A 55884-nucleotide genomic window follows, 5' to 3' on the forward strand; every position below is an offset into this window, starting at 1 on the left:
CAGCTCTGCCCCGATTGCATGAGCGGGCCCTGGTGGGCGCCCAGCACGGCCGCGGTGTCGAGATCGGCGTCGGCGAACACGATGTTGGCGGACTTGCCGCCGAGTTCGGCGACCACCGGGGTCAGGTTGGCGGCTGCGGCCTGCAGCACCTTGCGCGCGGTGCCGCCGCCACCGGTGAAGTGGATCTTGCGGATCCCCGGGTGCCGGACCAGCGCGTCGCCCCCCTCGGCGGCCGCAGGGACCACGTTGACCAAGCCAGGTGGTAGGCCGGCCTGCAGACAGAGTTCACCGAAGCGCAGCGCCGCCAACGGTGCCAATTCGGAAGGCTTGAACACAACCGCATTTCCTGCGGCCAGCGCAGGCGCCACGCACGACCCGGCGACCGCCAACGCCCCGTTCCATGGCGCGATGACCCCCACCACACCGTAGGGCTCCCGCTCGACCAGGTTGAGGTCGAACGACCCGTTCGTCGGTGTGCTCGATCCGAGCGGTTTGTCGACGTAGCCGGCGAAGTGGCGCAGGAACCGCTCCAGCAGCAGCGCGGTCCCGGCGAAGGACACCGGCACGGCATAGTCGTGCACGTTGAGAGTGGCGAGTTCGGCGAGGTGCTCGTGGATGACGTCGGCAAGGTCGATCAGCATGTCGCGGCGTCGGTCGACGGTCAGGGCCACCCATTCGCGCTGCGCTTCCCGCGCCGCAGTCACCGCACGGTCGATCTCGTCGGCACCAGCCAACGCAATCGTGGCGTTGGACCGCCCTGTCGCCGGGTAGATGTGCTCGTGGGTGCGACCCGACGTCGTGGTGATCCGCTCATCGCCGACGAGCAGCCCAACGGTCTCGCCCAGTGTGGCGGTCACGAGGCAGCCTGGGCGTCTGCGGCCCATTCCTCGGTGACACGCAGCTTCTGCTCGTCGATCACCTGGGCGAGGTGTGATGCCTTGGGCCACCCGTAGTAGGCGGCGAAATGCAGTGCCAACTCGTCGATTTCATCGAAGGAGATGTCCCGGCTCTTCAGCGCGGCATAGACGTGGCTCAGGATCGGGTAGGGCGCGTCCTGAAACGCCACGCACGCGACGGTGATCAAGCGCCGCTCCTTCATGTCGAGCCCCGGCCGCAGCCACATCTCGCCGAAGACGAAGTTGAGGATGCCCGCTCCCTGGTACGGGTTGTCGCGCAACGGTGCGTAGGGCAGACAGTTGATGTCCTTGAAGGTCTGCTCTCCCACTGCCAGGCGTTCTTCGGGTTCGCTGGGCGTCTGCAGCGGCAGCAACGGCTCCGGAGGTGGTACCGGTACGCCCCGCTCGCGATGGATGCGCTCCCACTCCTCGTCCACGACCATGTTGAAGCGGGAAGCTTTGGGCCAGCCGGCATAGACCGCGAAATGCAGGACGGCTTCCCGCATTTCGACGATGGACAGGTCGCCGCTGTTGAGTGCCGCGTAGACGTGCTCGCGCAGTGGCGTCTCCGCGTCGGCATCGGCGACACACGCCAGCGTGATGAAGCGACGCTCACGCCGGGTCAGACCGGGCCGCGGCCACACTTCGGCGAACACGAACTCGAGGAGATTGGCCGTGGCCGGGGATCGTTCATCAGGTGCCGGGAATGTCATCACCTCGGCGAAGCTGTGCTTGCCTCGCTCGAGGCGATCGGTGTTGGACGTGGTCACATCGGTTCCTTCGGACAGGCGGCTCACCGTAGGGTGACGCCGGCATCCACTTTGAATTCCAACCCGGTGACATACCGGGATTCGTCGGAGGCCAGGAACAACACCGCATTGCTGATGTCGCCCGGCTCGGCCATCACGATCGGCAGCGCGTTCATGAACAGCGGAGCCAGGTCGGGTCTGTCCTCTGCCAACAGATGGTGCAGCGAGTCGGGCCGCATGCCTGTCTGCACGCCGGTGGGATGCACCGTGTTGACCCGGATGTTCACGGCGGCAAGCTCGTTGGCCAGCGACCGGCTCAGCCCGACGACACCGTGCTTGGATGCGGTGTAGGGCAGGTGCAACGGGGTGCCTTTCAACCCGGCTGCCGAACTGATGTTGATCAGGCTGCCGCCGTGTTCCTGCATGTGGGGAAGCGCTGCGGCGCAGGTGTTCCAGGTGCCGATCAGGTTGACGTCGACCACGGTGCGCCACTGTTCAGCGGTCGTGGTGTCCCAGGTGCCCGCGGTGAGTACGCCCGCATTGGCGACCGAGACGTCCAGGCCACCCAACCGCGCCACCCCGTCGTCGACCGCGGCCGACAGCGCTGCTCCGTCGCGCACGTCCACGATGTGGGTGACCGCCCGCCGGCCGTGAGCCTCGACGAGCCGTGTGGTCTCGTCGAGATCCGCGGAGGTGGCCAGAGGGTATTCGATCTCCGGAAGTGACTCACAGATGTCGACGAGGATGAGGTCGGCGCCTTCCTCGGCCAACCGCACGGCATGGCTGCGGCCCATGCCGCGTGCGGCGCCCGTGACCAGCACCCGTTTGCCTGCGACCCGGCCGCTCATAGTTTGTTGCAGAAGCCGGCGTCGACCGGGAACGTGACCCCGGTGACGTACTGGGCGGCATCGGACACCAGATAGGCGATTGCTGCGCTGATGTCTTCGGGCTCGAGCATCCCGACCGGCATCGGATTCTGCAGATGCGGCCCGCCGTCGGGGTAGTTGTCCAGGAATGCCGTCATCGCCGGGTTGTTCGCCATCATCGTGTTCACCGCCGTCGGGTGCACGGTGTTGACACGGATGCTGTGGGTGGCAAGCGCGTTGGCGAGGGTGCGCATCAGACCGACGATCCCGTGCTTGGAGGCGGCATAACCGAGCCCGCCACCTTGCATACCGCCGAACCCTCGCAGTCCCGCGGTGGAACTGGTGAACACGATCGACCCGCCGCGCCCGCCGGAGATCAGATGAGGGATGGCGGCCCGGGCGGTGTGGAACGCCCCGGCCAGGTTGACGTCGACCACGTCGGTCCACATGGCGAGCTCTTCGTCGATGGTCAACTCGCGGAACGCCATCGACGCGATACCCGCGTTGGCACACACGATGTCGAGACGCCCGAAGTGCCCGACGCCTTCAGTCAAGGCGGTGTCGAGTGCGTGGAAGTCGCGGACGTCGGCGACGGATCCCAGCATCTTGCCGCCCTGCGCTTCCACCAGCGCGATCGTCTCGTCGAGTTCGTCTGGGGAGGCCATCGGATATCCGTTGGAGGCGATGTCGGCGCAGATGTCGACGCCGATGATGTGGGCGCCTTCGGCAGCCAACCTGACTGCATGGCTGCGCCCTTGCCCCCGTGCCACTCCGGTGATGAAGGCGACTTTGCCGTCCAACGAATTCACATGCATTCCTCACATCGAGTAACTGTGTTACTACCGGTACAGTAACGGGGTTATCGTTGGGAGGCAAGGGTGAAGGTGAGGCCGGTGGTGGCTGCGCAGGAGGGCTCCAGTGGGGACGCGAGGATTCTGGCGATCGTCGTCGAGATCCTGGAGAACGAGGGGTACGAGGCGGTGCAGCTGCGCGAGGTGGCGCGTCGCGCCCGCACCTCCCTGACCACGATCTACAAGCGGTATCCCACCCGCGACGAGCTGATTCTGGCCGCCTTGGAAGCGTGGATGGAGGAGAACCGCTACGCCGGCATCACGCCGCATCCCCGGGAACCGGGGGAGTCGCTCTATACCGCGCACATGCGGGTGTTGCGCGCGCTGTTCGAGCCATGGGAGCAGCATCCCGGCATGCTCACGGCCTTTTTCCGTGCCAGGTCGGCAGCCGGTGGGCAACGACTCTTGCGGCGCGGTCTGGACGTCGTCGTGCCGACGGTCCTGGAACTGCTCGCCGACGTCGACGACGACTTCGTCGCCGACCTCGACAGGATCATCGCCAGCCTGGTGTACGGGCTTCTCGGCCGCTACGCCGCGGGGGAGATCGACATCACCGAGATCCTGCCGACGCTCGACCGCACCGTGTACTGGCTCACCACGGGATACGAAGCCTCCCGTGCCGGTCATCCGGATGCGCCGGAGTAGCGCCGGCAGCCACCGGCGCCGCACCTGACGTGGCATGGAATTTCTTCGGGTGGTTCGACGGTTGGTCCCCAGTGATGCCGTCGGCAGACACACCAAGGGAGAATTACGATGACCGATCGTCACACGGTAAGGCGAGCTCTGGTCATGGCCGGAGTCGGCGGCGTCGCCGCGGCCGGTCTGATCGGCCCCGGCGCGGCGAATGCCTACGCGGCCGAGGCCTGTCCCGACGTGGAAGTCGTGTTCGCCCGAGGCACAGCGGAACCGGTGGGTGTCGGCCGTGTCGGTCAGGCGTTCGTCGAGGACCTGCGTAGCTCGCTGAGCGGTCAGAGCGTCGGTGTGTACGCCGTGAATTACCCTGCGTCATACGACTTCCTGCAGTCCGCGCCGCAGGGAGCAGATGAGGCGAGCGCCCACATCCAGGCCACTGTCGCCAGCTGTCCCGACACCAGCATCGTGCTCGGTGGATACTCGCAGGGTGCCGCCGTGGTGGACTTGATCACCGCCGATCCCAACGCGACGTTCGGATTCGGCCGCCCCATGCCCCCGGCGGTCGCCGACCACGTCGCCGCGGTCGCGGTCTTCGGCAACCCCGCCGGCAAGATCGGCCGTACTCTCACCTCGATGAGCCCGCTGTACGGAGCCAAGACCATCGATCTGTGCAACGGTGCCGACCCGGTGTGCTCCGACGGTGATGACCGGCCCGCCCACAGCTTGTACGTGGAGACCGGATTGACCGATCAGGCAGCGGATTTCGTCTCCGGGAAGGTCACCTCCGACACCTTGGTGAACGCTGCGGGCTCCGTCGGGTAGTCTGTCGAGCGGCCTGGTGCCCTGCTGATCTGATTAGTATGGGTACGTGACTGCTAGCCGGCCCACCGGTCTGGACGCCGGTCAGTTGTCGGCGCTGTCGGCAGTTGTCGAGTTCGGCAGCTTCGATGCCGCAGCCGAGTACTTGCACGTCACCCCGTCGGCGATCAGTCAGCGGATCAAGGCACTCGAGCAGCGCGTCGGCCAGGTCTTGGTTCTTCGGGAAAAGCCTTGTATCGCAACCAGTGCCGGTATACCGCTGCTGCGGCTTGCCGCTCAGACGGCGTTGCTGGAGTCCGAGGCGCTCGCCGAGATGAGCGGCGGTTCCGCGCAGCACCCGCGAATCGCGCTGGCCGTCAACGCCGATTCGATGGCCACCTGGTTCACCGAGGTCTTCGCCCGGCTTCCCGATGTCCTGTTCGACGTGCGTATCGAGGACCAGGACCATTCCGCCCGGTTGCTGCGTGAGGGGGTGGTGATGGGCGCGGTGACCACCGAACGCGCCCCGGTCAGCGGCTGCCGCGTTCAGGCTCTCGGCGTGATGCGCTACCTCCCGGTCGCCACCCGCGAGTACGTGAAGCGCTACCTCCCGCAGGGATTCACCGCCGAGGCTGTCGCCGCGGCGCCGTCGCTGGCCTGGAACCGTGACGACGCACTACAGGATCAGTTGGTGCGCAAAGCGCTCCGCAAGTTCGTCCGCCGGCCCGTCCACTACGTTCCCACCGCGGAAGGTTTCGGCGCGGCTGTGCGCGCCGGGCTCGGCTGGGGCATGTACCCGGAGCAGCTCATCGATCGCTCGTTCGTCCCGATCACCGGCCAGCACCTCGACGTGCCGCTGTACTGGCAGTGCTGGAAGCTGGACAGCAGCACGGTTGCGCAGGTCACCGAGGCGGTCCGGGCGGCCGCGGCGGGGTTGCATCGCAGCCGGTGACAGAATCGCTGACATGCCCGAGCCGGTGAAGGTCCGCATCGTCGGCGTCGGCATGGGCCCGCAGCACGTCACCGCCGAGGTCGCCGAGGCGCTCCGGTCCGCGGACTACGTGCTGGCGGCCGAGAAGGCCGACGGTGACCCGCTGCTGGCGTTGCGGCGCGAGATCGTGCTCGCGCATCCGGGTGCCGACGGACCGGTCGAGGTCGTCGCCGTCCCTGATCCCGAGCGTGACCGCTCTGCGGGGCTCACCACCGGCGGATACGAGTCCGCCGTGACCGACTGGCACGATGCCAGGGCCGCGCGCTACGCCGCGGTGCTGGCGCAGCGCGGCGGCACCGCCGCGTTCCTGGTGTGGGGTGATCCGTCGCTGTACGACTCGACCATCCGGATCGTCGAGAAGGTGCGCGCCCTGGGCGTGGCGCTGGAGTACGACGTGCTGCCCGGCATCAGCGCACCGCAGTTGCTCGCCGCCCGGCATCGCATGGTGCTGCACGACGTCGGCCGACCGGTGCATCTGACCACCGGGCGCCGGCTGCAGGAGGCGGTCGGCGCCGGGCTCGACAATATCCTGGCGATGCTGAATCCACCGCCGGAGCGACTCGACTTCACCGGGCTGGCCGACTGGACGATCTGGTGGGGAGCCAACCTCGGTGCGGTTGGTGAGCGCCTGGTGGCCGGCCGTGTGGGCGACGTGCTGCCCGCCATCGCTGAGGCCCGGGCCGCCGCGCAGGCGCAGGACGGCTGGGTGATGGATCTGTTCCTGGTGCGGAAGACCTGATGGCAGGCCTGTTGGTGGCGGGCACCACGAGTGATGCCGGCAAGACGGTGGTCACCACCGGCCTGTGCCGCGCACTGGTCCGTCGGGGCCTGAAGGTGGCGCCGTACAAGGCGCAGAACATGTCCAACAACTCCATGGTGTGTATCGGTCCCGACGGTGCGGGCGTGGAAATCGGGCGGGCGCAGTGGGTGCAGGCACACGCCGCCCGGGCGACCCCCGAGGCCGCGATGAACCCGGTGCTGCTCAAACCCGGCAGCGACCGGCGCAGCCACGTCGTGCTGATGGGGCAGCCCTGGGGTGAGGTGGCGTCGTCGGACTGGCTGCAGGGGCGGCGCGCACTGGCGGCCGCCGCGCACGCGGCCTACGACGACCTGGCTTCCCGCTACGACGTCGTGATCGCCGAGGGTGCCGGTAGTCCGACCGAGATCAACCTGCGCGCAGGCGATTACGTCAACCTAGGGCTTGCCCGACATGCCGGCCTGCCGACGGTGGTGGTGGGCGACATCGATCGGGGCGGGGTCTTCGCGGCGTTCCTCGGTACCGTCGCGCTGCTCTCACCCGAGGACCAGGCGCTGATCGCGGGATTCGTGGTCAACAAGTTCCGTGGTGACCTGGACCTGCTGGCGCCGGGTCTGCGGGATCTGGAGCGGGTCACCGGCAGACGGGTGTACGGCACGCTGCCCTGGCTTTCCGACATCTGGCTGGACTCCGAGGACGCCCTGGAACTGCAGGGGCGGCGCTCCCCGAGACCCGGCGCGCGCCGCGTCGCGGTGGTCAGACTGCCACGGATCAGCAACTTCACCGACGTCGACGCCCTCGGCCTCGAGCCCGACCTCGACGTCGTGTTCGCCTCCCATCCGGGCGCTGTCGCTGACGCCGATCTGGTGGTGTTGCCCGGCACCCGCTCGACGATCGCCGACCTGGCCTGGCTGCGGTCTCGCGGACTGGACCGCGCGGTGCTCGCCCACGCCGCCGCCGGCAGGCCGGTGCTGGGCATCTGCGGCGGCTTCCAGATGTTGGGCCGCACCGTGCGCGACCCAGCCGGCGTCGAAGGCGACACCGCCGAGGTCGAGGGGCTGGGTCTCCTCGATGTCGAGACGAATTTTGTTGCAGCAAAAGCTCTTCGGCTCCCCACCGGACACTGGGACGGGGTGCCCGCTTCCGGCTACGAGATTCACCATGGCCGGATCACCCGCGGTGTGGGCGTCGACGACTTCCTCGAGGGTGCGCGGGCCGGCCAGGTGTTCGGCACGATGTGGCACGGCGCGCTCGAAGGGGATGCGCTGCGGTCGCGGTTCCTGGCCGAGACGCTCGGGCTCGCCGCTTCCGAGGCCTCGTTTCCTCGTGCCCGGGAGCAGCGACTCGACCTGCTGGGTGACCTGGTCGAGGAGCATCTCGACATCGACGCCGTCGTGGATCTGGTCGGGGCCGGTTCCCCGTCCGGCCTGCCCTTCCTGCCACCGGGAGCGCCGTGACGAAGGTCCTGCTGCTCGGCGGCACGTCGGAGGCGCGAGCGCTCGCCGAGCTTCTCACCGCCGCCGGCATCAAGGTGACCACGTCGCTGGCCGGCAGGGTCGCCGATCCGCGACTGCCCGTCGGCGCTGTGCGGATCGGCGGCTTCGGCGGCGTCGACGGTATGCGGTCCGCGCTGACCGACTACGACGCCGTCGTCGACGCCACCCACCCGTTCGCACGCAACATCTCGGCCAACGCTGCCGCTGCGTGTGGCACCGCGAAACCCCTGCTGCGGCTGGAGCGCCCAGGTTGGCGGGACCGCGCGCAGCCGTCATGGCACTGGGTGGACTCCCACGAAGAGGCGGCCGCAGTCGCCGCACGGTTGGGGGATCGCCCCTTCCTGACCGTCGGGCGCCAGGAGATCAACCGGTTCGTCCCGGACCTCCGGGAGCACTCGGTCCTGGCGCGGGTGGTGGACGTCCCCGAGATACCGCTGCCTGCCACGTGGCGGCTGCTGACCAGTCGCGGGCCCTACCAGCTTCCCGGTGAGCTGGCGCTGATGCGCGACCACCACGCCGACGTGCTCATCACCAAGGATTCCGGCGGCGAGCACACCTGGCCGAAGATGGCAGCCGCCGAGCAGTTGCGCGTCCCGGTCGTCATCGTGGCCCGCCCACCCCGCCTGCCCGGGATCCGGGCGGTTCACGACGTCGACGAGGCGGTGGACTGGGTGCGCGGCCTCAATACCATGACCGGATGAGGATCCTGGTCACCGGCGGTGTGCGCTCCGGCAAGTCGCGACACGCCGAAGGGCTGCTGAGCGACGCGGCCGCGGTGACCTACGTCGCGCCCGGCCGGCCTGCCGACGGCGCCGATCCCGACTGGGACGCGCGGGTGGCGCGCCATCGCGCCGACCGCCCGGCGCACTGGACGACGGTGGAGACCGGGCAGGTCGCCGACGCAGTGGCCGGGGCCGACGGTGCGGTGCTCGTCGACTGCCTCGGCACCTGGCTGGTGGCTCTGATGGACGTCGGGGAACTCTGGGACGCGACCACCGAAGAGGCGCACACCGCGGTCGCCGCGCAGATCGGCCCGCTCTGCGACGCACTGGCCGCCTCACCCCGGGCGGTTGTGGTGACCAACGAGGTCGGCCTGGGTGTGGTGCCGGCGCATCGCTCGGGGGTGCTGTTCCGCGACCTGCTCGGCATCCTCAACCAACGGGTCGCCGCGGTCTGCGACGAAGTGCACCTGGTGATCGCCGGGCGGGTACTGAAGCTCTGAGGCTCAGCGGGGTCGGTAGCGCTCGTCGTGCAACACGGTGCCCAGCGAGGACCGTCGCCGCCAGCCGTGACGCTCGAGGTCCGGCACATCGGGGAGCTCGCCGACACGGCCGACACAGAGCCACGCGACCGGACGGACGTGCGCGGGCATGCCGACCAGTTCACGGAGGAACTCCTCGTGGTAGAACGACACCCAGCCGACCCCGAGACCCTCGACTGTTGCTGCCAGCCAAAGGTTTTGGATCGCACAGATCACCGAGTAGAGGCCGGCGTCGGGGATGGTGTGCCGGCCGAGCACCTGTGGCCCGCCGCGCGTCGGGTCGTATCCGACGACGATCCCGAGACCGGATTCGCAGATGCCCTCGATCTTGACCCGGGAGAACGTGTCGGCCCGCTCGCCGGTCAGCGCCGAGGCGAACACGTCGCGTTCGCGGGCCACGTGGTCGCGGAACGCCTGCAGCGTCTGCGGTGAGCGCACCAGCACGAAGTCCCACGGTTGTGACATGCCGACCGACGGCGCGGCGTGTGCGGCCAGAAGTATGCGTTCGAGCACGTCGGGGGCGATCGACTCGCCGGTGAACTCGGCCCGGGTGTCGCGGCGGCGGTTGATCACGTCGTACAGCGCGTCGCCCGACAGGCCCGCGGTCATCGCAGCCCCTCTGCGCGGTTGGCCGAACGGTCCCGCGCCGGGTCGTAGAGGTGGCTCTCCCCGGCATCGGGGTCGGGCTCACCGGCCAGCGCCCGCCCGACCAGGATCACTGCGGCCTGGCGCAACCCGGCCGCCTCGACCGCATCGGCGATGTCGGCCACGGTGCCGCGGAGCACCTGCTCACGGGGTTGGGAAGCCCGGTAGACCACGACCACCGGGCAGTCCGTTCCGTACTCGGGTGCCAGCTCGGCCATCAGTTCCCGGGTCCGGGTGATCGCCAGATGCAGAACCAGGGTCGCGCGGGTCGCGGCGAACGCCTTCAGCGCCTCGGTCTCGGGCATCGCGGTCGACCGCTGCTGGGTGCGGGTCAGCACCACTGACTGGGCGACCAGCGGGACGGTCAGCTCCCGGCCGACGCGTGCCGCGGCCGCGGCGTAGGCCGGCACCCCCGGCGTCACCGCCCACGGCACCCCGGCCGCATCGAGTCGGCGGATCTGCTCGGACACCGCGGAGTACACCGACGGATCCCCGGAGACCAGGCGAACGACCGTGCGTCCTTCCCGGTGTCCGTCGATGAGGTGCGCCACGATGGCGTCGAGGTCGAGATCGCTGGTGTCGACGAGTTCGGCGCCGGGCGAACAATTCGCGAGTACGCCGGCGTCGAGGTAAGTGCCGGGGTAGAGGACGATCTGGGCCTCGCCGAGCAGCCGGGCCGCACGCAGGGTCAGCAGATCCGCGGCACCCGGGCCGGCGCCGACGAACTGCACCGCATTGTCGTCGTCCATCGGTCGGCAGTCTAGGTGAGCGCTTCGGCGCCAACTGGTGCCGAACGTACGGGTTGTGACGGATCAAGGCGGATTCGCGTCAGAAACCGTACTTTCGTGGGGGGCGAGGCTACTGCGGCAGTCCGCCTTCGAGGATCTCCAGCGCCTCGAGGAGGGCAGTGCCCGACATCGGCGCGTCGTCCGCGGCGGCCATCATCACCCCGACCATCGCGCCGGCGGTGACGCGCATCCGAGAGTCGTCCTCGGCGTAGCCCAGTCGTTTGGCGCATGCCTCGGTGAGCAGCCGGATGGTGTGGATGTACTCGTCGTACAACGCGCCCTTGGCCTCGGGCAGCGTGTACATCAGGCGCTGCCGGGCGATCGCGTAGTCGTACTCCTCCCCGGCCATCGTCCGGAAAACCTCGCTCACCGCGTGGCGGTACGCCGCAATCGGGGACATCTCCGCGGGGGCGGCAAGGAACGCCTGGATGATCGGGTCGGTGAACTCATCGGAGATCAGCACCGTCTCTTTGGACGGGAAGTACCGGAAGAATGTCCGGGGTGAGACGTCGGCGGCCTCGGCGATCTGGTCGACCGTGGTCTCTGCGTACCCGTTCAGTTGGAAGAGGCGGAACGCTTCACGTCGCACGGTGTCGCGGGTGCGCGTCTTCTTGCGCTCCCGCAGACCGGGTTCGTCGCTGGCGTCCACGCGTCGATTGTGGCAGCAATCGGTCAGTGGCGCGGTGGCCCTGTGGTCCCGCGGACTATCAGCTTCGGTTCCAGCACCACGTCGGTGGCGGGGCCCGGCCCATCGATGAGCATCTGGATCGCCAACTCGACCGCGTTGCGGGCGATCTCGGGTGCGTCCTGATGGATGGTCGTCAGGTCGATACGTGGGTTGTCCGACAGCCGGCTGTCGTCGTACCCGATCAGTGACACCTGGCCCGGTATGTCGACACCTGCGCGGGTGAAGACGTCGAGGATGCCCAGTGCGCACCGGTCATTGCCGGCCAGCACCGCGGTGGGCAGCACCGGTGCCGCGAGCATCATCCGGGCCGCCGCGGCCCCGGCGTCCTCGTTGTGGGCGCCCGGGATGACGGTGATCTCGTCGTCGAGTCCGTGGGCCCGCATCGCCGCCAGGTAGGCGGCCGACCGGTCCGCTGAACCGGGGTCGGTTGCGCCGTCGACATGATGGATCGTGCGGTGCCCGGACTCCACCAGGTAGTCGACGGCCTGCCGGACGCCCTTGGCGTCGTCGGTGCGGACGGTGGCCAGGCACGAGTCGGTCCGCAGCTGCGGCAACCGCCGGCAGGCGACCACGACGGGTGCCCGCTCGGCCAGCTCGTAGAAGAACTCCGGTGGTGAGCTGGTGCCCAGCAGGATGAGCCCGCCGCACCGATGGCTGAGCAGCGAGTCGATGACGGTGCTCTCGTCGCGGTCGGGCAGTTTGGCCGACAGCAGCACGTCATAGCCCAACCGTTCGGCGGCCGGGTAGATGTGGGTGACCAGTTCGGAATCGAACAGCTGCCGGACATCGGTCATGACTCCCAGCGTGCGACTGCGGCCCTGCGCCAACAGTCGCGCCGCCGAATCCGGTTGGTAGCCGATCTCTTCGGCGATCGCGAGCACCCGCTGCCGGGTCTCCTCGCTGGCCCCCGGCTTGCCGTCGAGGATGAACGACACCAGTGTGCGCGACACCCCGGCACGCTCGGCGACCTGGGCCATCGTCGGACGACGCCGGCGCGGTGTGTTCACGGTGGCAGAACCTTCCGGGAGTGACGGTTGACACATTCCAGGGGACGGGTTCATAGTAGACCTCACGCGCGTTACTAACGCGCGTTAGTCGGAGAAAAGAGGTCCGCTGATGTCCGTGCAAGAGGCTGCCGCCCCACCGGGCCGGTTCCTGACCAAGCTGACGGTCATCGCCACCCTCGGCGGGCTGTTGTTCGGCTACGACACCGGTGTGATCTCCGGCGCACTGCTGTACATGAAGGACGACCTCGCGCTGTCGCCGTTCGGCGAGGCCACGGTGGTCAGCTCTTTGCTGTTCCCGGGCGCGGCCTTCGGTGCGCTCTTCGGCGGCCGGGTGGCCGACCGGATCGGACGCAAACGCACCCTGCTGGTCTGTGCCGGTCTGTTCCTGGTCGGTGCGATCGGCTGCGCGCTCGCCCCGAACGTCCAGATCATGGTCGCCGCCCGGATCATCCTCGGCCTCGGGGTGGGCGCCGCCGCGGTGACGTGCCCGCTGTACCTGGCGGAGATGGCCCCGGCCGACCGGCGTGGGCGCATGGTCACCATCAACGAGCTGATGATCGTCACCGGCCAGATGCTCGCCTTCGCCACCAATGCCCTGCTCGACCGTTTGATCCAGGATCCGCATGTGTGGCGGACCATGCTCGGCGTGGCGGCGATCCCCGCCGTGGCGCTGCTGATCGGAATGCTGGTCCTTCCGGACTCGCCGCGGTGGTACGCGGTGCAGAGCAGGCTGCCGGAGGCACGAAAAGTGTTGTCCCTGAGCAGAACGCCACGCGACGCAGAGATCGAGTACGCCGTCATCGTCGAGCACACCAACCACATGCTCAAGGCGAAAGCCACACCGTTCTCGGTGATCCGCGACGTCCCGTGGATCCGGCGGATCGTCATCATCGGGTGCGGGCTGGCCATCGTGCAGCAGGCCACCGGGATCAACACCGTCAACTACTACGCACCCACCATTCTCGAACAGAGCGGCCTGGGCGTCAGCGCCTCGCTGGTGGCCACCATCGCTGTCGGCGTGACCTCGGTGATCACCACGATCATCGGCATCATCCTGTTGGGCTACATCGGCCGGCGCACGATGCTGCTCATCGGATTCGCCGGTGTCGCCGCGTCTCAGGCCGCGCTGGCAGCGACGTTCCTGCTGTCCGCGTCGACCACCCGCAGCTACGTGATCCTCGCGTGCATGGTGGTGTTCGTCGGCTTCGTGCAGATGTTCATCGGAACCTGCGTCTGGCTGCTGTTATCGGAGATCTTCCCGCTGTCGGTGCGCGGCTTCGCGATGGGCATCGCGGTCTTCGTGCTGTGGTGCACCAACGCGGTCATCTCGTTCGTGTTCCCACTGCTGAACAACTCGTTGGGTTCCACCGGAACCTTCGCGTTGTTCGTGCTCGTCAACATCGGGTCGTTCGTCTTCGTGCGGCGGCTCGTCCCCGAGACCAAGGGCACCTCCCTCGAACAGCTCGAAGAACGCCTGGAAGCCGACGGGACCTCTCCACTGAATGAAAGGACCTCTGTATGAGTACGATTCGTGTTGGCTCCGCCCCCGACTCCTGGGGCGTGTGGTTCCCAGACGACCCGCAGCAGACGCCATACACCCGCTTCCTCGACGAGGTCGCCGCATCGGGATACGAATGGATCGAACTCGGCCCGTACGGCTACCTTCCGACCGACCCCGACAAGCTCGCCGACGAGCTCACCGCGCGCGGACTGAAGCTGTCGGCAGGCACGGTGTTCGAGCATCTGCACCAGAACGATTCCTGGTCGGCGGTGTGGAAGCAGATCGAGGACGTCGCGAAGCTCACCGCCGCAGTCGGCGGCAAGCACGTCGTCGTCATCCCCGAGATGTGGCGCGACCCCGCCACCGGTGAGGTGCTCGAGGACCGCAACCTCACCGAGGAGCAGTGGCTCAAGAAGACCGGCGGAATGAACGACCTCGGCAAGGCGATGTTCGAAACCTACGGTGTACACGCGCAATACCACCCGCACGCCGACTCGCACGTGGACACCGAGGACAACGTCTACCGCTTCCTCGACGGCACCGACAGTCGCTACGTCAACCTGTGCCTGGACACCGGACACATCTCGTACTGCGGCGGAGACAACATCGCGATCATCCGGCGCGCCCCCGAGCGCATCGGCTATCTGCACCTCAAGCAGGTCGATCCCGAGGTCCGGGCGAAGGTCGAGGCCCAGGACCTTCCGTTCGGCCAAGCCGTCAAGCTGGGCGCGATGATCGAACCGCCACTGGGCATTCCGGAGATGCCGCCGCTGCTGGCCGAGATCGAGAAGCTGGGGATCGACGTGTTCGCGATCGTGGAGCAGGACATGTACCCGTGCGAGGTCGACGCACCGCTGCCCATTGCCCAGCGCACCCGCAAGTATCTGGGGTCCTGCGGGATCCCGTCCATCCGCTTCAACTGATTTTCGAGGAGTAAGAGCATGACTGAGCTGCGTGTGGCAGTGCTGGGTGTCGGGCTGATCGGTGCCCAGCACGTCGACCGGATCGAGCGCAGGATCAAGGGCGCCAGGCTTGCGGTCGTCAACGATTACGTCACGGAGAAGGCCGAGCAGGTGGCGGCGGGCATCGTGGGTTGCCGGGCGGTGTCGGATCCGCTGGACGCGATCGCCGATCCTGACGTCGATGCGGTGGTGCTGGCGACCCCCGGTCCCACGCACGAAAAGCAGTTGCTTGCCTGCCTGGAACACGGCAAACCGGTGCTGTGCGAAAAACCGCTGACCACCGACGTGGCGACCGCTCTCGAGCTGGTCAAGCGGGAAGCGGAGCTGGGCCGCAAGCTGATCCAGGTCGGCTTCATGCGCAGGTTCGACGACGAGTACGCCGCGTTGCGCGCGATGATCGCGGCCGGCGAGCTCGGCGAGCCTCTGGTGATGCACTGCGCGCACCGAAACCCCGCGGTCCCGCAAGGGTTCAACAGCGAGATGGTGGTGCGTGATTCGCTGGTGCACGAGATCGACGTCGCCCGCTTCATGTTCGGTGAGGAGATCACCTCCATCCAGATGGTCAAGCCGGCGCCGAACCCCGCGGCGCCTGGCGGGCTCGCCGATCCGCAGATCGCGATCCTGCGCACCGGCACCGGCAAGCACGTCGACGTCGAACTGTTTGTCACCACCGGCATCGCCTACGAGGTGCGCACCGAGGTGGTCGGTGAGAAGGGCAGCGCGACGATCGGTTTGGACGTCAACCTGGTCCGCAAGTCCGTTCCGGGAGCCTGGGGTGGCGCCATCACCCCGAGCTTCAAGGAACGATTCGGTCGCGCATTCGACACCGAGATCCAGCGCTGGGTGGACGCGGTGCGCCGCGGACCCGGAACCGGCGTATACGTCGACGGGCCGGGCGCCTGGGACGGCTACGCCGCCGCCGCGGTCTGTGAAGCCGGCGTCGAATCGTTGAACACCGGACTACCCGTGGCGGTCACCCTTGCCGACCGCGACTCCATCAAGGGGGCATGACATGAAGATCGCTTTGGATCCGACGCCGTTTCATCATGATTTCGGGTTGTTGGACCTTCCGCGGGTGGTCGCCGATCTGGGCTTCGACCATCTGCAGTTGACGCCGCACCGCGATTTCATCCCGTTCTTCAACCATCCGCGCGCGGATGACGACCTGGTGGCCAAGTTCCGCAAGGCGTGTGCTGATGCCGGGGTCGGGATCGCGTCGGTGTTGCCGGTGCTGCGCTGGTCGGGTCCCGACGAGGACGCCCGCGAGGCTGCGGTGCGCAACTGGAAGCGCGTTGTCCAGATCACGGTGGATCTCGGGGTGAACGTGATCAACACCGAGTTCTCCGGTCGCCCGGAGCGTGCCGAGGAGTCCGAGCGGGCGTTCTTCCGGTCGATGGAGGAGTTGGTGCCGATCTTCGAACGCGAAGGCATCGACGTGCGGATCGACCCGCACCCTGATGACTTCGTCGAAGACGGTATGGAGGCACTGCGGATCATCCGTGGGGTGAACTCTCCCAACATCGGCATGGTCTTCGTCGCGTGCCACGCTTTCCACATGGGCGGCTCGATGGCCGACATCATCGCGGCGGCGGGGGAGAAGCTGCGGTTGGTGCATGTGGCCGACACGATGGATCACCACCGCAGCCACGGGTTGCGCTACATCACCAATCCGCCGGGTAATCCGGTGCGGGTGCATCAGCATCTCAAGATCGGTGACGGCGACATCGACTGGGACGAGTTCTTCTCCGCGCTGGCCGGGATCGGCTTCTACGACCGCGACGACACCGTGATGGTCTCGAGTGTGTTCGCCGAAGACGAAGCCGCTCAGGATGTGTCGCGCTACCAGCTGGCGACCATGACCGACTACGTCACCAAATACCGCTGACCCTCCGCCGGAACGGTATTCCAGCAGGCGCCCACTCGGCATTTTCCTGCTGGAACGCAGTTCCGGCGGGAGGCGTCGCGGAACTACAGTTGTCGAAATAGAGACCAGACGAAAGCCCAACCCGGCCGAGCGGCGCCGTCAGCTGTGCGACGCCGCCATCGCGCTGCTGGCCGAGGACGGCGCTCGCGGCCTGAGCCACCTCAAGGTGGACCGTCGCGCGGGTGTTGCTGACGGCACCACCTCCTTCTACTACCGCACCCGCTCGGCGCTGCTGCAGGGCGTCGCGGACCAGATCGTCGGCTACGACGTCGAGGCATTTGCCGAGGCGTTCGCAGACGAACCGACCGACGGGGGCGACGCCATCCTGTCGATGCTGGCCGGGCAGATGTTGCGGATCCGGGAAGAGCCGAATCTGTCACGGACCCGCGCTCGTCTGCAGTTGACGATGCTGTCCAAGCGCGACGCGGACCTGGCGGCCGGGTTCCAAGAGGTTTTCGAGAGTTACCGGTCGCTGGCCGAGCGTCTTGTCGTCGCGGTCCAACCCGGCCGGGCACCGCTCGATGGCCGGCTGGTGGCCGAGCAGGCTTCGGTGCTGCTGACATTTCTCAGCGGGATGGTGTTCGGGTTCGCCAACGGAGCGACCGAACCGGCGAGTGGCGAGCACATCGCGCGGCAGATCCGCGCAGTCATCCTCGGGGTGGCCGTCGAGTGCGGCTGACGGGCAGCGCACAGGATCCGGGACAGCGAATAAGGTCACCCTAACTTAGGTCTGCTTACTTGGTGGCCGGAAGGGGTGACGCGAGCGTTGCCGCAGCACCGTATGCTGGCCCACGCCGCCGAGTTGTATGCCTGGCTGCAGCAGGGCGCCCACCTCTACGTCTGCGGCGACGCCGACCGGATGGCCCGCGACGTCCACTGCGCGCTGCACGAAGTCGTTGCCTTGGCAGCGGGATTGGACGACGACGGTGCCCACGCATACATCAACGACCTGATCGCGCAGCGGCGTTACCTATGCGACGTGTACTGAGCCGCTACACCCGCGGAGGGGGAGGCGGGGGAGGCGGCAGCGGCATGCACAGCCCGTTGACCGGGCTGAGGTACTTGCCTGGTAGACAGAACGGCGCGCACCCGTAGATCACGCCGGTCTCCCCGGGCGGGCACTGCGCGATCGAGGACACCGGGGCAGGCCGGATCGCGGCCGCCAGCGGCAACGCGATGGCTGCGGCGGCGACGGCGCTCGCGACCGCATAACGCGTAATCGGTTGTCTCACTTTGTCCTCCCAGTCCACTGTCACTGTGGCAATCCGGTGGCGACGCGCGGAGCGTCCTTGGCGGGGGCGTCGAGCACCATCGCGGCCACCTGCGCCCGGTGCTGCTCGGCGGTGCCAAGCAGTGCAGCGTCGGCGTAGGCCCGCTTGTAGTACAGGTGCGCCTGGTGCTCCCAGGTGAAGCCGATCCCGCCGTGCACCTGGATCGTGTCGGTCGCCATCCGGACGAGCGCTGCCGAACAGGTGGCCTGCGCGATGCTGGCCGCCAACGCCGGATCGTCGGAGCCGTCGGTCAGCGCCCAGACTGCGTGGTACGCCGTCGATCTGGCGTGCTCGAGCGCGACGAGATCATCCGCCAGACGGTGCTTGACCGCCTGGAAAGATCCGATCGGCCTGCCGAACTGGAGCCGGTTCTTCGCGTAGTCGACGGAGAGGTCGAGCAGATGCTGTGCCGCGCCCACCTGTTCGACGGCCAGCAACGCCGCACCGACGTGCAGCGCTTGGGTGATCACCCGGTCGGCCTCGTCGGGACCGGCGATGAGCCGGCCCGTTGCTTCGCGCAGTTCCACGGTGGCCTGGGGCCGGGTCAGATCCAACGTGGACAATGAGATGCGTTGCACCCCAGGTTGGTCCGCATCCACGACGTACAAACCCACACCGTCGGGGCCGGTCGCCGCCACCAGCAGGTGGTCGGCCGCGCCGGCGTCGACGACCCGGCTCACGGTGCCGGTCAGGGCCCAGGAGCCGTCGGCCTGCACGGCGTCGACGGTGACGGCCGCGCCGTCGAATTCGCCGGCCACGTCACCGACGGCCAGCGCCGCGGTGCGAGCGCCGTCGACCAGCGGTGCCAACAGATCAACGTCCGCAGAGGCCGCGACCAGAGCCGGAATCGCGAGATACACCGTGCCGAACAGCGGCCCGCACGCCAGGGCGGCGCCCAGCTCCTCGACCGCGACCGCCTGGTCGACCAGCGTGCCACCGGCACCGCCCGCCGACTCGGGCACCGCCAACCCCAGCACGCCCAGCTCGGATCCCAGCCGCTTCCACACCTTCGGGTCGAACGGCGGATCGGCCGTCATCGAGGCGCGCACCGACGCCTCATCGAGGTACTCGGCACAGAACGAGCGCACCCCTGCGCGCAACTGGTTCTGCTCGTCGGTGAACGTGAACTCCTCCTCAGCTGCCCTGTCGGGCTGATCCGCAAGCTCCTCAGCCACGCGGGATCTCCTTCCACGCCATTCCCGCATCCGCCCGCAGGTCCCCTGGCAGGCCCAACACCCGCTCAGCGAGGATGTTCCGCATCACCTCGGAGGTGCCGCCCTCGATGGTGTTCGCGCGGCTGCGCAGAAATCGCTGCTGGATCGGGCCGCGCCAGTCGTCGACGTCGCCGTCGCTGCCCGGCGTCCCGTAACTGTCGTACAGGATCCCCTCCGGCCCCAGCAGGTCCATGCAGAACTCGTAGATGTGCTGGTTGAGTTCGGCGCCGACGAGCTTGCCGATCGACCCCTCCGGCCCGGGGCCGCCGACGGTCGCGCTCGCCCTGGACCGCTCCGAGGTCAGCCGCTGCGCTTCGGCGCGCAGCCACAGCGAGGTGAGACGGTCCGACAACACCGGGGTGTGCAGGTCGGGCCGTGATGCCCACAGCGCGACGGCGTCGCCGATGGTGCCCGCCCCGCGCCGGCTGCCGCTGGCACCCAACGCGCTGCGCTCGTTCATCAACGTGGTCATGGCCACCCGCCAGCCGTCCCCGACCGCGCCCAGCCGGTGTGTGTCGGGGATCCGCGCATCGGTGATGTAGACCTCGTTGAACTCCGCGTGTCCGGTCAGCTGCCGCAGCGGACGCGTCTCGACGCCGTCCGCGTGCATGTCGAGGACGAAGTAGGTCAGGCCACGATGTTTGGCGACGTTCGGATCGGTGCGGGCCAGCAGCAGCCCCCACCGCGCCCGATGTGCCAGGCTGGTCCACACCTTCTGCCCGTTGACGATCCAATTCTCCCCGTCCCGAACCGCCGACGTCGCCAGCCCCGCGAGGTCGGACCCCGCGCCCGGCTCGGAGAACAGCTGACACCAGATGTCCTCGGTGGTCGCCAGCGGCCGCAACAGTTGCCTGCGGACCTCGTCGGTCTGGGCGTGCTCACGCACCGTCGGGGCGGCCATGCCGTAACCCATCGGGTTGAGCGACAACGGCACCGGTCCCCCGGCGCTCTGCAAGATGCGGTCGGCTACCGCCTGAAGTCCACGGGAGACACCGAGGCCGCCGAATCCTTCGGGAAAGTGCACCCATGACAGTCCCGCGTCGAAGCAGGCGCCGAGAAACTGTGGAATGGGCACCGAGCGCGGATCGTGTTCCGCCACCACCCGGTGCGCGGACTCGGTCACCCGGTCGGCGTCGTCAGGGCTCATATGAGCACAGTAGAGCGTGACGAGTCAGCCGAGGGGCAACTCGGTGGTCTCGGGCGATCGATCAGTGCGCCGTCAGCGCGAGGCGCTCCGCATCTGACTTGTGACGTGAATGGAGGAGGTACCGGAGCCAGCGAACATCAATGAGCACAATGATCCTTTACGCGGTCTTTGTGAGAAGTGGGAGTAGTTGGCGCCGCGCCACCATGGCATCGGCGAAGTGGTTGAGCGCTTCCGGAACAGAACCGGCCGCGTCGAACTCGATGTCGCACTCACGCAGTGCCTGCTCGACCGAGCGGCTGGCGACCAGCGACCACTCGACGCCGGCGGCGGCGCAGACGTCGTCGATCGTGAACAGCAGTGAAATGGCTTCCCGACTAACGGAAGTGACGCCGCTGAGATCCAGGACGAAGGGCTTCTCCGCGAGGATGAAGCGACGGGTGTAGCGGGTGGCGCGCTCGGTGTTGAGGTCATCGAGGCGACCCCTGATGGTCACCACCGTCGCCAGCTGTCGGCAGTGCGCCCGGATGTCGGCGCCATTGCAGTCGAACGTCGGATTGCCGTACATTTCAGCCTCCCTCGATCGTGTGCTGACATCAGCCGCCAGTGGGCGTTACAACAATGAAGGTAGTGAGCCAATCTAAGGCGGCGGGGAGTAACTACTAATACTTCGCTAAGAACTGGTTTCGCCCGAGTCAGCAAACCCGTCGGTAACTTGGCGTCAACCTCTGCGCTGCTGCTGGGAACCGGTATAACCCGCCCACGGGTTGTAATCGGCCAGTAGTGCCTCCTGCGGGGGCCTCACGCCCTCGGCAACGTGCTCGAGATTTATCCGGATGCGATACCAGATCGAACTCGGTCCGCGCATGCCGTCGACGAGAACATCCGTGGGTTCCAGCTTCTCGGCGGCGTCCGGATACTTGTCGCGCCACTGTTGCAGCGCGGCCACCGCCTCGTCTCTGGTCTTCGTGCGGGCGATCTCGATCAACGGTTTGGCCGATTGCCGGCGACCGTCGGCAGATCGGCGGGCACCCTTCGGCGCCTTCTCGGCCGGCCCGAGCCGGTCGGCGAGGTCGAGGAGCGACTCCAGGCCACCTGCCGCGTCGTCCATTCCCTCCCACGGGTCGCCGAGCCGTTCGAAGCGCTGCGGCACCGTGGCGACGGTGAAGGCCTCGGGTCGACAGTGGGCGACCTCATCCCAGAACAGCGGCGTCGACACCCGGGCGTCCGGCGTGGCACGCACCGAGTACGCGGACGCCACCGTGCGGTCCTTGGCGTTCTGGTTGAAGTCGACAAAAACCCCGTGGCGCTCTTCCTTCCACCAGCGCGCGGTGGCAGATTCCGGTGCTCGGCGCTCCACCTCGCGGGCCACCGCCTCGGCGGCCAACCGCACGAACTTGAACGGCCAGCGCCGGTGGATGCGCGCGTAGATGTGGAAGCCCCGCGAGCCCGAGGTCTTGGGCCAGGCCACCAGCCCGTGCTCCTCGAGAACCTCGCGGGCGACGAAGGCCACGTCGAGGATCTGCCGCCAGCCCACCCCGGGCATCGGGTCGAGGTCGACGCGCAGTTCGTCGGGATGGTCGAGATCGTCAGAGCGCACCGGGTGCGGGTTGAGGTCGACGCAGCCGAGGTTCACCGCCCAGACCAGTCCCGCCGCGTCGTGCACCACGGCTTCCTTGGCCGAGGTCCCCGACGCGTACTTCAGCTCGGCGACGTCGACGAAGTCGGGTCGCTTCTCCGGGGCGCGCTTCTGGAAGACCGCCTCCTGTTCGATGCCCTTGACGAAGCGTTTGAGGATCATCGGACGGTCCTGAACGCCGCGCAGGGCGCCGTCGGCCACCGCGGTGTAGTAGTGCATCAGGTCCAGTTTGGTGAGCCCGAGATCGCCGAACACCACCTTGTCGGGATGGGTGATGGGCACCTGCTGTCCACCGATGTCCAGATACCGGGGACCAGGCATCGTCTCATCGTAGAATCCGGCCGATCCGCGAGCGCGGTCACATAAAGTTGTGCCATGTCCAAGCTCAGTGATCTTCCGGTGCAGGCGCTCGCCCAGGTCCAGCAGTCCGTCGGCAAGTATCTCGAGCGGGGCTCGGCGGAGCTGCACTACGCACGCAAGATGTTCGAGGCGGGTGCGCTGAAACTGGAGGCACCGCAGGACATCGCCGCGCTGGTCGGTGACATCCGCCGATGGGGCGAGTTCGGGATGATCCCGGCACTCAACGCCCGCCGCCACCCGCACCGGGTTGCGGTGATCGACGACTTCGGCGAGATGACGTTCTCCGAACTCGACAACGCCGCCAACGCCGTCGCCAACGGTCTGATCGCCAAGGGGGTCCGCGGTGGCGACGGGGTGGCGATCCTGGCCCGTAACCACCGGTGGTTCCTCGTTTCGGTGTACGGCGCCGCGAAGGTCGGCGCCCGCATCATCCTGCTCAACAGTGAGTTCTCCGGCCCGCAGATCAAGGAGGTCTCCGAGCGGGAGGGCGGCAAGATCGTCATCTACGACGACGAGTACACCGCCGCCGTCTCACAGTCCGAACCCGAACTCGGCAAGCTGCGCGCCCTCGGGGTCAACCCGGACAAGGACGAGCCGTCGGGCAGCACCGATGACACCCTCGAGGAGTTGATCGCCCGCACCAGCACCGCGCCGCCGCCCAAGGCCGCCAAGCACTCGTCGATCATCATCCTGACCAGCGGCACCACCGGCACCCCCAAGGGCGCCAACCGCAGCGCGCCGCCGTCGCTGGCGCCGATCGGCGGGGTGCTGTCTGCGGTGCCGTTCAAGGCCAAGGAGGTGACGTCGCTGCCGGCGCCGATGTTCCATGCGCTGGGCTTCCTGCACGCGACGATCGCGATGATGCTGGGCTCGACGCTGGTGCTGCGCCGGAGGTTCAAACCGGCCACCGTGCTCGCCGACATCGAGAAGCACAAGGCCACCGCGATCGTGGTGGTCCCGGTGATGCTGTCCCGGATGCTCGACGAGCTCGAGAAGACCGCACCCAAGCCTGACCTGTCGTCGTTGCGCATCGTGTTCGTCTCCGGCTCACAGCTCGGCGCCGAACTCGCCACCCGCGCGCTGAAGGACCTCGGCCCGGTGATCTACAACCTCTACGGATCCACCGAGGTCGCATACGCGAGCATCGCACGGCCCCAAGATCTTTCGATCAACCCGGCGACGGTCGGGCCGGTGGTCAAGGGGATGAAGGTCAAGATCCTCGACGACAACGGCAACGAGGTGCCGCGGGGTGAGGTCGGCAGGATCTTCGTGGGCAACTTCTTCCCGTTCCAGGGCTACACCGGCGGCGGCGGGAAGCAGATCATCGACGGGCTGCTGTCGTCGGGTGACGTCGGCTACTTCGACGACAACGACCTGCTCTACGTCAGCGGTCGCGACGACGAGATGATCGTCTCCGGTGGTGAGAACGTCTTCCCCGCCGAGATCGAGGACCTGGTCAGCGGCCATCCCGAGGTGGTCGAGGCCACCGCGCTCGGCGTCGAGGACAAGGAGTGGGGCGCCCGGTTGCGCTGCTTCGTGGTCAAGGTCGAGGGCGCGTCGATCGACGAGGACGCGATCAAGACCTACGTGCGGGAGAATCTGGCCCGATACAAGGTTCCGCGCGAGGTGGTCTTCATCGATCAGCTGCCGCGAAACCCCACCGGCAAGATCCTCAAGCGCGAACTGCGCGACATGGAGGTCGAGTAGTCGCTACTCGACCCCGCTGACCATGTACGCCGAGCCGGGGATCGCCAGGGCCACCAGCATCAGCAGCAGCAGAAACCAGCCGACGCCCTGCCAGGCGGTCCAGCCGCCGCCGCCCTTCCACTCGCGGTAGGTCCGGACGAGCGCGCCGACGCCCCCGAGGAACAGTAACGTCGGAACCAGTGCCGCGGCGAACACCGAATCACGGGCACCGAATGCATAAAACGCCAGCGCAACACCCGCAAGGGCGATGACGGCGGTCCCGTAGAGGACCGCCGGTCGCAGGGCACCCGGCCGGTCGAAGCGCTTCTCGACGAAATCCCGATCGCTGGTCATCATGAACGGGTTCCCCGCTTGGTCGGCGGGAAACACCGTCCTACGGATCGCGGGGCAGCCCGAGCAGTCGCTCGGCGATGATGTTCAGCTGCACCTCGGAGGTGCCGCCGTAGATCGTGGTGGCCCGGCCCGCAAGCAGGTACTCGGCCCATTTCCCGGACGCCTCACCCTGATCACCGATCGCTGCGTCGGTGCCGAACGAGGACACCCCGAACTCGGCGTAACCCTGGCCGGTCTTCATCGACAGCAGCTTGGAGATCGCGGCCGCCGGCATCGGATCGCCGCCGGCCAGTGTGAGCAGCGTCGATCGCATGTTGAGCAGCTTCGCGGCATGCCCCTCGGCGATCAGCCTGCCTGCCTCGTTCTGCTCGATCTGGTCGAAGTGGCCGTCGCGCACGAACTCGACAAACTGGTCGAGGCTCGCCAGGAACGGTGGCTCGCTGCTGCCGATCGAGACGCGCTCGTTGGTCAGCGTGTTGCGGCTGACCTCCCAGCCGCGGTTCACCTCGCCCAGCACCATGTCGTCGGGCACGAACACGTCGTCGATGAACACGGTGTTGAACATCGCGTTGCCGGTCAGCTCCCGCAGCGGCTTGACCTCGACGCCCTCGGCCTTCATGTCGAGCAGGAAGTACGTGATGCCCTGATGCTTGGGCGCCGACGGGTCGGTGCGGGCCAGCAGCGCGCCCCACTGTGAGTACTGCGCGCCGGTGGTCCAGATCTTCTGGCCGGTGATGCGCCACCCGCCGTCGACCTTGGTGGCCTTGGTGGTCAGGCTGGCCAGGTCCGACCCCGCCCCGGGCTCGGAGAACAGCTGGCACCAGATCATCTCGCCGCGGAACGTCGGCGGCAGGAACTGCTGCTGCTGGTCGTGGGTGCCGTACGCGACGATCGACGGGATGATCCACGCGGCGATGCCCATCTGGGGCCGCTTGACCCGGCCGGTGGAGAACTCCTGGGCGATGATGATCTGCTCGACGGGGTTTGCGGCCCGGCCCCACGGCTTGGGCAGGTGCGGCTGCACCCAGCCGCCCTCGGCGATCGCGGTGTTGCGTTCTTCCTTCGGAATCGCCTTGAGTGCAGCGACTTCCGCGCGGATCTCCTCGCGCAGCTTCTGGGTGTCCGGGTCCAGGTCGATGTCGATGGACCGCATGCCCGTCGTGGTGGCGGTGTCGACCACCTGCTGCGGGTAGTCGGCGTGCCGGCCGAAGCTGGCCGCGAGCACGATCGCGCGCCGGTAGTAGACGTTGGTGTCGTGCTCCCAGGTGAAGCCGATGCCGCCGTGCACCTGGATGCAGTCCTGCGCGCAGTGCTGGGCGGCGACCGGTGCCAGCGTCGCTGCCACTGCCGCGGCGAATTCGTAGCAGGCCTCGGCATTTCCGCCGGTGAACTCGTCGATCGCCCGCGCCGCGTCCCACACCGCGCTGGTGGCGCGCTCGGTCTCGGCGATCATCCCCGCGCACTTGTGCTTGATGGCCTGGAACTGTCCGATCGGCCTGCCGAACTGCTCGCGGATCTTGGCGTACTCCGACGCCTCGTCGGTCGCCCACCGGGCGACGCCGACACACTCGGCGGACAGCAGCGTCGACATCAGTGCGCGGGCCAGGGTGCGGCTGAGGTTGGACAGCACCCGGTCGTCGGACACCTCGACGGCGTTGGCGCGCACGTGCGCGATCGGACGCAACGGGTCGACGCCGGCGACGGGCTCGATCTCGAGCTGGTCGGCGTCGAGAACCACCCATTCCTCGCCCGACTCGATCGCCACCGGCAGCACCAGCACCGAAGCCTGTGCGGCCGCGGGCACCGCGCGCACCTCACCGCGGATGACCAGCCCGTCGCCGTGGCGGGTGGCGGTCAACCCCGAGTCGATCGCGTAGGCGGCGATGACGTCCCCGGACGCCAGGTCGTTGAGCACCGCTGCGTCGGGATCGTGCGCGGCGATCAGCGCGCTGGCGATGGCCGACGGCACGAACGGGCCGGGTACTGCTCCGTAGCCGAACTCGGCGACGACGATCGCCAACTCGAGGATGCCGAATCCCTGTCCGCCGACCGATTCGGCGAGGTGAACCCCGGTCAGTCCCTGCTCGGCAGCGGCCTTCCAGTAGGGCGGCGGGTTCGCGATCGGCGTCTCGAGAGCTTCGTGAAGCACCTCGGACGGCGCGACCCGCGCCACCAGGGACCGGACCGAATCGGCCAGGTCGTTGTGCTCTTCGTTGATCGCGATGGGCATAGCTGCTGCACCTGTTCTTCACATCGTCGTGACTGGTCCCAACCGGTTGGTTGGGACCGAGACTACCCGCCCACCTGGTTCACCAGGTTCGCGAGGTCCCGGCCGTCACGAAGTCGTTCACAGTTGTCCACCGCGAACTCCAGGTAGCGGCGCATGGTGTCAGCGGTGTACCAGGTCACGTGAGGGGTCAGCACCACGTTGCCCAGCCCCAGCAGCGGACTGTCCTGCGGCACCGGCTCGGTGGCGAAGACGTCGAGGCCGGCGCCGGCGAGGTGCCCGGTCCGCAGCGCGTCGACGAGCGCGTCCTCGTCCACGATCGGGCCGCGCGAGGTGTTGACGAGCACCGCGCCGGGCTTCATGCGTGCCAGCGCGTCCCGGTCGAGAAGACCTTCGGTGCTCTGTGTCAGCGGCAGATGGAGCGAAACGATGTCGCTGACGCGCAACAGCTCGGTCAGGCTGCGCCATCCCGGGTGCCCGTCGTCGCCGGTACTGGTGTGCACGACGTCGCCGCCCATTGCCTCGATGATGCGCTCGACGCGGGTGGCGATGTTGCCGTAGCCGATCAGCCCGACGGTGCAGCCGCCGACGTCGCGCACCGTCTCGCCGAGGGTCGGGTCCGAGGGCCAACCGGCGCCCGCACGGGTGGCCCTGTCCAGTTCGGGAAGCCGGCGCAACGTGGCCAGCATCAGCAGCACCGCGCCCTCGGCGACCGACGCCGCGTTCGCGCCGGGCATGTTGGCCACCGCGACGCCACGAGCGGTCGCCGTGTCGACGTCGATGGTGTTCACCCCGGCGCCCAGCTTGTGCACCAGCCGCAGTCGTGGTGCTCCGGCGAGATCCTCGCCGGAGAGCGGACGCAGGACGTGCCAGATCACCTCGGCGTCGGGGAGTTCGCGGTGGAACGCGTCGTCGTCATCGTCGGCGCAGAACCGGACGTCGAGCCAATCTGAGTGCGGCTCAAGGAATTCCAGCACCTTGCGGCCGGGGGTGAAGTGGGCCAGGACTCTCACCAGCGGCGCGCGATCCATCCGGCGATGGTATCGGCCTTCTCGCTGCGTGCGCCCGGGGTGGTGAAGTAGTGATCGGTGTCGATGGCGCACTGTGTCTTGTCGTCGCCGCCGAGCGCATCGTGGATTCGCTGGGCGTCGGAGGGATACACGCCGGTGTCCTGGTCGGCGTTGATCACCAGTGCCGGGCAGTCGATGCGGGCCAGGTGCGGCTCGGCCCGGGTCTGCGCGTAGCGCAGGCTCCACATCCCGATCCAGCTGCGCAGCGTGCACGCCGAAGCGATTCCGTGCGTCGACCGGTTGGCCTTGACCGGTACTCCCGCGTAGCACGTGTTGGCGGGTCGCTTCGTCGGTTCGAGGGTGGGATCGACCATCCGCGGATCCGCCCAGGTGCGCATCACCGTGAACGGCCGGTCGGAGAACCCCGCGGCACGCACTCGGAGGAGCTCGGCCTCGGCCCAGTCGGTGATGGCCTCGTTGCGGGTGACCTGGGCGGCCCGGTAGCGCTGCACGAAGTCCGCGTCGTACGGCGGGCCGTTGACCTCGTTGAACAGATCCAGATCGGGTTGCGTTGCGATGGGGTCACTTTCGTCGACCACCGCGGCGTCCATCCACGCGGTCAGCACGTCGGGACGCCCGGGGTGCGCGGCGCTGGCCACGTAACCGTCGGCGGGCGGGAGGTCGTCGAGCCCGGCGGCCGGCCGCATCCCCTCCAGCGGGGTGACGTGCCGGTCGGTGGCGTTGGCCTGGTAGGCGGCCATCAGTGACCCGCCGCCCGAATTCCCCAGCAGAATCACCGTTTCGATGCCCTGGACCTCCCGAAGCCAGCGCACCCCGACACCGATGTCCACCAGCGCGTGGTCGAGAAGGAAGCTGCTCTCGAACCCGCGGAATCTGGTGTTCCAGCCCAGGAAGCCGATGCCACGGGTGGCCATGTGCTCGGCGAGATAGTGCTCGGAGAAGTCGATCTGGTAGTGCGACGCGATCATTGCCACCTTCGGCTTGCGGCCCACGCTGCGGTGGTAGAGGCCCTGGCACGGGTGGCCTCCCGAGCCGGCCTGCCACGCGGTTGTCGAGTCCAGGCCGACGAACTCCCGGGTCACTTCTGATGCTGAGTTACTCATGGTTTCCGTCCTCCCGGTGATAGATCGTCCGGTAGAAGATGTCGGTGAGCGTCTTGATGCAGGCGGCATCGTCGACGTCGGCTGCGTGGGCGCCGGACAACTGTGTGTAGCAGAACTGGTTGAGCATCGACACCAGTGCGACGGCGATCAGACGGGGGTCACTGCCCTGGCAGAAGCCCTGCTGCTGAGCTTGTTTCACCAGTGAGGTGATCAGCCCGATGGGCAGCGAGCAGATCTCGTTCCAGTACTCGGCGAAGTCGTCGCTGATCATCGCCATCTGGGACACGCTGATGATCTCCGCGAGCCGGTTGCGGTAGGTGTCCCAGTGCGCCGCGGCCGCTTGATGGGACCGCTCCCGGTGGCTCAGCCCGGGTTGCGCGGCGGCCATCGAGCGTTCGCGGGCCTCGTCGCGGAACCGCACGGCCCATTCGCGGACCATCGCCTCTTTGGAGTCGTAGTAGTTGTAGAACGACGCCGTGGACCGGCCCGCCTCGCCGGCGATGTCGGCGATCGTGGTCGCCAGGATTCCCTTGCGCGCGACGACCGTGCGGGCGGCAGCATCGATCGCGGCCTGCGTCTGGCGGCCGCGCAGTGTCGGCAGCTGTTCGCGAGGACTGACGCTCACCCGATGCGCTCCCCACGGTCGTTGATGCCGAACTGAATCTGATGTTAGATTCAGTTTCTGCCCGTGGCCAGTACCGTGGAGGTGCGATCGTGATCAAGCCGCACAACGTTGGCGGGAAAGCCAACACCGAATTCGAGCTCGGCGGCATCAACCACGTCGCGTTGGTGTGCTCCGACATGGCCAAGACCGTCGACTTCTACACCAATGTGCTGGGGATGCCCCTGGTCAAGTCGCTGGATCTGCCCGGCGGCATGGGCCAACACTTCTTCTTCGACGCCGGCAACGGCGATTGTGTGGCGTTCTTCTGGTTCGCCGACGCGCCGGACCGGGTGCCCGGCATCTCCTCGCCGGAGGCCATACCCGGTATCGGGGACATCGTCAGCGCGGTGAGCACGATGAACCACCTCGCGTTCCATGTACCCGCGGAGAAGTTCGACGAGTACCGGCAGCGCCTCAAGGCCAAGGGAGTGCGCGTCGGCCCGGTACTCAACCACGACGAGAGTGCAGCGCAGGTCTCGGCGACCCTGCACCCCGGGGTTTACGTGAGGTCGTTCTACTTCCTGGACCCGGACGGCATCACACTCGAGTTCGCCTGCTGGACCAAGGAATTCACCGAAGCGGATGCGGCGGCCACACCGAAGACCGCGGCCGACCGCCGGGTGCCTGCAGCGCACTGAGTCTCCGCCGGAACGGTATTCCAGCAGGCGCGCACTCGAAGTTTCGCTGCTGGAATACCGTTCCGGCGAAGGGGGTCAGTCGCGGTAGAGGGCGGGGTCGCCGAGTTGGTCGATCAGCGCCGCCAGGTGGTCTGTCAGTTGCGCGGGGCTCAGATCGACGGCGCCGGCCAGCCACGCGCTCAGCGTCTGCGCGACGCCGCCCACCACGAAGTGCGAAGCAGCCTTGATCCGGTCGTTGGGCTCGAGTTGCAGCGCGTTGCCGGCGTGCTGGCCCGACAACAACGCGAACAGTGCCCCGGATTCGGCACGCTTGCGCACCACGACCTGGTTGGCCAGGTGTGCGCTGAACAGCAACCGGCCCACCCGGACGTCGTCGGCGATGACACGCACGATGTTGGCGATACCCGCATGGCTCTGCTCCCGTGGCGGCGCGGCCGCCACCGCGGCCTGGGTGGTCGCGGCGATGTCGGCGACCACCCAGTCGAAGATGGCGCCGACGAACACGTCCTTGTCGGCGAAGCTCTCGTAGAAATAGCGCGCGGCCAGGCCGGACTGTGAGCAGATCGCGCGCACCGTCAGGTCGCCGGGGGTGGTCTGGCCGCCCAGCAGGTCCAGCCCTGCTTCCAGCAGCCGACGCCGGCGCTGCGCGATCCGTTGCGTGGCGTCCACGCCGCGGTACGGACGTACCTGGGGCATCTGTCCATATTGACACCCGCCCGGCTTCGGAGCAATATCAGGAAACACTCGTTCGCACAATTGGTGTGCAAGCGGAAAGGAGCCGTCCATGACGGTGGATGAATCGGTGGCAGCGGCTGTGCCGCATGTCGAGCGCGCGGTGGCCGATGCCGCGATCTCCGCCCCGCGCAAGGCCCGATCCCGCCAAGCCGACGACGGCATGTTGGGACTCGGTCTGCTTGCCGGTCCCGCCAACGTCATCATGCAGCTCGCGCGCCCCGGCGTCGGGTACGGCGTGATGGAGAGCCCGGTGGAGAGCGGCCGGGTCGACCGGCACCCGATCAAGCGGGCCCGCACCACGTTCACCTACCTCGCGGTGTCCACAAACGGGACCGACGAGCAGAAGGCGGCGTTCCGCCGCGCCGTCAACGGTGCGCACGCCCAGGTGGTCTCCACCGAGTCGTCTCCGGTGAAGTACAACGCCTTCGACAAGGATCTGCAGCTGTGGGTCGGGGCGTGCCTGTACAAGGGCGTCGTGGACGTGCACCGGCTGTTCGTCGGTGAGATGGACGAACAGACCGCTGATCGGCTCCACCTGCAGGGCCGGGCGCTGGCGACGATGCTCCAGGTGCCCGAGGAGATGTGGCCACCGGACCGGGCCGCGTTCGACAGGTACTGGCAGAAGTCGCTGGACGAGGTGCACATCGACGACGCGATCCGCGACTACCTGTACCCGATCGCCGTGTCCAGGCTGCGGGGTCTGACCCTGCCGGGACCGCTGCGGCGCCGGTCGGAGAAGCTGGCCTTGCTCATCACCACCGGGTTCTTGCCGCAGCGCTTCCGCGACGAGATGCAGCTGCCCTGGGACGCGGCGCGACAGCGCAGGTTCGACCGGTTGATCGCCGTGCTGCGCACCGTCAACAGCGTGTCGCCGAAGTTCGTTCGCCAGTTCCCGTTCAACGTCCTGCTCAAGGACGTCGACCGGCGCATCCGAACCGGCCGCCCACTGGTCTGAGCGTCGGGAGCGGGTGACCCTGCTCACCTCTGATCCGACGCCCGTGCGTCTCGACAGTTTGGTTATGCAATGCTAACTTCAGCAAAAGTTAGCTTAGCCATACATAACCACTCGTAGGGAGATGGCGGGGGACCGGGCGCGGTCGATTCGACGAGGCGCCGGCGCTCTCGCAAAACAGCTCATGGAAATGGGAAGTGACACGCTCGCGACCGCAGCGCCCCGGGTGGATCCCGACGTCCTCAGCCGGTTCGCCACCTGCTGTCGTGCGCTCGGGTTGTCCGTGCACGACCGGCAGCGACCGGCCGATCTCGCTGCCGCCCGCTCCGGTTTCGCCGGGCTGACGCGGATCGCCAACGACCAGTGCGACGCGTGGACCGGTCTGGCGGCGTCCGGCGATGTGTCGTCCGAGGTGATCGAGGCCGTCTGGCAAACATCCGCGACGGCGGGCGTGCTGCAGCGTCAGCTCGACCTCACCCCGGGGGCGCTCGGGTTCGCCTATGACACCGGTCTGTATCTCCAGCTGCGCGCCACCGTGCCCGACGATTTTGCGCTGGCCTACGCGGTGCACCTGTGCGACACCGGCGGTTCCGCGTCCTGGGCCGCGGCCGATCGAATGGTGGGCGAAGTCCTGGACCGCAGGCCCGGCTGGCTGCCGGCGCGGTGGGTGCGGGTGGCGACCTACTACCGGGCGGGGCGGTGGTCGGACGTGGTCCGGTTGCTGACGCCGGTGGTCACCGACGAGTCACTCGACGAGAACTACGCCCATGCCGCGCGGGTGACCCTGGGAATCGCACTGGCCAGGCTGGGCATGTTCGCCCCGGCCCTGTCACACCTCGAACGGCCCGAGGGCCCGATCGCCGTCGCTGCCGTCGACGGCGCGTTCGCCAAGGCGCTGGCGCTGCGGGCCCAGGGGGAGGACGAGGAAGCCCACGAGTTGCTGCAGGAGCTCTACGCTGCCAATCCCGAGAACACCCACATCGAAGAAGCGTTGTCGGACAACTCATTCGGCATCGTCACCACCACCGCCGCGCGTATCGAGGCGCGCACCGACCCGTGGGACCCGCAGACCGAGCCGGGTGAGGCCGACTTCGTCGACCCCGGTGCCAAGGACCGCAAGGCTCATCTGCTGATCGAAGCCGAGGCGGAGCTCGCTGAGTTCATCGGCCTCGAGGAGGTCAAGTATCAGGTGGCCCGCCTGAAGAGCTCGGTGGCGATGGCGATCAGGCGTCAGGAGCGCGGCCTGGCCGTTGCCCAGCGCACCAACCACCTGGTCTTCGCCGGCCCGCCCGGAACCGGCAAGACGACCATCGCCCGCGTGGTGGCCAAGATCTACTGCGGGCTGGGGCTTTTGAGGAAGGAAACCGTCCGGGAGGTGCACCGCGCGGATCTGATCGGCCAGCACATCGGCGAAACCGAGGCCAAGACCAACGCCATCATCGACAGCGCGCTCGACGGCGTGTTGTTCCTCGACGAGGCCTACGCGCTGGTGTCCACCGGCGCCAAGAACGACTTCGGCCTGGTGGCCATCGACACTCTGCTGGCGCGGATGGAGAACGACCGGGACCGGCTGGTCGTCATCGTCGCCGGCTACCGCAAGGACCTCGATGCGTTCCTCGACGCCAACGAGGGGTTGCGGTCCCGGTTCACCCGCAGCATCGATTTCCCGTCGTACTCACCCAAGGAGCTCGTCGAAATCGCCACGCGGATGGCCGAGAAGCGGGACTCGCGCTTCGAGGAGGCCGCCCGCGCCGACATGGAGCGGCTGTTCGCGCACCTGGCGGAGTCGTCGACACCCGACGCCAACGGCGTGCAGCGCCGCAGCCTGGACATCGCGGGTAACGGTCGATTCGTCCGAAACCTGGTGGAGCGCTCGGAGGAAGAGCGCGAGTACCGCCTCGACCATTCCGATGTGGACGACTTCACCGACGACGAGCTGATGACGATCACCGCCACCGACGTCAACAATTCAGCCGCCCCGCAGCTGCGTGGCCTCGGTCTGTCGGCGCCCCAGAGTCAGTCGGAACAACAGAGTCAGTCGGTACAACGATGACGGCGCCGAACGGGGATCGCCGGTCCTTCAGCTCACGCACCCCGAACAACGAAAACCCCGACGCCGTCAGCTACCGGCGCGGATTCGTCACCCGCCATCAGGTGACCGGCTGGCGGTTCATGATGCGGCGCATCGCGTCCGGCGTTGCGCTGCACGACACCCGGATGCTCGTCGACCCGTTGCGTACCCAGTCACGTGCCGTGCTGGTCGGCGGGCTGATCCTGGTGACAGGCATGATCGGTTGCTTTCTGTTCTCGTTCATCCGACCGTCCGGTGCCGCGGGCAACGACGCGGTGCTCGCCGACCGTGAGTCCGCGGCGATGTACGTCCGGCTCGGCGACCAGCTGCACCCGGTGCTGAACCTGGCCTCGGCCCGGCTGATCACCGGAAAGGCCGACAACCCCGCGCTGGTGAAGAGCAGCGAGCTCGACCAGTTCCCGCGGGGGAACATGCTGGGCATCCCCGGCGCCCCGGAACGCATGGTGGCCAACATGACTCGCGACGCCTACTGGACTGTGTGCGACGCTGCAACCGGCGCGGCGGGCACCCCCGGTACCACCGTGATCGCCGGACAGCCCGAGACCGGCGGTGAACGCGCCGCCACCCTGCCCGCGGACCACGCGGTGCTCGCCGAGAACGCCGGCAGGACGTGGCTGCTCTGGGACGGCAAGCGCAGCCCCGTCGACCTTGCCGACCGCGCCGTCACCGACGGCTTGGGAATCGGCGGTGGTGGCGCCGCCGTCCAGCCGATCGCGGCCGGACTCTTCAACGCGCTTCCGGAGGCTCCGCCGCTGATGTCACCGGTGATCCCCGGTGCCGGTGCGCCGCCCGCGGTGCCGTTGCCCGTCGTCGCACCCGTGGGTGCGGTCGTGGTCGCCTACGAGGCGGACAACACCCTGCGTCACTACCTCGTACTCGCCGACGGCCTGCAGCCGATCTCCGGTGTGCTGGCGTCGATCATCCGCAACACCGACTCCTACGGACTGGACCAGCCCCCGCGCCTCGGCGCCGATGACGTCGCGCGGATCCCGACCGCCCGCGCCGTCGACACCACCGCCTACCCGTCCGACCCGGTCACCCTGGTCGACACCGCCGTCGACCCGGTCACCTGCGCCGCGTGGGCGAAACCAGAAGGAGCGCAGGCTGCCTCGCTGACGCTGCTGTCAGGCGCCGCACTGCCGGTCCCCGACGGCCTCCGCACCGTGGACCTGGTGAGCTCTGGTGCCCCGGGCGGCCCCGCCGACCGGGTGGCACTGACGCCGGGCAGCGGATACTTCGTCGACAGTGGCGGCGCGTTGTTCTGGATCAGTGACACCGGGGTGCGCTACGGCATCGCCACCGGCGCGGACAGCGGGGGATCCGCAGGCGCCGACACCGTCGCCGCGCTCGGCCTGACCTCCGCGCCGCTGCCCATCCCGTGGTCGGTGCTGTCGCAATTCGCCGCCGGCCCGACGCTGTCGCGTGCCGACGCGCTGCTGGCCCACGACACGCTGGCACCCAACCCGGCGCCGGCACGTTTGGACACCCCCGGTTTGGAGAACCCGTGAGCAGGCTGATCTTCGAGCATCGCAAACGGGTGTCGCCACCGGCCACCCGCAAGGGCACCATCACCATCGAGCCGCCGCCGGAGCTGCCGCGCGTGGTGCCGCCCTCACTGCTGCGCCGGGCGTTGCCCTACATGATCGTCATCCTGATCGTGGGCATGATCGTCGCCCTCGTCGCCACCGGTCTGCGGTTGATCTCACCCACGATGCTGTTCTTCCCGTTCGTACTGCTGTTGGCGGCGACCGCGCTCTACCGCGGGTCGGACAACAAGATGCGCACCGAGGAGGTCGACGCCGAGCGCGCCGACTACCTGCGGTACCTGTCGGTGGTCCGCGACAACGTCCGCGCCCACGCCGACGAGCAGCGCGCATCGCTGCTGTGGTCTCATCCGGAACCCGTTGCGCTGGCGAGCATCCCGGGCACCCGCCGGCAGTGGGAGCGTGACCCGCGCGACCCGGATTTCCTGGTACTGCGTGCCGGGCTGCACGACCAGGCCCTCGATGCCACGCTTCGGGTCAAGGACACCGCCGACGAGATCGACCTGGAGCCGGTCTCCCACACCACGTTGCGGGGACTTCTCGACACCCAGCGCACCCTGCACGACGCCCCGACCGGCATCGACCTGACCAAGGTCTCCCGGGTGACGGTGCTCGGTGACGACGACGAGGTCGACGCCGCGCTGCGCGCCTGGCTCGCCCAGGCGATGACGTGGCATGACCCGTCGGTCCTGGGGATCGCCTTCGCCGGAACCGAACTGGAGGATGACGACTGGTCGTGGCTCAAGTGGCTGCCACACGTCGATGTGCCCGGGCAGGTCGACGGCGTCGGCCCGGCACGGTATCTGGCCACCGAGTCCTCGGCACTGCGCCGGCTTCTCGCGCCTGCGCTCGCCGATCGCGGACCGTTCTCCGTCGGCAGTGCGGCCAACACCAAGCACCTGCTCGTGGTGCTCAACGATCCCCGAGACGATTCAGGTGCCGCCGCCGACGAGTTGGTCGGGCGCGGTCTGGACGGCGTGACGGTGATCCACCGGACCATCAAAGAGCCCCACCGCGAACAGTATTCGGATCCGGAGCGGCCCATCCTGCGGATCGCCGACGGTGCGATCCGGCGTTGGCAGAACGGTGGCTGGAGCCCGTTCATCGACCGCGCCGACGGGTTGACGGCGCCGGACGCCAGACACATCGCCCGCAGGCTGTCTCGATGGGACTCCAACCCCAGCCACGGCAGGTCCGCCAGCAGCGGCGGCGCGGCGTTCACCACGCTGCTCGGCATCCCCGACGCCTCGGCGCTGGACGTCGCGGCGCTGTGGGCACCGCGGAACCGGGACGATGAGCTGCGGGTCCCGATCGGTGTGACGGCAACCGGCGAGCCGCTGTACTTCGATCTCAAGGACGAAGCCGAGGGCGGCATGGGCCCGCACGGCCTGATGATCGGCATGACCGGGTCGGGGAAGTCGCAGACCCTGATGTCGATTTTGCTGGCACTGCTGACCACCCATTCGGCCGACCGGCTGATCGTCATCTATGCCGACTTCAAGGGCGAGGCCGGCGCGGACATCTTCCGGCACTTCCCCCAGGTCGTCGCCGTGATCTCGAACATGGCCGAGAAGCGGTCGCTGGCCGACAGATTCGCCGACACCCTGCGTGGTGAGGTGGCGCGGCGCGAACAGCTCCTGAAGGAGACCGGCCGCCGGGTGCAGGGCAGCGCGTTCAACTCGGTCACCGAGTACGAGAACGCGATCCACGAAGGCCACGACCTTCCCCCGCTGCCCACGCTGTTCGTCGTCGCCGACGAGTTCACCCTCATGCTCGCCGACCACCCCGAATACGCCGATCTGTTCGACTACGTGGCCCGCAAGGGACGGTCGTTCCGCATCCACATCCTGTTCGCCTCGCAGACCCTCGACGTGGGCCGGATCAAGGACATCGACAAGAACACCTCCTACCGGATCGGTCTGAAGGTCGCCAGCCCGAGTGTGTCCCGCCAGATCATCGGCGTGGAGGACGCCTACCACATCGAGTCGGGCAGGAACCACAAAGGCGTCGGCTTCCTGGTGCCCGCCCCGGGCGCACTGCCGATCAAGTTCCGCAGCACCTACGTCGACGGCATCTACGAACCGCCGCGGGTGGACCGGTCGATCGTCGTGCATGCGATCCCGCAACCGCAGTTGTTCAGCGCCGGCTGGGTGGATCCGGAGCCCGACACCGTCATCGTCTACGACGGTGCCGACGTCGAAGTCCTGCCTCCCCGCAAGCTGATCGCGACGATCGGCGATCAGCTGGCCCAGTACGGCCCGCACGCGCCGGCGCTGTGGCTGCCACCGCTGGAAGAGGAGATCCCGCTCGACGGTCTCCTCGAACGCGCCGGTGTCGGTCCCGGACAGTGGCGCTGGCCGCTGGGTGAGATCGACCGGCCCTTCGACATGCGGCGCGATCCGCTCGTCTTCGACGCCACCTCGGCCGCGGCCAACGTCGTGATCCACGGCGGCCCGAAATCCGGCAAGTCGACGGCGCTGCAGACCTTCGTGCTGTCGGCGGCGGCGCTGCACGCACCGGGCGACGTCACGTTCTACTGCCTGGACTACGGCGGCGGACAGCTGCGTGGCCTGGAGGACCTGGCCCACGTGGGCAGCGTCGCCTCACCGCTGGAATCCGAACGGATCCGGCGGACCTTCGGTGAGCTCGAGCAGCTGCTGCGGGCCCGCCAGAAGCACGGTGCGACCACCCGCAACGCGGACTACCGCGACGGTTACGGCGAGGTGTTCCTGCTCATCGACAACCTCTACGCCTTCAGCCGGGACAACACCGACACCTTCAACACCAGAAACCCGTTGCTGGCCAAGGTGACCGAGCTCGTCAACGCGGGACTCTCCTACGGCATCCACGTGGTGATCACCACGCCGAACTGGCTCGAGGTGCCGTTGGCGATGCGGGACGGGCTGGGGCTGCGCCTGGAGTTGCGGCTGCACGACTCGCACGACAGCAACGTCCGGGTCGTGGGCGCGCTGCGCCGCCCCGCCGACTCAAGCGCCCTTCGCCGGCCCGCCGACAGTGTCCCCGTCGACCAGCCCGGACGCGGCCTCACGATGGCCGCCGAGCACTTCCTGTTCGCCTGTCCCACAACGGATTCCATCGCCGCACTGAACGCCCGGTACCCCGGCCGCAGCGCACCGCCGGTGCGGCTGCTGCCGACCGATCTGGGCCCCGAGGCGTTCGGCACGCTCTACCCGGCAACCGAACAGGTGGTCATCGGACAGCGGGAAGAGGATCTGGCCGCGGTCAGCGTGAACTTCGCCGACAACCCGCTGATGATGGTCTTCGGCGACTCGAAGACGGGCAAGACCACGCTGCTGCGGCACCTGATCCGCACCATCCGGGAGAACTCACGACCTGACCAGGTGGCGTTCACCGTGATCGACCGCCGACTGCAGCTCGTCGACGAGCCGATCTTCCCCGACAACGAGTACACGCCCAACATCGACCGGATCACCCCGGCGATGCTCGGCTTGTCGGCACTGATCGAGAAACGCCGTCCCCCCGCGGGGATGAGCCCGCAGGAGCTGCGCGGGTGGTCGTATCAGAACGGGAGCGGCAACCACATCCACTACCTGATCGTCGACGACGTCGATCAGATCCCGGACGGCCCGGCGGCCAGCGGACCCTATGTCGGACAACGGCCCTGGACCCCGTTGATCGGTCTGCTTGCCGAGGCTTCCGACCTGGGGCTGCGGGTGATCGTCACCGCCAGGGCAGCGGGTTCGGCGCACGCCGTGATGACCGCCCCGCTGCTGCGGCGCCTCAACGACCTGCAGGCGACCACCCTGATGTTGTCGGGTAACCCGCAGGACAGCGGCAAGATCCGCGGACACAGGTTCGCCAGGTTGCCGGTGGGGCGCGGCATGCTGCTCGACGACGGTGACACCCCGGCTTTCGTCCAACTCGTCAACCCCCTTGCCGGGCAGTCGGCGACCGCCCGGTTCGGTGGAGCACACAGAGGAGAGGAGCACAGCTGATGACCCTGCGAGTAGTCCCGGAAGGCCTGACCGCGGCCAGCGCAGCCGTCGAAGCACTGGCCGCCCGGATGGCGGCCGTACACGCCGCGGCCGCACCGTTGGTGACCACCGTCGTACCACCGGCGGTCGATCCGGTGTCGCTGCAGACCGCGGCCGGGTTCAGCGCCCACGGGGCAGAGCACCAGACGCTGGCCGCCCACGGCGTCGAAGAACTCGGCCGTTCCGGCATCGGCGTCGGTGAATCCGCCGCCAGCTACGCCTCCGGAGACGCGATGGCCGCGTCCGCCTACATGATCGCCCGCGGCTGATATGACATCCCCCGTCGCTTCGCTCGCCCCGGCCATGACAGCCCCCGTCGCTTCGCTCGCCCCGGTGTGGATGGCGCTCCCGCCCGAGGTGCACTCGGCGGCGCTGAGCAGCGGACCCGGCCCCGGGTCACTGTTGGCCGCGGCCGGGGCCTGGCAGTCGCTGAGCACCGAATACGTCGCCGCGGCAGCCGAACTCACCAATGTCCTCGGGGCCGTGCAGGCGGGCTCGTGGGAAGGTCCGAGCTCGGAGCAGTACGTCGCTGCACACACCCCTTATCTCGCCTGGCTGGCGCAGCAGAGCGCGAACAGCGCGGCCACCGCCGTGCAGCACGAGACCGCGGCGGCGGCGTACACGTCGGCGCTGGCGAGTATGCCGACGCTGCCGGAGCTGGCGCTCAACCACACCACCCACGCGGTGCTGGTGGCGACGAACTTCCTCGGCGTCAACACGATCCCGATCGTGCTGAACGAGGCCGACTACGTCCGGATGTGGATTCAGGCGGCCACCACGATGAGTGCGTACCAGGCCGTGTCGGGTGCTGCCCTGGCCTCGACGCCCACGTCCACACCGGCCCCGTTCGTGCTGATCCCCGGTGTCGGTGAGACGGGCAGGGCGGCAGCCGACGTGATGAGCTCGGCGGCACAGGTGCAGGCAGCGGAGGCAGGTTCCGCGCTGAACATCGGCGACATCATCGCCGACCTGATCCGGGTGTACGGCGACATCCTGCGGTTCCTGTTCGAGCCGATCTTCAACTTCCTGCGGGATCCGATCGGCAACACCATCGCGCTGATCACCGACTTCTTCACCAACCCGGCGGCGGCGCTGGTGACGTGGGGCCCGTTCCTGCTGGCCGTTCTCTACCAGGCGGTCTCGTGGGTGGGCGCGTCGATCCTGTACCCGTCGCTGTTTCTGTTGCCGCTGGCGGCGATCACCCTCGGCATCATCGCGGGGGTCGCGCAGGAGCTGCTGAATCGGCTGCCGGAGCAGCCGGCGGACACGCCCGCTGAGGAACAGGTCCCGGCACAACCGGCCCCGGCGAACCGTAGCGACCCGCAGCCGCTGCCGGCGGCGGGGGTGGCCCCGGCGCCGACCGGAACCGCAGCGACGCCGGTGAACACGGTCAGCGCAGGCTCGGCCCCGGCAGCCGGCGCACCGGCGACCGCCGCGGCCCCGCTCGTTCCCTATGCGGTCGCCGCCCGGGACCCGGATGGGGGATTCTCACCGACCGTTCGCGACTCGACCGCAGCCAAAGCCCCTGCCGCCACCATCCCCGCCGCGGCGTCCGGGGTGGCGGCCTCGGCGGCCGAACGGCGCAAACGCAGGCGCCGGCAGAAGGAGGACATCAAGGGCCGCGGCTACGCCGACGCCTACATGGACTACGAAGACGATCCCGAGGAGGACGCACCACCGGCATCGACGCCGGACGTCAGCGCATCCTCGCGGGGTGCCGGAGCCATGGGTTTCGCCGGCACGGTGACCAAAGGCTCCCAGGATGCTGCCGAAGCCACCGGCCTGACGACCCTGGCGGGGGACTCGTTCGGCGGTGGCCCCAAGAGCCCGATGTTGCCCGGCACCTGGGATCCGGCGTCCGGCGACGACACCGATACAGAAGATCACGACCACCACAACCGAAAGGAAAACCCATGAGTCTCTTGGACGCTCACATTCCACAGCTCATCGCCTCGGAGAGCGCGTTCGGCACCAAGGCCGCGCTGATGCGGAGCACCATCGCCCAGGCCGAGCAGGCGGCGCAGTCGGCGCAGGCCTTCCACATGGGTGAATCCTCGGCCGCCTTCCAGGCGTCGCACGCGCGGTTCGTCGAGGTGTCGGCGAAGGTCAACGCGCTGCTCGACATCGCGCAGGCCAACATCGGCGACGCCGCAGGCTCGTACGTCGCCGAGGACGCCGCTGCCGCCAGCAACTACACCGGCATCTGACCGGTTTTTCCACCTCGACGAAAGGGACTTCGATGTCGCAGATCATGTACAACTACCCGGCGATGATCGCCCACGCAGGCGAGATGTCCAGCTATGCAGGCGCATTGCACGCTGTGGGCGCCGACATCGCCAGCGAGCAGGCTGCCCTGCAGGGCGCCTGGCAGGGTGACACCGGCATGACCTACCAGGCCTGGCAGGCGCAGTGGAACGCCAGCCTGGAGGAGTTGGTCCGCGCCTACCGTGCCATGGCGAGCACCCACGAGATGAACACCACCTCGATGGCGGCGCGTGACCAGGCCGAAGGCGCCAAGTGGGGCTGATCGAGTCCAGTGCGCACTAATGCCGTCGAGCTGAGTGCTGAGGCGGCCTGGTTCATCGCCGACATCCTCGGCGCCGGAAGCTATCCGTGGGTGCTGGCCGTCACGCCGCCCTACAGTGACATGGCGCAGCGTGCGGAGTTCGAGAACGACCAGGTCGCCAGGCTTTCCCGTCTCGGCGTGATGACGGCTGACCGGGTGGTGGACCCGGCTGTGGCGCAGTGGATTCGGACGGTGTGCCGGCCGGTTCAGTGGCTCGAGCTCAGGTTCATCGCCGGCGGTGGCGCCATGTTGCGCGGGATCGTCGCCCGCGACGACGCCGGTACCGTGGTGGCGCTGCGCAGCGGTGGGTTGATCACGTTCACGGCCATGGAGATCGACCACCCGCAAGCGTTGGTGCCGGTGCTGACGGCAGGCCTGTCGGGACGGCCGCCGGCACGCTTCGAGGAGTTCTCGTTGCCCGCGCGGGCCGGGGCCAAGGCCGACGAGCAGATCCGAGGCGGCGCCTCGGTGCGAGACATGCTGGACTACCTGGGGATCCCCTCGTCCGCGCGCCCTGTGGTGGTGGCCGCGTTCGAGGACTCCCGCACCTATGTGGAGATCGTGGCGGGCCAGCACCGCGACGGACATCGGGTCAGCACCGACGTCGGTGTGAGCATCGTGGACACCTCGGTCGGCCGGGTCCTGGTCAGTCCCACCAAAGCATTTGACGGCGAGTGGATCTCGACATTCTCGCCCGGTGGGTCACTGGCGATCGCCGCCGCTATCGAGCGGTTGACGGGCGCCCTGCCCGACGGCCCGTGGTTCCCCGAGCACGCCGTCACCAGAGACTTCGACGAATACCCGCAGCAGAGAGAAGAGCAATGCCAGAGTCCGCTGTAACTTCGCCCAACAACGCGGTGATGCCGATCGTGCGCGTCGCCGTGTTCTCCGCCGCGGCGGGGGAGGACGGGACCGCCGACGGCAGCGGCCGCCTGACTGAGGTGGCACTACCCGCGGAACTGCCCCTGCGGGAGGTCATCCCGGCGGTCCGACGCATCGTGTCCCCAGCCGAGGAGGCGGCGGATGCGGCAGAGCTGCTGAGCCTGGCGCCCGTCGGCGGTGCGCCGTTCAGCCTCGACGCCACCCTCAACACCGTGGGTGTGGTCGACGGCGACTTGCTGGCGCTGCAGCCGGTTCCGGTCGGTCCGCCGGCGCCACGCATCGTGGAAGACATCGCCGATGCCGCGATGATCTTCTCCGCCGCCCGGGAAAAACCCTGGGGGGCCGGGCACATCCAACGCGGCGCTGCCCTGGCGGTCATCGGCCTTATCCTGGTGACTACCGCGTTGGCTGTTGTGCACCGCGTTGTCACCGGCACCCCGGTCGGGTTGTTCGTGGTCAGTGGGGTGGCGGTGGCCGCGGTGCTGGGCGCACTGCTGAGCCGGACCCGTTCAGCGTGGCTGGCTACCGCGCTGGCAGCGACGGCACTGGCCCCGGTGGCCGCGGCGTTCGCGCTGGCCGTTCCGGGGGATTTCGGACCGTCCCACATTCTGCTCGCCGCGGCCGGCGTGGCGGCCTGGTCGATCATCAGCATCACCGTCGGCGAACGCGCCCTCGCGTTGTTCACCGCCGCCGCCGCCACCGCGCTCGGTGTGCTGCTGGCCGCCGCCGCGGCCGCGGTGTGGAACATCTCGCCGCTCGCTGTCGGATGCGGGCTGATCGTGGTGGCACTGCTGATCACCGTGCAGGCCGCCCAGCTCTCGTCGCTGTGCGCGCGTCTGCCGGTGCCGGTCATCCCGGCCCCGGGCGATCCGACGCCGTCGGCACCACCGCTGCGGGTGCTCGAGGATCTACCGCGCCGTATCCGGGCCGGTGACTCGCACCAGACCGGCTTCATCGCCGCGGGCGTGCTGCTGGCCGTCATCGGCTCTGTCGCGGTGCTGTGGCCGGTCGTCGGCGGGGACGGTGAGGTGTCACCCTGGGCGTGGTACGTGGTGGTCGCGGTGGCACTGGGTGCGGCGCTGCGCGCCCGGGTATGGGACTCCGCGCCGTGCAAGGCGTGGCTCCTCGGGCATTCGTACCTGGTCACCACGGTCCTTCTGGCGATGTTCGCCGCCGCCGGGGATCATGCCGCGGCGTGGTGGGCGCTCGCCGTGCTCGCCGCGCTGGTCGCGGTCTGGGTGGTGGCGGCGCTCAACCCGCGGGTCGCCGAGCCGGACACCTACTCGCTGCCGATGCGGCGACTGCTCGGCTTCGTCGCCTCGGCGTTCGACGCATCGTTGATCCCGGTGATGGCCTACCTGGTGGGGATCTTCGCATGGGTGCTGAATCGGTGATCCGACGCGTAGGTGCCGTGACGGTGGTGACCGCGGCGGTCCTGGCGGTCAGCGGGCCGTCGGCCGGCGCGATCACCCCGCCCGAGGTCGACCCGGCGATGGCACCGCCGACCGGGAACGCCGGCCCGGTGCAGACCATGGCCCAGCGCAGCGAGTGCGTCACCAGCGGAGTCATCGCAGGCTCGGACCCTGGCGGCATCAGCCCGAACCTGCTGTCGCTGAACATCTCTGAAGCATGGAAGCACAGCAGAGGCGACGGTCAGCTGGTGGCGGTCATCGACACCGGCGTGACCCCCGGCCCGCGGCTGCCCGACGTCGCGGGCGGCGGTGATCTTGTCGAATCCACTGACGGTCTGACCGACTGCGACGGTCACGGGACGTTGGTGGCAGGACTGATCGCAGGGCAACCCGGCGCAGACGGCTTCTCCGGGGTGGCGCCGAATGCCCGGCTCATCTCGATCCGGCAGTCCTCGGCCCACTTCGCCGCCCGTGACCCCGGTGAGGATCCGGTTGTGGCGCAGGCCAACCGCGACGTCGCAACGCTGGCGCGTGCCGTGGTGCGCGCCGCCGATGCGGGAGCGCGGGTGATCAACATCTCCACGGTCACCTGCGTGCCGGCGAACAAGAACGTCGACCAGAGCGAACTGGGTGCGGCCCTGAGATACGCCGCCGTCGAGAAGGACGCGGTGATCGTCGCCGCGGCCGGGAACACCGGTGGCGGAACGGCCTGCGAATCCAACCCGCTGACCGACCCGGCCCGACCGTCCGACCCGCGCAACTGGGCGAGCGTGAACTCGGTGTCGATCCCGTCGTGGTGGCAGCCCTACGTGCTGTCGGTCGGCTCACTGACCACAGCGGGACAGCCGTCGCAGTTCACGATGGCGGGTCCGTGGCTGGGCATCGCTGCCCCTGGCGAGAACATCACCTCGGTCAGCAACGCTGCCGACGGCGGGTTGGCCAACGGCATGCCCGACAACGAGCAGGGGATGGCACCGATCAGCGGCACCGGCTACGCGGCCGCCTACGTGTCGGGGGTTGCGGCGTTGGTGCGCAGCAGATTCCCGGACCTCACGGCACAACAGGTGGTCGGTCGAATCAGCGGCACCGCCCACACCGGCGCCAGGTCACCGTCGAATCTGGTGGGCGCCGGCAGCATCGACCCGGTCGCGGCACTGACCTGGGTGGTGCCCGAGGGACCCGAGAGCATGGTCGACCCGGCCGCCGTCAGACAAATCCCCGCTCCGGTGCCGCCCGCCCCGGAAGATCCGACGCCCCGCGTGGTCGCATTCGCCGGAGCCGGAGTGCTGGCGGCACTCGTGCTCGCCGTGATCGTGGCGAGCGCAAAACGGAAGGACAACAACACATGACCGTCCGGATCACCCTGGCGCTGCTGTTCGTGATCCCGGCCGCCATGGCCTACCCCTGGCAGTCGGCCGCCGATCGCTGGCTTCTCGGGGCCGCGCTCGCCGTGGTCGCCGTGGTGTTCGCTTGGTGGCGCGGAATGTTCGTGACGACGATGGTCGTGCGTCGGATCGCCATGTTGCGCCGCCGAAATCACGCCGAGGGCAGCCACCAGGCCGGCGAGTTCGCCACCGTGGTGCTGCGTATCGAGTCACCGGAGGGTGCCGATCTCCCGCTGGAGCTGGTCGCCGGCTACCTCGACCGCTACGGCATCCGCTTCGACAAGGTTCGGGTGACCAGCCGAGACGTCGAAGGTGCTCGAACCACGTGGGTCGGTCTGACCCTCGGGGCAGCGGACAACATCGCAGCACTGCGGGCGCGGTCCGGACGAATTCCACTGCACGACACCGTCGTGGTCGCGGCACGGCGGATGGCCGACCACCTCCGCGAGGCAGGCTGGGAGGTCGGTGTCGACGACACCGTCACCGGGGCGGCTCCGGTGCCGGCGCAGAGCAAGGAGACCTGGCGCGGTGTCACCGACGACCACGGCTATGTCGCCGCCTACCGGGTGGCCGTCGACGGCCAACTCGCCGACACGCTCGCCGCGGTCCGGGCGTCACAACCGTCCGAGATCTGGACAGCATTCGAATTGACTGGCAGCCCAAGCGCTCCCGGGCTGACTGCGGCGTGCGCGATCCGCACCGACGAGCGCCCGGGGGCCCGGGCATCGCTGCCCGGTCTGGAGCCCGAGCGCGGCCGGCACCGGCAGGCACTCGCGGCGTTGGCCCCCGATTCGGACAGGCGGTTGTCCGGGGCGCCCGTCCGGGTCTCGGCCGAGCTGTTGGCAGACCTTCGCTGGCCGGTCGGAGCAGCGCTCAGTCGAACATGAAATCGGCCAAGAAGCGGGTCATCCGGCGCAGGTAGTCCGGCTGGCTGACATGCAGCACGTGGTTTCCGGGAAACCAGTGGAATGCACACCGATCCCAATGGTTCCAGAGGATCTCGGCCTGTTCCGGTGGCGCCAGCCGGTCGCCGAGACCGGCGATGATCAACCGGCGGTCCTTGGCGGGCAACGGGCGGTAGTTCAGCGGGGACGGGAACATCGTCGCCGCCGCGGACAACTCCCGGTCGGTACCCACGATGTGGTCGCGCAGCGCCACCATCTTGTTGGCCGGGAACCACTCGTCGACAGTCCTGTCCGGCGTCACGACGGGCACGTTCGGGATCACCGCCTGGATGCGGTCGTCGACACTGGCGATCAACGCCGATGTGTAACCGCCCAGCGACATCCCGGTCAGCGCGATCCGGTCGACGCCGGTGTATTCGAGATAGTCGATCAGCGAGCGGAAGTCGTGCACGGCCTGCGCCATCGCTTCGGCGAAGCCGGCGAAGCCGTGGGCGAAGTAGCCGTATCCGCTGTACGGCGAGTACTTTTCGGCACGAGGGCCGTGGAACGGCAGCGTGTAGAGCATCACGTCGTACCCGGAACGGTAGAACCAGGGCAGCGAGAAGAACAGTCCGTTGAACAGGTATGCCGACCCCATGAAACCGTGGATCACACACAGTGTGGGCCGCGGCCCGTCGTCGTGACGCCAGTGCTGGGCGTGGACGACGTTGTTGCGTTGGTAGCCGTCACACTGGTCACGCAGAGCCGGGTTGACGGCGGTGAAGCTGCTGTTGAAACGGATGTTGCGGACGTTGCCGTGGGCGATCCACTCGGCCACCGGGTTGGCCGGCCTCGACGACACCCGCGGCAGCGACGCGGGGGCGGGGAAGGACAACTGCGGATCCTTTGCCGCGGCGAGTTCGGCGTAGAAGCGCAGGTGCTGCGCTTCGGTCCGCGATCGCGACCGGCGCAGTGCCCCCGCAATTGTGGGCAGCATGGTGGCGCTGATCAGCGACGCGATGGACGTGCGCAGCGCCAGGTCGGCGATCGCCGACGAGTCCACGATGAGCCGCTGTCGCTGTGTGAGGTCCACGCGGCGGGGCAGTCCGCGGGCGGACGCGTCGGCGCCGGGAACGTCCGGCACCGGGATGGGCAGCGCCTCTGTCTCGGTGTCCGAGCTGGAGTCCACCCTTGGCATGCTAACGCCAGGCCGCTGGTGCGCCACACTGACGGTATGTGGAATCCGGACGTCTACCTCGCCTTCGCCGACCAGCGGGGCCGGCCGTTTGTCGATCTCCTGTCGCGGGTCGGTGCGGCCGACCCGCGACGAGTCGTCGACCTCGGTTGTGGGCCCGGGAATCTCACCGGGACGCTGGCCGCCCGATGGCCCGGCGCGCGGATCGAGGCGTGGGATTCGTCCGCGGAGATGGTGGCGGCGGCGCGGGGACGTGGAATCGCCGCACAGCTGGGCGACGTCCGGGGTTGGACGCCTGAACCCGACACGGATGTGGTGGTGAGCAACGCGACGCTTCACTGGGTGCCCGAGCATCCGCAACTGGTGGTGCGGTGGGCGGGTCAGCTGAGCGCCGGATCATGGTTGGCGTTTCAGGTTCCCGGCAACTTCGAGGCGCCGTCGCATCAGGCCGTTCGCGATCTGGCGCATCGCCGCGATTGGTCAGAAATACTGCCGGACAACCTGTTCCCTGAGTCCGGTGTGGTGCAGACGGCGGAGGGTTATGCCGCGCTGTTGGCCGATACAGGGTGCACGGTCGACGCGTGGGAGACGACCTATGTCCACGAGCTGACCGGGGAGAACCCAGTGCTGGAGTGGATCACCGGGACCGCGCTGCGGCCGGTGCGCAGCAGCCTGACCGACGGGCAGTGGCAGCGGTTCCGGGCCCAGCTGATACCGCTGCTGGACGCCTCGTATCCGGCCCGCGCCGACGGTAGGACGTTCTTCCCGTTCCGCCGGGTGTTCGTGGTGGCGCAGGTGAACTGAGATTTGCGACGCATGCGGCAAAGGCCGTAAAAGCCGGGCAGGTCGGCGGTACCGTGGTGCTTTGCTGGCCGGGCTGACGACGATGTTTGCCGCTCCGATCGACGGCAACACCCCGCAGCGTTGTGACGGGAGACGAGATGAAGCGCTGGGTGGTCGCAGGATTGGCCGGCCTGCTGATGGCCGCACAACCGCTCGTCTCGGCGCCGCCGGCCGACGCAGGCTGCCTGTACGGAGGACCGGTCATCAGCAAGTGCGACGGACCGATCCAGCCGGACGGCACCTGGCAGCGGTGTGTGGCCGTGGCCAAGATGATTCCTCGCGGCGCCAGTTCCTATCTGGCGCCCGAGAGGCGCTGCGAACTGCTGGGTCCCGGCCAGCCGCCGCGGGATCCCGGCTTCGCCGACCCGGCGATGCACATCGCGGGCTGAGCAATCACGCTACGGGTGATACGGCACGCCCACGGCCCGGAACACGAACTCCGGCGGCACGTCGAACGCCAGCGAGGTCCGTGGCAACCGGGTCAGCACGTCGGCGGGGATGTCCGCCTTGTAGTGCAGGGACAGTTCGCCGGAGAAGCGCGGATCCACAGCGGCCACGTCGACGTCGAGGGTCAGCCCGGTGGCCGACAGTTCGGCGGCCACCGCACCAGTCTGCGCGGCGTCCCAGCGGTGGTCGACGGTACGTCCGGCGAGTTTGGGCACCGAGGACAGCGTGGCCAGGACGCGCTGTTCGGTGAGCACCAGAGCACCGACGTAGCTGGCCAGGCTGCCCGAGGAGCGCAGCCCCGGCACCGAGCCGTGGAAGCGGCGGGTCACCGCCACATACTCGGCGGCGAACAGCAGTCCCTCGGCCTCGACCTGGGCGCGTAACTCGCCGGGGAGCTTGCCGATACGGAACAGCTTCCGGAGTAATACGGCCATGAACGCACGGTAGCTCAGCCGCACGCAGTCGTGAGGAGGCCGTGGACCGGCGGGTGGTACAGCTTGTCTGGTGAGGGCGCACCGAGGCCTGCTGGCCGGCACCGCGGTATTCGCGGTCGGAGTCTTCGCCGTCCTGTGGCTGGGTTACGCCTGGCAGTGGACCTGGCTGGCCCGGGTCGACGCGGCGGCGCTGGAACCGATGGACCGGCTCGGCGAGGCGTATCCGGGTTGGGCCACGGCGTGGGACGTCTTCTGCACTGTGCTCGGGCCGGGCGCCTTCCGGCTGGTGACCCTGGTGGTGATCGTGGTGGCACTGGTCCGCCGACACGTCCGCATCGCGATGTTCCTGGTGATCAGCGTGGAACTCAGCGGCCTGGTGACCGAGATCGCCAAGGCGCTGGTGGACCGGCCGCGGCCGGACACCGCGATGGTGTCGGCCCTCGGGTCGTCCTTCCCGTCAGGACACGCGCTGGGCGTGATGGTTTCGGTGCTGGCCCTGCTGACGGTCGGGCTCCCGGTCGTCCACGCTTCTCGACGGGCGTGGCTCATCGCCCTGGGCGTCGTCGTGATCGTCACGATCGGAGTCGGCAGGGTCGCGCTCAACGTGCACCACCCGTCCGACGTGCTCGCCGGTTGGGCGCTGGGTTACGCGTATTTCGTGGCGTGCTTGCTGTTGGTGCCGCCTGTCCGGACCGTCACGCAGTCGGCCGGAACACCGGCAGCGCACGGTAGCGAACGCTGAAGCTGGCCTTGGTCACCTCGCTGCCGACCTCGCCGTCCAGCGCCAGGATCGTCGGCCCGTCCATTGCCTCGAAGGAGAACTCGGGCACCCGCATCTCGTGATAGAGCGGGCTGCGCTCCAGTCGGCCCAGCGCGAGCGACGTGATGATCCGCAGTGTGCTCAGTCGTCGCCCGGTTTCCAGGATCCGGACGTCGATGAGGCCGTCGTCCATCCGCGTTCGCCGCGACGGGGCGAACCCCGACGGGAGGTAGATCGAGTTACCCAGGAAGAACATCGACGTCTGCAGTGTCTGGTTGTCGAAGGCGATGCGGACCGGTTCGCCCCGGCGCAACGTGTGGAACATCGCGTAGATCCCCGCCAGCGGTTTACCGATTCGGTGCTCGAGCTTCTCGCGCTTCTGCACGAACCGCGGATACGCGCCGATGCTGGCGGTGTTCACCACCATCTGCTTTTCGTTCAGGCACACCAGATCGACGCAGGACACGTTGCCGTCCTGGATCGCTGCCACGGTGCTGGCGGTGGTGTCACAGCCGATGTCCTTGGCGAAGTGGTTGAAGGTGCCGGCGGGAAAGACCGCGAGCGGCACACCGGCCTCGACGGCCACCGCCGCCGCGGCCGCCACGGTTCCGTCGCCACCTCCGATGGCGAGGACCTCGGCGTCCTGCGCGGCCGACCGCAACACCTGCTCGACGTCGTCGTCCTCGGTGAGCTCGACGATCTTCGCCTGCGGCAGCGCCTCGTGGACCTCGTCGAGGACCCGAGCGCCGGTGCCGCTGCCCGAGGCGGGGTTGACGACCAGCGTGACTCCCGCCCCGTCGGGGCGGGCCGGCGTGTCCACCCGCAGCGGCGCGGCGGTGGCCGGCATCCGGGGCTCGACGATCGGCGGAACCACCCGTGCGCCCAGGACCGCGATGCCTGCGCCGATGCCGAAGCCGGCCAGCACGTCGCCCGGGTAGTGCGCACCGGTGGCCACGCGGGACATTCCGACCAGCCCGGCGAGCAACGAAAGGCCCAGCCCCAATGGCGGGTTCTCCAACCCCACCCCGACGCCGAAAGCCGCCGCACTGGCGGAATGACCCGATGGCAGCGAGTTCGACGTGGGGAACCGGCGGGTCTGACGGGCCAGTGGCACCAGCAGACGGCTCGGGCGCTCCCGCCGCCAGACGCGCTTGGCGCCCTGGTTGGTGACCAGGCTCGTCACCGCCAGCGTGAGCACTCCGCGGACTGCGCCGCGCTTGGCTGACGGGCTGCCGAACACTGTCAGGCCCGCCGCGATCGCGAACCAGAGCTTGGAATGGTCGGCGGCCCTGGTCAGGCGGGGCATCATCTCGTCGATCAGGGGGCTGGGGGACTCGGCGATCGCCTCGAAGACCTCACGGTCCAGGGTGCCCAGGCCTTGGCCGATCTGCCGAATTCCGCGGTGGCGCCGTCGCACTGGCAGCAGTTCCATGACGCCAACCTAGCGGCAATGCAGCCTTGACAAGTTTATTTGTCAAGGAGACGATGAGTTGCATGCTCGACCTCGAGGTCATCGACGATCCGGCCGCCGCGGTCAGCGCGCTCGATCCGATCCGCGGCAGGCTCCTCGCCGAGCTCGCCGAACCCGCGTCGGCGGCCGCGCTCGCGGCCCGCCTCGGGATCGCCCGGCAGAAAGTGAACTACCACCTGCGAGCGCTGGAGGAGCACCACCTCGTCACCGTGGCCGGCGAGCGACGCTGGGGCGGACTCACCGAGCGGCTCCTGGTGGCCACCGCGTCGTCGTACGTCGTGTCGCCCGGAGCGCTCGGTCCGGTGGCGATCGACCCCGACCGGGCAGCCGACAGACTGTCGGCCAGCTATCTCATTGCGCTCGCCGCTCGGGCCGTGCGGGAGGTCGGTGAACTCTGGGGTGTCGCCCGGCAGAAACAGAAGCGGTTGGCGACGTTGTCGATCGACACCGCGGTCACCTTCCGCACCGCCGCCGACCGCGCTGCCTTCACCGATGAGCTGACCCACGCCGTCGCCACGCTGGTGGCGCGCTACCACGACGAAACCAGTGCGCGCGGGCGCACCCACCGGGTGGTGCTGGCGGCCTACCCGATGCCGACACCAGGAGGTACGTAGAGATGGCGCTGAAGAAGGACGACAACGGACGTCGCTGGGTCGAGATGGAATTTCTCGTACCGGGCACCCCGGAACAGGTGTGGCAGGCGATCGCCACCGGACCGGGGATGGCCGCCTGGTTCGCGCCGACGACTGTCGAGGAACATGTCGGCGGAGCGATCGAATTCGACTTCGGATGCGGGGCGACAAGTTCCGGGTTGGTCACCGAGTGGGATCCGCCGGTACGGCTGGGTTACGAGGAACACGGTTGGAGTGGTGAGGCGCCGCCGGTGGCCACCGAGGTGGTGGTGACGAGCCGGTCCGGCGATCGCTGCGTCGTGCGAATGGTGCACAGCCTGTTCACCGACCGCGACGACTGGGATGACGAACTCGAGAGCTTCGAGACCGGGTGGCCGGGGTTCTTCGAGGTGCTGCGGTTGTACCTGGCGCACTTCGCAGGTCAGCCGGCGGCCGGTGTCCGGGTGATGACCGTGCACCCCGGCGGACTGGCCGCAGCCTGGGCGTCGCTTGCTGCGGCGCTCGGACTGTCCGGTCTCGACGTCGCGAGTACCTGGCGGACACCTGCCGGCGTACCGCCCCTGGAGGGAATCGTCGAACGGGTGCACCAGGATTCGCAGAACCGGGAGGTGATGGTGCGCTTGGCTGCACCCAACCCGGGCGTCGCGGTGGTCGGCAGTTTCGGCACGGGAGAGCAGACCAGTGTGATGGTCAGCATCTACTTCTACGGTGCCGAAGCCGCCACCGTCGCGGCATCGGAAAAGGCGCGCTGGGAAGCCTGGATGGCAGATTTGGTGCCGGTCACTGGCCCCCAACGGTGAAACCCGCTCGGCCGGAACCGGATTGAAGCACGCAGCTGTCAGGCTGCTTGGTTTTCGGGTGGTGCGGGGCCGCCGGGTTCGCCGGGTTCGCCGGTGCGGGTCGCCTCGGCCGGTTCTGGGGCAGTCGGTTCCGGATCGGCCGGTTCGGCTTTTCCGGTGGTCTCTGAACGAGCGGGCTCTTCTGGTGGGTTTAGGAGTCGTTCGGGGAGGTGGTGGTAGTTGATCCGGGTTTGGCCGGTGTCCAAGGGTGGTGGCGGGATCCATTCGACCTCGCAGCGTTCGTTCATCCGGGTGCGCCAGCCGCCGTCGGTGTCCACAGCGCGGTTATCAGGCCCGCACGCCAAACCCATCTCGTCGACGTTGGTGTTACCGCCGTCAGCCCAGTCAGCGGCGGCGTGATGGGCCTGGCAGCCGTAGGCACCCACGGTGCAGCCCGGTTTGGTGCAACCCCCGTCGCGGGCGATCAGCATGATCCGCTGCGCCGGGGACGCGACCCGTTTCGCCCGGAACAACGCCAACGCCGAGCCGGTGGCTTTGTCGAACACCGCCAGGTGATGGTTGGCGTGCGCGCCCATCCGGATCACCTCGGCGATCGGCACCACCGTGCCCCCACCGCTGACACCGACCCCGGCGCGGGATTCCAGATCCTGCAGCGTGGTGCGGATGATGACCGCGACCGGCAACCCGTTGAGCGTGCCGAGTTCCCCGCTCATCAACGCGATCCGCCCCACCACCACCAGTGCGTCGTGCTGGCGCTGGGCCAGGCTGCGGTGATCATTGTCGATCTGGGCTTGCGACGGCGTCCCCGAGGTACAGGGTTCGGGGTCATCAGGGTTGCACATGCCCGGTGCGGCGTACTTGGCGAAGATCGCCTCCCACACCACCGCGGCTTCAGGGGACAACTCCCCGGCGACCGGGGTCATCGCATCACCGCGCTGCTTACCCAGCCTCACTCCGCGTTTGCGGGCCCGCTCGGCATCATCAGGGACCGGGCCGTCCTGATCGAGCAGAAACAACCTCAACGCGGCGGTATCTTTGAGATCCTTCGGTCCCACCCCGGCCGCGACCCGCACCAAATCGACCTCGAACTGCCCCCGGGTCGCGGCGTCGACAAACCCCGGCAGCCGGTTCACCGCGTGACGGATCACCGCGACATGCTCGGCGTTGATCAATCCCAACGCCCGGGCGGCCGCAGTCGCCGGCAGCGCTGCGGGCAACGCCTCGCCGGTCACCGCGCGCCGCGGCGCCAACACCGCCGCCTCACCCAGACGGCGGTGGGCTTCGCCATGGGAGATCCGCCACCGGATCGCCAACACGTCCTTCCACGACTTGGCACCCAGCTGCTGCGGAGTCGCCTCGACCTGCAACCGGGCCAACATCCGATCCCGCAACCCCGGCAGCTGACACCACAACGTCTCCAACTCATCGAGCGAGTCGATCAACTCAGACCGGGTCAACAGGTCGAGATCGCAGACGGCCACCACATCGAAAGCAGCCCGCAACGCGGCCACCGCCTCCCGCAACACCATCCCCGTACCCAACATGACTCGAACATACATTCGACCACCGACAATTTTCGCTCGCCGGCGCGACCCGATCGTGTCCGAAGCTTTACCGGGGATGCGGCTTCGATCCACCAGAATGGGGCAATGCGCCGATCGCTGATCTTGCTGTGCGCGACGGCGGTCTGTGCAGTCCTGACCTCGCTGGCTGCGCCGCACGCCGCGGCGGAGTTCACGCCCTGGTTCGCCCGTTCCGTCGGAGGTGCCACCCAGGTGTTGTCCGTCACCGGTGTGGGCGGTTCGGACGCCAAGATGGACGTGTGGCAGCGCACTGCCGCCGGTTGGCAGCCGGTGGACGGCGGTGTCGGCATCCCAGCCAAGATCGGCGCAAAAGGGATGTCGCCCAATCACTTCGACGGTTCGATGATGACGCCGAAGGGGATCTACACTCTGGACTTCGCGTTCGGCACCGAACCCAACCCTGGCGGTGGCCTGCAATACGTCCAAGTCGGCCCGGACCACTGGTGGGACGGCGACATGGAAAGCCCGACCTACAACACCATGCAGGTGTGCAAGAAGGACGAGTGTCCGTTCAACACCTCACTGAGCGCGGGCACCGAGAACCTGCAGATCCCGCAGTACGCTCACGCGGTGGTGATGGGCGTCAACAAGGCGCGGATCCCGGGCAAGGGCGGGGCGTTCTTCGTGCACAGCACCGACGGCGGCGCCACCGCCGGTTGCGTGGCGATCGACGACGCAAAGCTGGTGACGATCATGCGGTGGCTACGGCCGGGAGCGATGATCGCCGTCACCGAATAGCCTCACAGGTTGAGTGCGCGGCCTGCCTTGACCTTGAAGTTCAACGCCTCCAGCGACATCGAGGCGTCGTAGGTGCGGTCATATCCGGTCTCGCAGATCTTCCAGCCGGCATCGGTTCTGCGGTACCTGTCGTGGTAGAAGCCCGCGCCGATCAGCATGAAGTTGAAATCCGGCGCGATCACCCGGTCCTGCAGATACCAGGTCGCGGTGGCCTCGTCGCCGTCGACGGTGATCTCGGGGTGGTTGACGCGGTGCTCGGTGAGGATCTCGGGTCCCAGCGAGTTGCGCATGAAGCCGACGAGATCGTCGCGGTTGGTGAAATGGTGCTCCTCACCGATCGACTCGCCATACCGGCCGACGACGTCCTCG

At 68.3% G+C, this 55884-nt stretch carries 57 protein-coding genes (2 of these 57 cut by a window edge); 33 read left to right on the top strand and 24 right to left on the bottom strand.

Annotated elements, in window-relative coordinates:
• The 4 genes from G6N53_RS06770 to G6N53_RS06785 form a co-directional block, all read right to left on the bottom strand.
• On the bottom strand, positions 1-884 hold the 5' portion of the coding sequence (locus G6N53_RS06770) for an aldehyde dehydrogenase family protein (protein WP_163887785.1). It extends 598 nt beyond the left edge of the window; the window shows 884 of its 1482 coding nt (coding positions 1-884); its start codon is at positions 882-884; its stop codon lies beyond the left edge, outside the window.
• On the bottom strand, positions 854-1609 hold the full coding sequence (locus tag G6N53_RS06775; protein WP_276000002.1) for a carboxymuconolactone decarboxylase family protein: 756 nt from the start codon (positions 1607-1609) through the stop codon (positions 854-856). Before G6N53_RS06775 ends, G6N53_RS06770 begins: the two co-directional genes overlap by 31 nt.
• Before the next feature lie 80 nt (positions 1610-1689).
• A complete protein-coding gene (locus G6N53_RS06780) occupies positions 1690-2493 on the bottom strand; it encodes a mycofactocin-coupled SDR family oxidoreductase (protein WP_163887787.1) in 804 nt (267 codons plus the stop codon).
• On the bottom strand, positions 2490-3320 hold the full coding sequence (locus G6N53_RS06785; RefSeq protein WP_163887788.1) for a mycofactocin-coupled SDR family oxidoreductase: 831 nt from the start codon (positions 3318-3320) through the stop codon (positions 2490-2492). Before G6N53_RS06785 ends, G6N53_RS06780 begins: the two co-directional genes overlap by 4 nt.
• 84 nt (positions 3321-3404) lie before the next feature.
• Between G6N53_RS06785 and G6N53_RS06790 the strand changes: the two genes are divergently transcribed.
• The 7 genes from G6N53_RS06790 (at position 3405) to G6N53_RS06820 (ending at position 9259) form a co-directional block, all read left to right on the top strand.
• Positions 3405-4007, top strand: a complete 603-nt coding sequence (locus G6N53_RS06790) for a TetR/AcrR family transcriptional regulator (RefSeq protein ID WP_205390318.1) — start codon at positions 3405-3407, stop codon at positions 4005-4007.
• 108 nt (positions 4008-4115) lie between these two features.
• The gene (locus G6N53_RS06795) at positions 4116-4817 is read left to right on the top strand and encodes a cutinase family protein (RefSeq protein WP_163887789.1); all 702 of its coding nucleotides are present in this window, start codon (positions 4116-4118) and stop codon (positions 4815-4817) included.
• Between the two features lie 46 nt (positions 4818-4863).
• Positions 4864-5745 carry a LysR family transcriptional regulator ArgP gene (locus G6N53_RS06800; protein ID WP_237166440.1) on the top strand — a complete coding sequence of 294 codons (882 nt, stop codon included), beginning with the start codon at positions 4864-4866 and terminating at the stop codon, positions 5743-5745.
• A gap of 13 nt (positions 5746-5758) precedes the next feature.
• The gene (gene cobF / locus G6N53_RS06805; protein ID WP_163887790.1) at positions 5759-6523 is read left to right on the top strand and encodes a precorrin-6A synthase (deacetylating); all 765 of its coding nucleotides are present in this window, start codon (positions 5759-5761) and stop codon (positions 6521-6523) included.
• Positions 6523-7998: a cobyric acid synthase gene (locus G6N53_RS06810; protein ID WP_163887791.1), complete on the top strand. Its 1476-nt coding sequence runs from the start codon at positions 6523-6525 to the stop codon at positions 7996-7998. Before cobF ends, G6N53_RS06810 begins: the two co-directional genes overlap by 1 nt.
• Entirely contained in the window at positions 7995-8738 is a 744-nt protein-coding gene (locus G6N53_RS06815; RefSeq protein ID WP_163887792.1) for a cobalt-precorrin-6A reductase, read from the top strand. Before G6N53_RS06810 ends, G6N53_RS06815 begins: the two co-directional genes overlap by 4 nt.
• Positions 8735-9259, top strand: a complete 525-nt coding sequence (locus tag G6N53_RS06820; protein ID WP_163887793.1) for a bifunctional adenosylcobinamide kinase/adenosylcobinamide-phosphate guanylyltransferase — start codon at positions 8735-8737, stop codon at positions 9257-9259. The genes G6N53_RS06815 and G6N53_RS06820 overlap by 4 nt, the downstream gene beginning before the upstream one ends.
• 3 nt (positions 9260-9262) lie before the next feature.
• Here G6N53_RS06820 and bluB read toward each other — a convergent pair whose 3' ends face one another.
• The 4 genes from bluB to G6N53_RS06840 all read right to left on the bottom strand — a co-directional run bounded on the left by bluB (position 9263) and on the right by G6N53_RS06840 (position 12426).
• A complete protein-coding gene (gene bluB, locus G6N53_RS06825; RefSeq protein ID WP_205390319.1) occupies positions 9263-9907 on the bottom strand; it encodes a 5,6-dimethylbenzimidazole synthase in 645 nt (214 codons plus the stop codon).
• Complete coding sequence (locus G6N53_RS06830) at positions 9904-10692, bottom strand: cobalt-precorrin-4/precorrin-4 C(11)-methyltransferase (RefSeq protein WP_163887794.1); 789 nt, start codon at positions 10690-10692, stop codon at positions 9904-9906. The genes bluB and G6N53_RS06830 overlap by 4 nt, the downstream gene beginning before the upstream one ends.
• A 109-nt stretch (positions 10693-10801) precedes the next feature.
• On the bottom strand, positions 10802-11380 hold the full coding sequence (locus tag G6N53_RS06835) for a TetR family transcriptional regulator (protein ID WP_163887795.1): 579 nt from the start codon (positions 11378-11380) through the stop codon (positions 10802-10804).
• Positions 11381-11403: 23 nt separating this feature from the next.
• On the bottom strand, positions 11404-12426 hold the full coding sequence (locus G6N53_RS06840; RefSeq protein ID WP_308206909.1) for a LacI family DNA-binding transcriptional regulator: 1023 nt from the start codon (positions 12424-12426) through the stop codon (positions 11404-11406).
• A 109-nt stretch (positions 12427-12535) separates the two neighbouring features.
• Between G6N53_RS06840 and G6N53_RS06845 the strand changes: the two genes are divergently transcribed.
• From G6N53_RS06845 to G6N53_RS06870, 6 genes are all read left to right on the top strand, one after another.
• Positions 12536-13948: a sugar porter family MFS transporter gene (locus G6N53_RS06845; protein ID WP_163887796.1), complete on the top strand. Its 1413-nt coding sequence runs from the start codon at positions 12536-12538 to the stop codon at positions 13946-13948.
• A complete protein-coding gene (locus tag G6N53_RS06850) occupies positions 13945-14850 on the top strand; it encodes a sugar phosphate isomerase/epimerase family protein (protein WP_163887797.1) in 906 nt (301 codons plus the stop codon). Before G6N53_RS06845 ends, G6N53_RS06850 begins: the two co-directional genes overlap by 4 nt.
• Positions 14851-14868: 18 nt before the next feature.
• Positions 14869-15900: a Gfo/Idh/MocA family protein gene (locus G6N53_RS06855; RefSeq protein WP_163887798.1), complete on the top strand. Its 1032-nt coding sequence runs from the start codon at positions 14869-14871 to the stop codon at positions 15898-15900.
• A 1-nt stretch (position 15901) separates the two neighbouring features.
• Positions 15902-16774, top strand: coding sequence for a sugar phosphate isomerase/epimerase family protein (locus tag G6N53_RS06860; protein WP_163887799.1), 873 nt, complete (start codon positions 15902-15904; stop codon positions 16772-16774).
• A gap of 205 nt (positions 16775-16979) precedes the next feature.
• Positions 16980-17492 carry a TetR/AcrR family transcriptional regulator gene (locus G6N53_RS06865; protein ID WP_237166441.1) on the top strand — a complete coding sequence of 171 codons (513 nt, stop codon included), beginning with the start codon at positions 16980-16982 and terminating at the stop codon, positions 17490-17492.
• 87 nt (positions 17493-17579) lie between these two features.
• Positions 17580-17801 carry an oxidoreductase gene (locus G6N53_RS06870; RefSeq protein ID WP_237166442.1) on the top strand — a complete coding sequence of 74 codons (222 nt, stop codon included), beginning with the start codon at positions 17580-17582 and terminating at the stop codon, positions 17799-17801.
• Between the two features lie 4 nt (positions 17802-17805).
• Here G6N53_RS06870 and G6N53_RS06875 read toward each other — a convergent pair whose 3' ends face one another.
• From G6N53_RS06875 to ligD, 5 genes are all read right to left on the bottom strand, one after another.
• Positions 17806-18045, bottom strand: coding sequence for a hypothetical protein (locus G6N53_RS06875; protein ID WP_163887800.1), 240 nt, complete (start codon positions 18043-18045; stop codon positions 17806-17808).
• A 20-nt stretch (positions 18046-18065) separates the two neighbouring features.
• Positions 18066-19259: an acyl-CoA dehydrogenase family protein gene (locus G6N53_RS06880; protein WP_237166443.1), complete on the bottom strand. Its 1194-nt coding sequence runs from the start codon at positions 19257-19259 to the stop codon at positions 18066-18068.
• Positions 19252-20445: an acyl-CoA dehydrogenase family protein gene (locus G6N53_RS06885; protein ID WP_163887802.1), complete on the bottom strand. Its 1194-nt coding sequence runs from the start codon at positions 20443-20445 to the stop codon at positions 19252-19254. The genes G6N53_RS06880 and G6N53_RS06885 overlap by 8 nt, the downstream gene beginning before the upstream one ends.
• A 157-nt stretch (positions 20446-20602) precedes the next feature.
• Positions 20603-21010 (bottom strand): STAS domain-containing protein, encoded by a 408-nt coding sequence (locus tag G6N53_RS06890; RefSeq protein WP_163887803.1) that lies wholly within the window; start codon positions 21008-21010, stop codon positions 20603-20605.
• Between the two features lie 153 nt (positions 21011-21163).
• Positions 21164-22402 carry a non-homologous end-joining DNA ligase gene (ligD, locus tag G6N53_RS06895; RefSeq protein ID WP_163887804.1) on the bottom strand — a complete coding sequence of 413 codons (1239 nt, stop codon included), beginning with the start codon at positions 22400-22402 and terminating at the stop codon, positions 21164-21166.
• 54 nt (positions 22403-22456) lie between these two features.
• Between ligD and fadD2 the strand changes: the two genes are divergently transcribed.
• Complete coding sequence (gene fadD2 / locus G6N53_RS06900) at positions 22457-24148, top strand: long-chain-fatty-acid--CoA ligase FadD2 (protein ID WP_163887805.1); 1692 nt, start codon at positions 22457-22459, stop codon at positions 24146-24148.
• Between the two features lie 3 nt (positions 24149-24151).
• Here the strand turns inward: fadD2 and G6N53_RS06905 are convergent, their stop codons facing one another.
• The 5 genes from G6N53_RS06905 to G6N53_RS06925 all read right to left on the bottom strand — a co-directional run bounded on the left by G6N53_RS06905 (position 24152) and on the right by G6N53_RS06925 (position 29467).
• Complete coding sequence (locus G6N53_RS06905) at positions 24152-24484, bottom strand: hypothetical protein (RefSeq protein ID WP_371870806.1); 333 nt, start codon at positions 24482-24484, stop codon at positions 24152-24154.
• A gap of 37 nt (positions 24485-24521) precedes the next feature.
• Entirely contained in the window at positions 24522-26711 is a 2190-nt protein-coding gene (locus G6N53_RS06910; protein ID WP_163887806.1) for an acyl-CoA dehydrogenase family protein, read from the bottom strand.
• Between the two features lie 62 nt (positions 26712-26773).
• Positions 26774-27739: a 2-hydroxyacid dehydrogenase gene (locus G6N53_RS06915; protein WP_205390320.1), complete on the bottom strand. Its 966-nt coding sequence runs from the start codon at positions 27737-27739 to the stop codon at positions 26774-26776.
• Positions 27718-28842 (bottom strand): alpha/beta hydrolase, encoded by a 1125-nt coding sequence (locus G6N53_RS06920; RefSeq protein ID WP_163887807.1) that lies wholly within the window; start codon positions 28840-28842, stop codon positions 27718-27720. The genes G6N53_RS06915 and G6N53_RS06920 overlap by 22 nt, the downstream gene beginning before the upstream one ends.
• Complete coding sequence (locus G6N53_RS06925; protein WP_163887808.1) at positions 28835-29467, bottom strand: TetR/AcrR family transcriptional regulator; 633 nt, start codon at positions 29465-29467, stop codon at positions 28835-28837. Before G6N53_RS06925 ends, G6N53_RS06920 begins: the two co-directional genes overlap by 8 nt.
• 89 nt (positions 29468-29556) lie before the next feature.
• Here G6N53_RS06925 and G6N53_RS06930 point away from each other — a divergent pair, with 89 nt between their 5' ends.
• Positions 29557-30144: a VOC family protein gene (locus tag G6N53_RS06930; protein WP_163887809.1), complete on the top strand. Its 588-nt coding sequence runs from the start codon at positions 29557-29559 to the stop codon at positions 30142-30144.
• A 75-nt stretch (positions 30145-30219) separates the two neighbouring features.
• Here G6N53_RS06930 and G6N53_RS06935 read toward each other — a convergent pair whose 3' ends face one another.
• Positions 30220-30840: a TetR/AcrR family transcriptional regulator gene (locus tag G6N53_RS06935; protein WP_163887810.1), complete on the bottom strand. Its 621-nt coding sequence runs from the start codon at positions 30838-30840 to the stop codon at positions 30220-30222.
• Positions 30841-30928: 88 nt separating this feature from the next.
• Here G6N53_RS06935 and G6N53_RS06940 point away from each other — a divergent pair, with 88 nt between their 5' ends.
• The 12 genes from G6N53_RS06940 (at position 30929) to eccE (ending at position 46615) form a co-directional block, all read left to right on the top strand.
• Positions 30929-31834, top strand: coding sequence for an oxygenase MpaB family protein (locus tag G6N53_RS06940; protein ID WP_163887811.1), 906 nt, complete (start codon positions 30929-30931; stop codon positions 31832-31834).
• 181 nt (positions 31835-32015) lie between these two features.
• Positions 32016-33884, top strand: a complete 1869-nt coding sequence (gene eccA, locus G6N53_RS06945) for a type VII secretion AAA-ATPase EccA (RefSeq protein ID WP_163887812.1) — start codon at positions 32016-32018, stop codon at positions 33882-33884.
• On the top strand, positions 33881-35431 hold the full coding sequence (gene eccB / locus G6N53_RS06950) for a type VII secretion protein EccB (protein WP_163887813.1): 1551 nt from the start codon (positions 33881-33883) through the stop codon (positions 35429-35431). The genes eccA and eccB overlap by 4 nt, the downstream gene beginning before the upstream one ends.
• Positions 35428-39444 (top strand): type VII secretion protein EccCa, encoded by a 4017-nt coding sequence (gene eccCa, locus G6N53_RS06955; RefSeq protein WP_163887814.1) that lies wholly within the window; start codon positions 35428-35430, stop codon positions 39442-39444. Before eccB ends, eccCa begins: the two co-directional genes overlap by 4 nt.
• On the top strand, positions 39444-39752 hold the full coding sequence (locus G6N53_RS06960) for a PE family protein (RefSeq protein ID WP_163887815.1): 309 nt from the start codon (positions 39444-39446) through the stop codon (positions 39750-39752). Before eccCa ends, G6N53_RS06960 begins: the two co-directional genes overlap by 1 nt.
• 34 nt (positions 39753-39786) lie before the next feature.
• A complete protein-coding gene (locus tag G6N53_RS06965) occupies positions 39787-41400 on the top strand; it encodes a PPE family protein (RefSeq protein ID WP_237166444.1) in 1614 nt (537 codons plus the stop codon).
• Positions 41397-41690 carry a type VII secretion system protein EsxG gene (gene esxG / locus G6N53_RS06970; RefSeq protein ID WP_163887816.1) on the top strand — a complete coding sequence of 98 codons (294 nt, stop codon included), beginning with the start codon at positions 41397-41399 and terminating at the stop codon, positions 41688-41690. Before G6N53_RS06965 ends, esxG begins: the two co-directional genes overlap by 4 nt.
• Before the next feature lie 32 nt (positions 41691-41722).
• Positions 41723-42010 carry a WXG100 family type VII secretion target gene (locus G6N53_RS06975; protein ID WP_159229767.1) on the top strand — a complete coding sequence of 96 codons (288 nt, stop codon included), beginning with the start codon at positions 41723-41725 and terminating at the stop codon, positions 42008-42010.
• Positions 42011-42019: 9 nt separating this feature from the next.
• On the top strand, positions 42020-42889 hold the full coding sequence (locus tag G6N53_RS06980; protein ID WP_163887817.1) for an ESX secretion-associated protein EspG: 870 nt from the start codon (positions 42020-42022) through the stop codon (positions 42887-42889).
• Positions 42871-44325, top strand: a complete 1455-nt coding sequence (gene eccD / locus G6N53_RS06985) for a type VII secretion integral membrane protein EccD (RefSeq protein WP_163887818.1) — start codon at positions 42871-42873, stop codon at positions 44323-44325. Before G6N53_RS06980 ends, eccD begins: the two co-directional genes overlap by 19 nt.
• A complete protein-coding gene (mycP, locus tag G6N53_RS06990; RefSeq protein WP_163887819.1) occupies positions 44307-45692 on the top strand; it encodes a type VII secretion-associated serine protease mycosin in 1386 nt (461 codons plus the stop codon). The genes eccD and mycP overlap by 19 nt, the downstream gene beginning before the upstream one ends.
• Entirely contained in the window at positions 45689-46615 is a 927-nt protein-coding gene (gene eccE / locus G6N53_RS06995; RefSeq protein ID WP_163887820.1) for a type VII secretion protein EccE, read from the top strand. The genes mycP and eccE overlap by 4 nt, the downstream gene beginning before the upstream one ends.
• On the opposite strand, the gene G6N53_RS07000 is transcribed toward eccE, so the two are convergent.
• Positions 46602-47810, bottom strand: a complete 1209-nt coding sequence (locus G6N53_RS07000; protein ID WP_163887821.1) for an alpha/beta hydrolase family protein — start codon at positions 47808-47810, stop codon at positions 46602-46604. The genes eccE and G6N53_RS07000 overlap by 14 nt on opposite strands.
• Before the next feature lie 36 nt (positions 47811-47846).
• On the opposite strand from G6N53_RS07000, the gene G6N53_RS07005 reads away from it, so the two are divergent.
• Together G6N53_RS07005 and G6N53_RS07010 are read left to right on the top strand one after the other, a co-directional pair.
• Positions 47847-48611, top strand: coding sequence for a trans-aconitate 2-methyltransferase (locus tag G6N53_RS07005; protein ID WP_163887822.1), 765 nt, complete (start codon positions 47847-47849; stop codon positions 48609-48611).
• Between the two features lie 137 nt (positions 48612-48748).
• Complete coding sequence (locus G6N53_RS07010) at positions 48749-49039, top strand: CDGP domain-containing protein (protein ID WP_163887823.1); 291 nt, start codon at positions 48749-48751, stop codon at positions 49037-49039.
• A gap of 9 nt (positions 49040-49048) precedes the next feature.
• Here G6N53_RS07010 and G6N53_RS07015 read toward each other — a convergent pair whose 3' ends face one another.
• Positions 49049-49531 (bottom strand): hypothetical protein, encoded by a 483-nt coding sequence (locus G6N53_RS07015; protein WP_163887824.1) that lies wholly within the window; start codon positions 49529-49531, stop codon positions 49049-49051.
• Positions 49532-49601: 70 nt separating this feature from the next.
• Here G6N53_RS07015 and G6N53_RS07020 point away from each other — a divergent pair, with 70 nt between their 5' ends.
• Positions 49602-50273 (top strand): phosphatase PAP2 family protein, encoded by a 672-nt coding sequence (locus G6N53_RS07020; protein ID WP_205390321.1) that lies wholly within the window; start codon positions 49602-49604, stop codon positions 50271-50273.
• Here G6N53_RS07020 and G6N53_RS07025 read toward each other — a convergent pair.
• Positions 50227-51723 (bottom strand): bifunctional phosphatase PAP2/diacylglycerol kinase family protein, encoded by a 1497-nt coding sequence (locus G6N53_RS07025; RefSeq protein ID WP_163887825.1) that lies wholly within the window; start codon positions 51721-51723, stop codon positions 50227-50229. The genes G6N53_RS07020 and G6N53_RS07025 overlap by 47 nt on opposite strands.
• Before the next feature lie 62 nt (positions 51724-51785).
• Here G6N53_RS07025 and G6N53_RS07030 point away from each other — a divergent pair, with 62 nt between their 5' ends.
• Both G6N53_RS07030 and G6N53_RS07035 read left to right on the top strand, forming a co-directional pair.
• Complete coding sequence (locus G6N53_RS07030; protein WP_163895572.1) at positions 51786-52376, top strand: helix-turn-helix domain-containing protein; 591 nt, start codon at positions 51786-51788, stop codon at positions 52374-52376.
• A 2-nt stretch (positions 52377-52378) separates the two neighbouring features.
• Positions 52379-53194: an SRPBCC family protein gene (locus G6N53_RS07035; protein WP_205390322.1), complete on the top strand. Its 816-nt coding sequence runs from the start codon at positions 52379-52381 to the stop codon at positions 53192-53194.
• Positions 53195-53232: 38 nt separating this feature from the next.
• Here G6N53_RS07035 and G6N53_RS07040 read toward each other — a convergent pair whose 3' ends face one another.
• Positions 53233-54753 carry a DUF222 domain-containing protein gene (locus tag G6N53_RS07040; protein WP_163887826.1) on the bottom strand — a complete coding sequence of 507 codons (1521 nt, stop codon included), beginning with the start codon at positions 54751-54753 and terminating at the stop codon, positions 53233-53235.
• 90 nt (positions 54754-54843) lie between these two features.
• Between G6N53_RS07040 and G6N53_RS07045 the strand changes: the two genes are divergently transcribed.
• Positions 54844-55515: a L,D-transpeptidase family protein gene (locus G6N53_RS07045; protein ID WP_163887827.1), complete on the top strand. Its 672-nt coding sequence runs from the start codon at positions 54844-54846 to the stop codon at positions 55513-55515.
• A 2-nt stretch (positions 55516-55517) separates the two neighbouring features.
• Here G6N53_RS07045 and G6N53_RS07050 read toward each other — a convergent pair whose 3' ends face one another.
• Positions 55518-55884 carry the 3' portion of a nuclear transport factor 2 family protein gene (locus G6N53_RS07050; protein ID WP_163887828.1) on the bottom strand. 92 nt of this gene lie beyond the right edge of the window, so 367 of the gene's 459 nt are visible here — the last part of the coding sequence; its start codon lies beyond the right edge, outside the window; its stop codon occupies positions 55518-55520.

The sequence above is a fragment of the Mycolicibacterium hippocampi genome (assembly GCF_010723735.1).
Taxonomy (GTDB): domain Bacteria; phylum Actinomycetota; class Actinomycetes; order Mycobacteriales; family Mycobacteriaceae; genus Mycobacterium; species Mycobacterium hippocampi.

Bases quoted from the DNA above. Each gene is read 5' to 3' on its own strand.
- G6N53_RS06920 (WP_163887807.1), bottom strand. From the start codon at position 28,842: ATGAGTAACTCAGCATCAGAAGTGACCCGGGAGTTCGTCGGCCTGGAC.
- G6N53_RS06885 (WP_163887802.1), bottom strand. From the start codon at position 20,445: ATGAGCCCTGACGACGCCGACCGGGTGACCGAGTCCGCGCACCGGGTG.
- G6N53_RS06820 (WP_163887793.1), top strand. From the start codon at position 8,735: ATGAGGATCCTGGTCACCGGCGGTGTGCGCTCCGGCAAGTCGCGACAC.
- G6N53_RS07005 (WP_163887822.1), top strand. From the start codon at position 47,847: ATGTGGAATCCGGACGTCTACCTCGCCTTCGCCGACCAGCGGGGCCGG.
- G6N53_RS06905 (WP_371870806.1), bottom strand. From the start codon at position 24,484: ATGATGACCAGCGATCGGGATTTCGTCGAGAAGCGCTTCGACCGGCCG.
- G6N53_RS07010 (WP_163887823.1), top strand. From the start codon at position 48,749: ATGAAGCGCTGGGTGGTCGCAGGATTGGCCGGCCTGCTGATGGCCGCA.
- esxG (WP_163887816.1), top strand. From the start codon at position 41,397: ATGAGTCTCTTGGACGCTCACATTCCACAGCTCATCGCCTCGGAGAGC.
- G6N53_RS06845 (WP_163887796.1), top strand. From the start codon at position 12,536: ATGTCCGTGCAAGAGGCTGCCGCCCCACCGGGCCGGTTCCTGACCAAG.
- G6N53_RS06855 (WP_163887798.1), top strand. From the start codon at position 14,869: ATGACTGAGCTGCGTGTGGCAGTGCTGGGTGTCGGGCTGATCGGTGCC.
- G6N53_RS06935 (WP_163887810.1), bottom strand. From the start codon at position 30,840: ATGCCCCAGGTACGTCCGTACCGCGGCGTGGACGCCACGCAACGGATC.
- G6N53_RS07035 (WP_205390322.1), top strand. From the start codon at position 52,379: ATGGCGCTGAAGAAGGACGACAACGGACGTCGCTGGGTCGAGATGGAA.
- G6N53_RS06975 (WP_159229767.1), top strand. From the start codon at position 41,723: ATGTCGCAGATCATGTACAACTACCCGGCGATGATCGCCCACGCAGGC.
- G6N53_RS06850 (WP_163887797.1), top strand. From the start codon at position 13,945: ATGAGTACGATTCGTGTTGGCTCCGCCCCCGACTCCTGGGGCGTGTGG.
- bluB (WP_205390319.1), bottom strand. From the start codon at position 9,907: ATGACCGCGGGCCTGTCGGGCGACGCGCTGTACGACGTGATCAACCGC.
- G6N53_RS07000 (WP_163887821.1), bottom strand. From the start codon at position 47,810: ATGCCAAGGGTGGACTCCAGCTCGGACACCGAGACAGAGGCGCTGCCC.
- G6N53_RS07040 (WP_163887826.1), bottom strand. From the start codon at position 54,753: ATGTATGTTCGAGTCATGTTGGGTACGGGGATGGTGTTGCGGGAGGCG.
- eccB (WP_163887813.1), top strand. From the start codon at position 33,881: ATGACGGCGCCGAACGGGGATCGCCGGTCCTTCAGCTCACGCACCCCG.
- G6N53_RS06890 (WP_163887803.1), bottom strand. From the start codon at position 21,010: ATGTACGGCAATCCGACGTTCGACTGCAATGGCGCCGACATCCGGGCG.
- ligD (WP_163887804.1), bottom strand. From the start codon at position 22,402: ATGCCTGGTCCCCGGTATCTGGACATCGGTGGACAGCAGGTGCCCATC.
- G6N53_RS06830 (WP_163887794.1), bottom strand. From the start codon at position 10,692: ATGGACGACGACAATGCGGTGCAGTTCGTCGGCGCCGGCCCGGGTGCC.
- G6N53_RS06915 (WP_205390320.1), bottom strand. From the start codon at position 27,739: ATGGATCGCGCGCCGCTGGTGAGAGTCCTGGCCCACTTCACCCCCGGC.
- cobF (WP_163887790.1), top strand. From the start codon at position 5,759: ATGCCCGAGCCGGTGAAGGTCCGCATCGTCGGCGTCGGCATGGGCCCG.
- G6N53_RS06775 (WP_276000002.1), bottom strand. From the start codon at position 1,609: ATGACATTCCCGGCACCTGATGAACGATCCCCGGCCACGGCCAATCTC.
- eccE (WP_163887820.1), top strand. From the start codon at position 45,689: ATGACCGTCCGGATCACCCTGGCGCTGCTGTTCGTGATCCCGGCCGCC.
- G6N53_RS06860 (WP_163887799.1), top strand. From the start codon at position 15,902: ATGAAGATCGCTTTGGATCCGACGCCGTTTCATCATGATTTCGGGTTG.
- G6N53_RS06960 (WP_163887815.1), top strand. From the start codon at position 39,444: ATGACCCTGCGAGTAGTCCCGGAAGGCCTGACCGCGGCCAGCGCAGCC.
- G6N53_RS06795 (WP_163887789.1), top strand. From the start codon at position 4,116: ATGACCGATCGTCACACGGTAAGGCGAGCTCTGGTCATGGCCGGAGTC.
- G6N53_RS06940 (WP_163887811.1), top strand. From the start codon at position 30,929: ATGACGGTGGATGAATCGGTGGCAGCGGCTGTGCCGCATGTCGAGCGC.
- G6N53_RS06910 (WP_163887806.1), bottom strand. From the start codon at position 26,711: ATGCCCATCGCGATCAACGAAGAGCACAACGACCTGGCCGATTCGGTC.
- mycP (WP_163887819.1), top strand. From the start codon at position 44,307: ATGGGTGCTGAATCGGTGATCCGACGCGTAGGTGCCGTGACGGTGGTG.
- eccD (WP_163887818.1), top strand. From the start codon at position 42,871: ATGCCAGAGTCCGCTGTAACTTCGCCCAACAACGCGGTGATGCCGATC.
- eccA (WP_163887812.1), top strand. From the start codon at position 32,016: ATGGAAATGGGAAGTGACACGCTCGCGACCGCAGCGCCCCGGGTGGAT.
- G6N53_RS07045 (WP_163887827.1), top strand. From the start codon at position 54,844: ATGCGCCGATCGCTGATCTTGCTGTGCGCGACGGCGGTCTGTGCAGTC.
- G6N53_RS07025 (WP_163887825.1), bottom strand. From the start codon at position 51,723: ATGGAACTGCTGCCAGTGCGACGGCGCCACCGCGGAATTCGGCAGATC.
- fadD2 (WP_163887805.1), top strand. From the start codon at position 22,457: ATGTCCAAGCTCAGTGATCTTCCGGTGCAGGCGCTCGCCCAGGTCCAG.
- G6N53_RS07030 (WP_163895572.1), top strand. From the start codon at position 51,786: ATGCTCGACCTCGAGGTCATCGACGATCCGGCCGCCGCGGTCAGCGCG.
- G6N53_RS06965 (WP_237166444.1), top strand. From the start codon at position 39,787: ATGACAGCCCCCGTCGCTTCGCTCGCCCCGGTGTGGATGGCGCTCCCG.
- G6N53_RS06810 (WP_163887791.1), top strand. From the start codon at position 6,523: ATGGCAGGCCTGTTGGTGGCGGGCACCACGAGTGATGCCGGCAAGACG.
- G6N53_RS07015 (WP_163887824.1), bottom strand. From the start codon at position 49,531: ATGGCCGTATTACTCCGGAAGCTGTTCCGTATCGGCAAGCTCCCCGGC.
- G6N53_RS06780 (WP_163887787.1), bottom strand. From the start codon at position 2,493: ATGAGCGGCCGGGTCGCAGGCAAACGGGTGCTGGTCACGGGCGCCGCA.